54 protein-coding genes and 1 tRNA gene (2 of these 55 only partly in view) are annotated in these 56988 nt (G+C 74.3%); 16 read left to right on the forward strand and 39 right to left on the reverse strand.

Annotated elements, in window-relative coordinates:
• The 10 genes from dnaJ to H6H00_RS09435 form a co-directional block, all read right to left on the reverse strand.
• A protein-coding gene (gene dnaJ, locus H6H00_RS09390) for a molecular chaperone DnaJ (protein ID WP_185720911.1) crosses the window boundary here: on the reverse strand, window positions 1–574 show its 5' end (the start). 617 nt of this gene lie to the left of the window's left edge; only the first 574 of its 1191 coding nucleotides appear in the window; the start codon lies at window positions 572–574; the stop codon falls past the left edge of the window.
• An 18-nt stretch (window positions 575–592) separates the two neighbouring features.
• Window positions 593–1240, reverse strand: a complete 648-nt coding sequence (gene grpE / locus H6H00_RS09395; RefSeq protein ID WP_185720912.1) for a nucleotide exchange factor GrpE — start codon at window positions 1238–1240, stop codon at window positions 593–595.
• A complete protein-coding gene (gene dnaK / locus H6H00_RS09400; RefSeq protein ID WP_185720913.1) occupies window positions 1237–3090 on the reverse strand; it encodes a molecular chaperone DnaK in 1854 nt (617 codons plus the stop codon). The genes grpE and dnaK overlap by 4 nt, the downstream gene beginning before the upstream one ends.
• A gap of 167 nt (window positions 3091–3257) precedes the next feature.
• Entirely contained in the window at window positions 3258–3686 is a 429-nt protein-coding gene (locus H6H00_RS09405; RefSeq protein ID WP_185720914.1) for a hypothetical protein, read from the reverse strand.
• 49 nt (window positions 3687–3735) lie between these two features.
• Window positions 3736–4749, reverse strand: coding sequence for a C40 family peptidase (locus H6H00_RS09410; protein ID WP_255425660.1), 1014 nt, complete (start codon window positions 4747–4749; stop codon window positions 3736–3738).
• 1 nt (window position 4750) lies between these two features.
• Entirely contained in the window at window positions 4751–5362 is a 612-nt protein-coding gene (locus tag H6H00_RS09415; protein WP_185720915.1) for a hypothetical protein, read from the reverse strand.
• Window positions 5352–7259 (reverse strand): hypothetical protein, encoded by a 1908-nt coding sequence (locus H6H00_RS09420; RefSeq protein WP_185720916.1) that lies wholly within the window; start codon window positions 7257–7259, stop codon window positions 5352–5354. Before H6H00_RS09420 ends, H6H00_RS09415 begins: the two co-directional genes overlap by 11 nt.
• Window positions 7259–10240 (reverse strand): ATP-binding protein, encoded by a 2982-nt coding sequence (locus H6H00_RS09425; RefSeq protein ID WP_185720917.1) that lies wholly within the window; start codon window positions 10238–10240, stop codon window positions 7259–7261. Before H6H00_RS09425 ends, H6H00_RS09420 begins: the two co-directional genes overlap by 1 nt.
• Complete coding sequence (locus H6H00_RS09430) at window positions 10227–10628, reverse strand: hypothetical protein (protein ID WP_185720918.1); 402 nt, start codon at window positions 10626–10628, stop codon at window positions 10227–10229. Before H6H00_RS09430 ends, H6H00_RS09425 begins: the two co-directional genes overlap by 14 nt.
• A gap of 5 nt (window positions 10629–10633) precedes the next feature.
• Entirely contained in the window at window positions 10634–10894 is a 261-nt protein-coding gene (locus tag H6H00_RS09435) for a hypothetical protein (RefSeq protein WP_185720919.1), read from the reverse strand.
• A gap of 430 nt (window positions 10895–11324) precedes the next feature.
• Between H6H00_RS09435 and H6H00_RS09440 the strand changes: the two genes are divergently transcribed.
• Window positions 11325–13682: a (Fe-S)-binding protein gene (locus H6H00_RS09440; RefSeq protein ID WP_185720920.1), complete on the forward strand. Its 2358-nt coding sequence runs from the start codon at window positions 11325–11327 to the stop codon at window positions 13680–13682.
• 25 nt (window positions 13683–13707) lie between these two features.
• Here the strand turns inward: H6H00_RS09440 and H6H00_RS09445 are convergent, their stop codons facing one another.
• From H6H00_RS09445 to H6H00_RS09455, 3 genes are read right to left on the reverse strand one after another with little or no spacing between them, the layout of a single operon-like run.
• Window positions 13708–14628 carry a hypothetical protein gene (locus H6H00_RS09445; protein WP_185720921.1) on the reverse strand — a complete coding sequence of 307 codons (921 nt, stop codon included), beginning with the start codon at window positions 14626–14628 and terminating at the stop codon, window positions 13708–13710.
• Between the two features lie 29 nt (window positions 14629–14657).
• The gene (locus H6H00_RS09450) at window positions 14658–15269 is read right to left on the reverse strand and encodes a response regulator transcription factor (protein WP_185720922.1); all 612 of its coding nucleotides are present in this window, start codon (window positions 15267–15269) and stop codon (window positions 14658–14660) included.
• Window positions 15266–16444: a histidine kinase gene (locus H6H00_RS09455; RefSeq protein WP_185720923.1), complete on the reverse strand. Its 1179-nt coding sequence runs from the start codon at window positions 16442–16444 to the stop codon at window positions 15266–15268. Before H6H00_RS09455 ends, H6H00_RS09450 begins: the two co-directional genes overlap by 4 nt.
• A 115-nt stretch (window positions 16445–16559) precedes the next feature.
• On the opposite strand from H6H00_RS09455, the gene H6H00_RS09460 reads away from it, so the two are divergent.
• Window positions 16560–17507 carry an ABC transporter ATP-binding protein gene (locus tag H6H00_RS09460; RefSeq protein WP_185720924.1) on the forward strand — a complete coding sequence of 316 codons (948 nt, stop codon included), beginning with the start codon at window positions 16560–16562 and terminating at the stop codon, window positions 17505–17507.
• Window positions 17504–18292, forward strand: a complete 789-nt coding sequence (locus H6H00_RS09465) for an ABC transporter permease (protein WP_185720925.1) — start codon at window positions 17504–17506, stop codon at window positions 18290–18292. The genes H6H00_RS09460 and H6H00_RS09465 overlap by 4 nt, the downstream gene beginning before the upstream one ends.
• Window positions 18293–18298: 6 nt before the next feature.
• Here the strand turns inward: H6H00_RS09465 and dcd are convergent, their stop codons facing one another.
• Together dcd and H6H00_RS09475 are read right to left on the reverse strand one after the other, a co-directional pair.
• Window positions 18299–18880: a dCTP deaminase gene (gene dcd / locus H6H00_RS09470; RefSeq protein ID WP_185720926.1), complete on the reverse strand. Its 582-nt coding sequence runs from the start codon at window positions 18878–18880 to the stop codon at window positions 18299–18301.
• Window positions 18881–18889: 9 nt separating this feature from the next.
• Window positions 18890–20074: a UDP-N-acetylglucosamine 2-epimerase gene (locus tag H6H00_RS09475; protein WP_185720927.1), complete on the reverse strand. Its 1185-nt coding sequence runs from the start codon at window positions 20072–20074 to the stop codon at window positions 18890–18892.
• Between the two features lie 186 nt (window positions 20075–20260).
• Between H6H00_RS09475 and H6H00_RS09480 the strand changes: the two genes are divergently transcribed.
• Together H6H00_RS09480 and H6H00_RS09485 are read left to right on the forward strand one after the other, a co-directional pair.
• A tRNA-Gly gene (locus H6H00_RS09480) sits at window positions 20261–20331 on the forward strand.
• A gap of 144 nt (window positions 20332–20475) precedes the next feature.
• On the forward strand, window positions 20476–21120 hold the full coding sequence (locus H6H00_RS09485; protein ID WP_185720928.1) for a dihydrofolate reductase family protein: 645 nt from the start codon (window positions 20476–20478) through the stop codon (window positions 21118–21120).
• A 60-nt stretch (window positions 21121–21180) separates the two neighbouring features.
• On the opposite strand, the gene H6H00_RS09490 is transcribed toward H6H00_RS09485, so the two are convergent.
• Window positions 21181–22218: an alpha/beta hydrolase gene (locus H6H00_RS09490; RefSeq protein WP_185720929.1), complete on the reverse strand. Its 1038-nt coding sequence runs from the start codon at window positions 22216–22218 to the stop codon at window positions 21181–21183.
• Window positions 22219–22373: 155 nt separating this feature from the next.
• Here H6H00_RS09490 and H6H00_RS09495 point away from each other — a divergent pair, with 155 nt between their 5' ends.
• Window positions 22374–23339, forward strand: coding sequence for an ABC transporter substrate-binding protein (locus H6H00_RS09495; RefSeq protein ID WP_185720930.1), 966 nt, complete (start codon window positions 22374–22376; stop codon window positions 23337–23339).
• Here H6H00_RS09495 and H6H00_RS09500 read toward each other — a convergent pair.
• The 3 genes from H6H00_RS09500 to H6H00_RS09510 are packed head-to-tail and all read right to left on the reverse strand — an operon-like array spanning window position 23329 to window position 26213.
• Window positions 23329–23913 carry a TetR/AcrR family transcriptional regulator gene (locus H6H00_RS09500; protein WP_185720931.1) on the reverse strand — a complete coding sequence of 195 codons (585 nt, stop codon included), beginning with the start codon at window positions 23911–23913 and terminating at the stop codon, window positions 23329–23331. The two genes, H6H00_RS09495 and H6H00_RS09500, sit on opposite strands and share 11 nt — an antisense overlap.
• Before the next feature lie 52 nt (window positions 23914–23965).
• On the reverse strand, window positions 23966–25201 hold the full coding sequence (locus H6H00_RS09505) for an acyl-CoA dehydrogenase family protein (RefSeq protein WP_185720932.1): 1236 nt from the start codon (window positions 25199–25201) through the stop codon (window positions 23966–23968).
• A 28-nt stretch (window positions 25202–25229) separates the two neighbouring features.
• Entirely contained in the window at window positions 25230–26213 is a 984-nt protein-coding gene (locus H6H00_RS09510) for an AraC-like ligand-binding domain-containing protein (protein ID WP_185720933.1), read from the reverse strand.
• 69 nt (window positions 26214–26282) lie between these two features.
• On the opposite strand from H6H00_RS09510, the gene H6H00_RS09515 reads away from it, so the two are divergent.
• Window positions 26283–26855 carry a GNAT family N-acetyltransferase gene (locus tag H6H00_RS09515; protein ID WP_185720934.1) on the forward strand — a complete coding sequence of 191 codons (573 nt, stop codon included), beginning with the start codon at window positions 26283–26285 and terminating at the stop codon, window positions 26853–26855.
• Here the strand turns inward: H6H00_RS09515 and H6H00_RS09520 are convergent.
• The 6 genes from H6H00_RS09520 to H6H00_RS32670 all read right to left on the reverse strand — a co-directional run bounded on the left by H6H00_RS09520 (window position 26815) and on the right by H6H00_RS32670 (window position 31342).
• Window positions 26815–27153: an MmcQ/YjbR family DNA-binding protein gene (locus H6H00_RS09520; protein ID WP_185720935.1), complete on the reverse strand. Its 339-nt coding sequence runs from the start codon at window positions 27151–27153 to the stop codon at window positions 26815–26817. The genes H6H00_RS09515 and H6H00_RS09520 overlap by 41 nt on opposite strands.
• Window positions 27146–27544, reverse strand: a complete 399-nt coding sequence (locus H6H00_RS09525) for a cupin domain-containing protein (protein ID WP_185720936.1) — start codon at window positions 27542–27544, stop codon at window positions 27146–27148. The genes H6H00_RS09520 and H6H00_RS09525 overlap by 8 nt, the downstream gene beginning before the upstream one ends.
• Before the next feature lie 47 nt (window positions 27545–27591).
• Complete coding sequence (locus H6H00_RS09530) at window positions 27592–28413, reverse strand: DMT family transporter (protein WP_185720937.1); 822 nt, start codon at window positions 28411–28413, stop codon at window positions 27592–27594.
• A gap of 42 nt (window positions 28414–28455) precedes the next feature.
• Window positions 28456–28908, reverse strand: a complete 453-nt coding sequence (locus H6H00_RS09535) for a GNAT family N-acetyltransferase (protein WP_185720938.1) — start codon at window positions 28906–28908, stop codon at window positions 28456–28458.
• Window positions 28908–29156, reverse strand: a complete 249-nt coding sequence (locus H6H00_RS09540; protein WP_185720939.1) for a hypothetical protein — start codon at window positions 29154–29156, stop codon at window positions 28908–28910. The genes H6H00_RS09535 and H6H00_RS09540 overlap by 1 nt, the downstream gene beginning before the upstream one ends.
• A gap of 122 nt (window positions 29157–29278) precedes the next feature.
• Window positions 29279–31342 (reverse strand): Hsp70 family protein, encoded by a 2064-nt coding sequence (locus H6H00_RS32670; protein ID WP_185720940.1) that lies wholly within the window; start codon window positions 31340–31342, stop codon window positions 29279–29281.
• 277 nt (window positions 31343–31619) lie between these two features.
• On the opposite strand from H6H00_RS32670, the gene H6H00_RS09550 reads away from it, so the two are divergent.
• The 3 genes from H6H00_RS09550 (at window position 31620) to H6H00_RS09560 (ending at window position 35809) form a co-directional block, all read left to right on the forward strand.
• Complete coding sequence (locus H6H00_RS09550) at window positions 31620–32426, forward strand: hypothetical protein (protein WP_185720941.1); 807 nt, start codon at window positions 31620–31622, stop codon at window positions 32424–32426.
• Between the two features lie 111 nt (window positions 32427–32537).
• The gene (locus tag H6H00_RS09555) at window positions 32538–34346 is read left to right on the forward strand and encodes a dynamin family protein (protein WP_221775842.1); all 1809 of its coding nucleotides are present in this window, start codon (window positions 32538–32540) and stop codon (window positions 34344–34346) included.
• A complete protein-coding gene (locus H6H00_RS09560; protein ID WP_185720942.1) occupies window positions 34343–35809 on the forward strand; it encodes a dynamin family protein in 1467 nt (488 codons plus the stop codon). Before H6H00_RS09555 ends, H6H00_RS09560 begins: the two co-directional genes overlap by 4 nt.
• On the opposite strand, the gene H6H00_RS09565 is transcribed toward H6H00_RS09560, so the two are convergent.
• Window positions 35806–38283, reverse strand: a complete 2478-nt coding sequence (locus H6H00_RS09565; RefSeq protein ID WP_185720943.1) for a helix-turn-helix transcriptional regulator — start codon at window positions 38281–38283, stop codon at window positions 35806–35808. The genes H6H00_RS09560 and H6H00_RS09565 overlap by 4 nt on opposite strands.
• A 131-nt stretch (window positions 38284–38414) precedes the next feature.
• Here H6H00_RS09565 and H6H00_RS09570 point away from each other — a divergent pair, with 131 nt between their 5' ends.
• A complete protein-coding gene (locus tag H6H00_RS09570; RefSeq protein WP_185720944.1) occupies window positions 38415–39083 on the forward strand; it encodes an IspD/TarI family cytidylyltransferase in 669 nt (222 codons plus the stop codon).
• Complete coding sequence (locus tag H6H00_RS09575; RefSeq protein ID WP_185720945.1) at window positions 39083–39880, forward strand: glucose-1-phosphate cytidylyltransferase; 798 nt, start codon at window positions 39083–39085, stop codon at window positions 39878–39880. The genes H6H00_RS09570 and H6H00_RS09575 overlap by 1 nt, the downstream gene beginning before the upstream one ends.
• Window position 39881: 1 nt before the next feature.
• Here the strand turns inward: H6H00_RS09575 and H6H00_RS09580 are convergent, their stop codons facing one another.
• Window positions 39882–40880 carry a peptidoglycan recognition protein family protein gene (locus H6H00_RS09580; protein ID WP_221775843.1) on the reverse strand — a complete coding sequence of 333 codons (999 nt, stop codon included), beginning with the start codon at window positions 40878–40880 and terminating at the stop codon, window positions 39882–39884.
• Between the two features lie 186 nt (window positions 40881–41066).
• Here H6H00_RS09580 and H6H00_RS09585 point away from each other — a divergent pair, with 186 nt between their 5' ends.
• Window positions 41067–42899, forward strand: a complete 1833-nt coding sequence (locus H6H00_RS09585) for an acyl-CoA dehydrogenase (RefSeq protein WP_185720947.1) — start codon at window positions 41067–41069, stop codon at window positions 42897–42899.
• 7 nt (window positions 42900–42906) lie between these two features.
• Here the strand turns inward: H6H00_RS09585 and H6H00_RS09590 are convergent, their stop codons facing one another.
• The 8 genes from H6H00_RS09590 to H6H00_RS09625 form a co-directional block, all read right to left on the reverse strand.
• Window positions 42907–43527: a response regulator transcription factor gene (locus tag H6H00_RS09590; protein ID WP_255425661.1), complete on the reverse strand. Its 621-nt coding sequence runs from the start codon at window positions 43525–43527 to the stop codon at window positions 42907–42909.
• A complete protein-coding gene (locus H6H00_RS09595) occupies window positions 43524–45272 on the reverse strand; it encodes a sensor histidine kinase (protein ID WP_185720948.1) in 1749 nt (582 codons plus the stop codon). The genes H6H00_RS09590 and H6H00_RS09595 overlap by 4 nt, the downstream gene beginning before the upstream one ends.
• Window positions 45273–45282: 10 nt before the next feature.
• Window positions 45283–45975: a hypothetical protein gene (locus H6H00_RS09600; protein WP_185720949.1), complete on the reverse strand. Its 693-nt coding sequence runs from the start codon at window positions 45973–45975 to the stop codon at window positions 45283–45285.
• A gap of 77 nt (window positions 45976–46052) precedes the next feature.
• A complete protein-coding gene (locus H6H00_RS09605) occupies window positions 46053–46478 on the reverse strand; it encodes a CBS domain-containing protein (protein WP_185720950.1) in 426 nt (141 codons plus the stop codon).
• 99 nt (window positions 46479–46577) lie between these two features.
• On the reverse strand, window positions 46578–49307 hold the full coding sequence (locus tag H6H00_RS09610) for a VanW family protein (protein ID WP_221775844.1): 2730 nt from the start codon (window positions 49305–49307) through the stop codon (window positions 46578–46580).
• Between the two features lie 68 nt (window positions 49308–49375).
• Window positions 49376–49669, reverse strand: a complete 294-nt coding sequence (locus tag H6H00_RS09615) for a GroES family chaperonin (protein WP_185722291.1) — start codon at window positions 49667–49669, stop codon at window positions 49376–49378.
• A gap of 221 nt (window positions 49670–49890) precedes the next feature.
• A complete protein-coding gene (locus H6H00_RS09620) occupies window positions 49891–51081 on the reverse strand; it encodes an ATP-binding protein (RefSeq protein WP_185720951.1) in 1191 nt (396 codons plus the stop codon).
• Between the two features lie 122 nt (window positions 51082–51203).
• On the reverse strand, window positions 51204–52040 hold the full coding sequence (locus H6H00_RS09625) for a DUF1206 domain-containing protein (protein ID WP_185720952.1): 837 nt from the start codon (window positions 52038–52040) through the stop codon (window positions 51204–51206).
• Window positions 52041–52138: 98 nt separating this feature from the next.
• On the opposite strand from H6H00_RS09625, the gene H6H00_RS09630 reads away from it, so the two are divergent.
• From H6H00_RS09630 to H6H00_RS09640, 3 genes are all read left to right on the forward strand, one after another.
• Window positions 52139–52750: an SIMPL domain-containing protein gene (locus H6H00_RS09630; RefSeq protein ID WP_185720953.1), complete on the forward strand. Its 612-nt coding sequence runs from the start codon at window positions 52139–52141 to the stop codon at window positions 52748–52750.
• Window positions 52751–52791: 41 nt separating this feature from the next.
• On the forward strand, window positions 52792–53172 hold the full coding sequence (locus H6H00_RS09635) for a hypothetical protein (protein ID WP_185720954.1): 381 nt from the start codon (window positions 52792–52794) through the stop codon (window positions 53170–53172).
• 131 nt (window positions 53173–53303) lie between these two features.
• Window positions 53304–54293, forward strand: a complete 990-nt coding sequence (locus tag H6H00_RS09640; protein WP_185722293.1) for an IS481 family transposase — start codon at window positions 53304–53306, stop codon at window positions 54291–54293.
• An 11-nt stretch (window positions 54294–54304) separates the two neighbouring features.
• On the opposite strand, the gene H6H00_RS09645 is transcribed toward H6H00_RS09640, so the two are convergent.
• From H6H00_RS09645 to H6H00_RS09660, 4 genes are all read right to left on the reverse strand, one after another.
• Window positions 54305–54784 (reverse strand): FxsA family protein, encoded by a 480-nt coding sequence (locus H6H00_RS09645; protein ID WP_185720955.1) that lies wholly within the window; start codon window positions 54782–54784, stop codon window positions 54305–54307.
• A 57-nt stretch (window positions 54785–54841) separates the two neighbouring features.
• Complete coding sequence (locus tag H6H00_RS09650; protein ID WP_185720956.1) at window positions 54842–56197, reverse strand: FAD-binding oxidoreductase; 1356 nt, start codon at window positions 56195–56197, stop codon at window positions 54842–54844.
• Window positions 56194–56481 carry a DUF4333 domain-containing protein gene (locus H6H00_RS09655; protein WP_185720957.1) on the reverse strand — a complete coding sequence of 96 codons (288 nt, stop codon included), beginning with the start codon at window positions 56479–56481 and terminating at the stop codon, window positions 56194–56196. Before H6H00_RS09655 ends, H6H00_RS09650 begins: the two co-directional genes overlap by 4 nt.
• A 98-nt stretch (window positions 56482–56579) precedes the next feature.
• Window positions 56580–56988: the 3' portion of an ATP-binding protein gene (locus tag H6H00_RS09660; protein ID WP_185720958.1), read on the reverse strand. 2888 nt of this gene lie beyond the right edge of the window; 409 of the gene's 3297 nt are visible here — the last part of the coding sequence; its start codon lies off the right edge, out of view; the stop codon is at window positions 56580–56582.

Genomic DNA, 56988 nt, shown 5'->3' on the forward strand with positions numbered 1-56988 from the left:
GCGGCGTGCTGCCCGGCTTCGCCCCGGTACCGCCGCAGCGGTCGCAGCGGCCCGGTGAGGACAGCCGGATCGGGACGTCGGCGCCGCGGACGGCCTGCACGAAGTCGATGCGCAGCTCCGTCTCGACGTCGGCGCCGCGGCGGGCCCCCGAGGGGGCGCCACCGCGGCGGCCGCCGCCCTGGTTCGCGAAGATGTCGCCGAAGATGTCGCCGAGACCACCGGCCCCGGCGCCGCCGCGCTGCGCCTGCCCGAAGATGTCGCCGAGGTCGAAGCCCTGGGCCCCGCCCCCGCCTCCCGGGAAGCCGCCGCCGCCGAAGCCGCCGGGGATGCGGCCCCCGGCGAACAGCGCGCGCGTCTCGTCGTACTCCTTGCGCTTCTTGTCGTCCGACAGCACCCCGTAGGCCTCGGAGACGGTCTTGAACCGGGCCTCGGCCTTCGGGTCACCGGGGTTGGCGTCCGGGTGCAGCTCGCGGGCGAGCTTGCGGTACGCCTTCTTGATCTCCTCGCCGGTGGCCTCGGAGGAGACGCCCAGCTCACGGTAGAAGTCCTTCTCGATCCAGTCGCGCTGGGTCATGTCGCCTCGCTCCTCTCGCTACTGCTCGGGGCTCTCGACCAGGTCGGGAGCGGACGGGTCGACGGCCTGGTCGACGACCGTGACCATCGCCGGCCGCAGGACGCGGTCGGCGATGCGGTAGCCGCGGCGCAGCACCGACGACACGACCGCGACCGACGGCCCGGCCACGTCGCCGCTCTCGTGCTGGACGGCCTCGTGCAGCGACGGGTCGAACAGGTCGCCGTCGGCCGCGAACGGCTCCAGGCCCTGCTTCTGCGCCACCGCGACGATCTTGTCGGCGACGGACTTGAACGGGCCCGTGAGATCGCCGTGCGCGGCGGCCCGGTCGATGTCGTCGAGGGTCGTGAGCAGCTCGGAGACGAACTGCACCCGCGCCCCCACCAGCACCGACTCCCGGTCGCGGTCGACGCGGCGCCGGTAGTTGGCGTACTCCGCGCTGACCCGCTGCAGGTCGGCGGTGCGCTCGGCCACCTCGGCGGTGAGTTCCTCGACACGGGGGTCGAGGCCGGTCTCGCTCACGGGAACGTCCTCCTCCGCTGGTGCCGGGGCGTCCCCGGCCGAGGGCTCCTCGGCCGGGGTCCGCACCTCACCGGTCACCGGGTCGACCCGGCGCCGGTCCCGGACCACGACCGGCTCACCTTCGGTGTTGCGGTCGTGGTCGGTCACGTCCGGTCCTTCTCCTCGTCGACGATCTCGGCGTCGACGACGTCGTCGTCGGCCTGGGCCTGCGCACCGTCGGCGCCGGGGGCGTCACCGGTGGGGGCGGCCCCCTCCTGCTGGGCGTAGAGCGCCGCACCGAGCTTCTGCGACTCGGTGGCGAGCTTCTCCGACGCGGCCTTGATCGCGGCGGAGTCGGTGCCCTTGAGGGCCTCCTGGGTCTCCGTGATCGCGGCCTGCACGCCGTCCTTGACGTCGGACGGGAGCTTCTCGTCGTTCTCCTTGACGAACTTCTCCGTCTGGTAGACGAGCGACTCCGCCTGGTTGCGGACCTCGGCGTCCTCGCGGCGCTTCTTGTCCTCCTCGGCGTGCTGCTCGGCCTCGCGCATCATCCGGTCGATCTCGTCCTTGCCCAGCGCCGAGCCGCCCGTGATCGTCATGTCCTGGGTCTTGCCCGTGCCCTGGTCCTTCGCCGAGACCTTGACGATGCCGTTGGCGTCGATGTCGAAGGAGACCTCGATCTGCGGCACGCCGCGCGGCGCGGGCGGCAGCCCGGTCAGCTCGAACATGCCGAGCTTCTTGTTGTAGGCCGCGATCTCGCGCTCGCCCTGGAACACCTGGATCTGCACGGACGGCTGGTTGTCGTCGGCCGTCGTGAAGATCTCCGACCGCTTGGTGGGGATCGTGGTGTTGCGCTCGATGAGCTTGGTCATCACGCCGCCCTTGGTCTCGATGCCCAGGGACAGCGGGGTGACGTCGAGCAGCAGGACGTCCTTGACGTCGCCCTTGAGCACGCCGGCCTGCAGCGCCGCGCCGAGCGCGACGACCTCGTCCGGGTTGACGCCCTTGTTGGGCTCCTTGCCGCCGGTGAGCTCCTTGACGAGCGTGGTGACGGCGGGCATGCGGGTGGAGCCGCCGACGAGGACGACGTGGTCGATCTGGCCGACGGAGATGCCGGCGTCCTTCACGACCTGGTTGAACGGGTTGCGGGTGCGGTCGAGCAGGTCGGCGGTGATCTTCTCGAACTCCGAGCGCGACAGCGTCTCGTCGAGGAAGAGCGGGTTCTTGTCCGCGTCGACCGTGATGTAGGGCAGGTTGATCGTGGCCGTGTTCTGGCTCGACAGCTCGATCTTGGCCTTCTCGGCGGCCTCGCGGAGGCGCTGCCCCGCCATCTTGTCCTTGGTCAGGTCGATGCCCTGGCTGCTCTTGAACTTGTCGACGAGCCAGGTGATGATCCGCTCGTCCCAGTCGTCGCCGCCGAGGTGGTTGTCGCCGTTGGTGGCCTTGACCTCCACGACGCCCTCGCCGATCTCCAGCAGGGACACGTCGAACGTGCCGCCACCGAGGTCGAACACCAGGATCGTCTGGTCCTTGTCGCCCTTGTCGAGGCCGTAGGCCAGCGCGGCGGCGGTGGGCTCGTTGACCACGCGCAGCACCTTGAGGCCCGCGATCTCGCCGGCCTCCTTGGTGGCCTGGCGCTGGGCGTCCTCGAAGTACGCGGGGACGGTGATCACCGCTTCGGTGATGTCCTCGCCCAGGTAGGACTCGGCGTCGCGCTTGAGCTTCTGCAGCACGCGCGCGCTGATCTCCTGCGCGGAGTAGGTCTTGCCGTCGATGTCGCCGGTCTTCCAGTCGCTGCCGATGTGGCGCTTGACCGAGCGGATCGTCCGGTCGACGTTCGTCACGGCCTGGTTCTTCGCCGACTGGCCGACGAGCACCTCGCCGTTGCGGGCGAAGGCGACCACGGAGGGCGTGGTGCGCGCACCCTCCGAGTTCGCGATGACCGTCGGCTCGCCGCCTTCCAGGACGGCGACGACGGAGTTGGTGGTCCCGAGGTCGATCCCGACCGCACGAGCCATGGTGTTGCCCCTCTTCCTCTGCCTTGCGTTGGTCCGGCTCAAGTCTGCCACGACCTGTCCACTCGGGTTGAGTGGGTCTGGCTCAACTTGCTCGAACCGTCCAACGGCGGAGCGGGCGCGGTTGTTCCGGCTCCCCGGAGCGCCCCGGGAGGTGTGGCCCAGCTCTCCTACAGCGGAGCGGCGGGGCGGGGCTCGACCCGGCCCTCGGTCGCCCGCGGGAGCGGGTCGTCGACCGGGGCGAGGACGCGGTGGGCGGCCGGGTCCGCGACGGGCTCGTCCCGGGCGTCGCGGTACTCCAGCTCGCCGTCGGGGCCGAGGTCGGCGTGGTAGCCGGCGGCGGCGAGCTGCTCCTCGTCGAGGTCGACGAGCAGCTCCCAGCGGCTGGGGACCACGCGGTAGTCCGGCCAGGGGAGGTCGCCGTAGGCGTCGTGCAGGTCGGCGAGCAGGCCGACGAACACCTGCTGCCAGCGCAGCGGCATCGACTGCGCGAGCGAGCGCGGCACGACGAGGTGGTCCTCGGTGGCGCCGCGGGCGGGTCGGTCGAGGTAGTCGGCCACCGGAGTGGTGGACGCCGGGGTGGACGGTTCGGTGGGCATCACAACTCCTGGTCCGTGCGCGTGCCCCACCACTGTCCCAGAAGCGCCGTCACGCCCGGTTGGGGGCGGTTCCCGGGCGCGTGGCGAGGGGGACGAGCTCCTCGTAGTCCCACGGCACGGGCCGCACGCGGACGAACTCGCCGGTGTACGGGGCCTCGACCATCTGGTCGTCGCCGATGTACATGGCGACGTGGTGGATGGTCCGGGGGTCGTTGCGGTCGGTGGCGTAGAACAGCAGGTCACCGGGCTGCATCTCGCGGACGGGGAGGTGCCCGCCCGCGTTGTACTGGTCGCGCGACACCCGCGGCAGCGTGATCCCGGCCTCGCGGAACGCGGCGACGAGCAGCCCCGAGCAGTCCCAGCGGTCGGGGCCGTTGCCGCCCCAGAGGTACGGCGAGCCGACCTCGCCCAGCGCGAACGCGATCGCGGTGCCGGCCACGCCGTCGGCGAGCACGGCCGTGGGCTGGCAGCCGATCGGGTCGGCGACGTCGGCCAGCCCCTGGACCAGCTCCGCGGCCAGGTTCTCCCACTTGGCGTAGGCGTTGGGGAACGCGGAGCGCTGCACGGTCTGGGCGGCGACGGTGACCGGCATCGTGTCCCAGCCCGGCACCTCCAGCAGCCGCTCGATGAAGATCGTGGTGCTGTAGACGGGGTCGGTGACCTGCGCCGGGCTGCCCCAGCCCTGCGACGGGCGCTGCTGGAACAGCCCGAGGGAGTCGCGGTCGCCGTAGTTGATGTTGCGCAGCGTCGACTCCTGCATCGCCGTGGCCAGGGCCACCAGCCAGGCCCGCGGCGGGGCGCCCATCCCCCGGGCGACCCCGATGATCGTGGCGGCGTTGGTGCGCTGCTCCTCGGACAGGGTGGCCGCGGTGGTGCCGCCCGCACCGCCCGCGAGGTCGATCCCGCCGCGCAGCCCGGCGTCGCAGGAGCCGGAGGAGGTGCTGGACCGGGCCCCGCCCCCGTTGACGGTGAACGCGATCAGGCTGACGACGAGCACCAGCCCGAGTGCGACGAACACCGCGATCGCGGGGACGAGCAGCCGCATCGGCCGCAGCAGGCGCACGTCAGGCCGCCCGGTCGTAGCCGGAGACGCGCCAGTCCCCGTTCTCGGTGCGGACGACGAGCACGAGCAGGGTCAGGGCGTCGGTGGGGACCTCCACGTCGACGGAGCTGGTGGCGACCCGCACCGCCCGCGCCGGCCCGGTGACGACGGTGGCCGGCACCGCGCCCGGGTCGACCGTGGCCAGCACACCGAGGTACTCCTCCGTGGTGAACGGGCGCAGGCCCTCGATCCACCGGTCGGCAGGCGTGCCGTCGGGCGGCCGGATCCAGGCGGCCGACCAGCTGGCGGCGGCCTGCAGCGCCGCCGCGGGCGCGCTGGAGACGGGCAGGGTGGTGGGGGCGAGCTCGGAGACCGGCGGCAGCGCGGTGGGCACGGGCGAGCTCGGAGCCCGCGTGGCCCGCGTGCCGCCCGTCGTCGACGTGGTGCCCGTGGCCGTGACGCCGCCCGGGGCGGCGGGGTCGGGCGGGTTCACCGCGCCCAGCGCGGTGCTGACGCCCAGCACGACGGCCAGCACGGCCACCGCCGTGACGGCGAGCCGAGCCGGGGAGCGCAGCGGCCACTGCCAGACCGCCCGGTAGGCCGCAGCGCGGCCGCGCGGGGACCTAATCGGCACGGCCGCCGCCGGTCCGGTCGTAGACGGGGCCGGTGTAGCCGCGCGTCGGCGGGCGGTAGATGCGGTAGACGGGCACGCCGTCGACGATCTCGGCCTGCACCGGGCGGGCGGCGCCCGGGCGCATCGGGGTGGAGTCGGGCCTGCGGTAGATCGTGCGGTCGTCGACCTCGCCGGGCTCCGACCAGCGCGGGGTCGCCCCCGTGCCGCCGACCCCGCCGCCGCCCGACGGCAGCGCCGGGCGCCGCGCCCCGGGCACGAGCGTGGGCGTCGAGGGGATCTCGATCTCGGTGCGGGGCCGCCCGACGCGCTCCGCGGTGGCGCGCACCCGCATCGGCGCCTCGGCCTCGGGCCGGCTGCCCCCGCCGACGGTGGCCCCGGCCGCTGCGCCGCGGCGCTCGTCCCACCAGCGCGACTGCCGGTCGTCCTCCGGCCCGCCGCGCATCCGCTGCCAGACCCGCGACATCGGCCCGGAGCCGGCGCCGGGCACGATCCCGCCGAACTGCTCCCGGGTGAGCGAGACCATCGACACCAGCCGCCGGAACGGCCGCGCGACGGCCCACAGCACCACCGTGACGACGCCGGTGACGAGCAGCGCCAGCCACAGGTCGATGCCCGCCCCGGGCCGGAACAGCGAGACCACCAGCAGCGCGTGCAGCCCGGCGAGCGCACCCACGACGAGCGTGTTGACGATCGCCGCCCCGCCGACGCGCAGCAGCGCGGGCAGGATGTCGGGCTTGAGCACCGCGACGACCGCGATCGCCGGGGCCGTCATCACCATCAGCCGCAGCAGCAGCATCGCGACGAGCACGAGCACCTTGGACAGCAGCTGGAACAGCGCGATGCAGATCGCCTGCACGACGGCGAGGATCCCGGCGCCGGTGCGGCTGCCCGCCTCCCCGGTGAAGTACGGGTACCGGTCGCCCATCTGCTCGCCGATCGCGGCGAAGTCGGCCTTCTTCTGCTCGGCCAGCTCCAGGGTGTCGCGGCCCTCGGCGATCTCGGCCTTGGTGAACGTCTGCGCGCGCAGCAGGTCGCGGCCGAGCTCCTGGGCCTGCGGCACGTCGGGCGCGCCGAACTCGCCGCGCAACCAGTTCTGGTAGATCACGTTGTCGACCAGCACGGTGGGCAGCGTGTCGCGGTTGCCCAGCCCGACCTGGTCGAGGAACCCCTCCTGCATCGAGGTGACGCCGTCGAGCAGCAGGCCGTCGGCGGCCTTGGCCCAGTCGATCGGGGTGAGGTAGGCCGCCGACCCGATGACGAGCGCGGCCACGGCGAACGCCCCGCGGCGGGCCTGCTGCGCGAGGTCCCCGCGCAGCGCCAGCACCAGCAGGATCACGGCGAGGATCGCGAGCACGGGCCCGATGAACGTGGAGAACACCGCGTCGTACATGGCGGTGGTGCCCGCGGTGATGAGGTCGTCGAGCGGGGAGAGCAGCTCGCCGCCGTCGGCGATCAGGTAGTGCGACCAGTTGACGCCGCCGACGGTGAACTTCGCGACGTTGAACGCCTGGTTGCCCAGCCACGTGTCGGTGGTGCTGGCCGGGTTGAACACCGCGGAGCCCGCGCAGCCGAGGTCGTAGTTGTGCCAGAGCAGCCCGGCGTAGCCGACCTCGTCGTAGACGCTGCCCGGCTCCCCGACGCCGTACACCGGGGGGTCGAGCGAGCCGACGAGCCCGGTGCCGGGGCGGTCGGGCTCCGGGGACTCCTTGCAGTCGAACGGCTGCGCCATCGCCGGGGTGCCGATCAGGACCGAGCCGCCGACGAGCGCGGTGACCACCAGCAGGGCCGCGCGCCGCGAGCGCGGGGCGCCCTCGCGCCTGCGCCGTCGATGGGCCGCGACCAGCAGGGCGGCCAGGATCACCAACCCCACCGGCAGCAGGCCTGCCGGTGCCCCCATCACCTCACGGCCTCCCCGGCCGAGCGCGCCCGGTCGTGGCCGTTGCCGTGGGCGTGCGGCGCCCGGTCGTGCCCGGCGGGGCTGCCGTCGAGGTCGTCGACCAGGTCGAGCTCCTCGTCGTCGAGCAGCTCGGCGCCCGCGGGGAGGACGGGCGGGACGTGCGGGGCGAAGTCGTCGAGGACGTCGTCGTCGGCGAACACGTCGTCGAGCTCGTCGTCGGAGCGGGAGTCGTCGATCTCGGCGGGCAGGCCGTCGTAGCGCATCGTGACCGGTCGCGGCGGGGCGGGCTCGTCGGGCGCGCGCACCGCGGCGGGTGCCGCCGCGGCGGCCACCGGGACCCCGCTCGCGGAGACGCGGCTGGCGTCGGGGTTCGTGTCGAGGGCGGCGCGCACGTGCTCCAGGTGCGGGCCCTCGAGGTCGATCCGGATCTTCTCGACGCCGCCGTGGCCGTCGGCGAAGACGAACTGGCGCGGGGTGTCGTCGGGTCGGTCGTCGTGGCGCGGGCGCGGCGAGAGCGTGCCGAGCATCTGCTCGTAGCCGACGCCGGTGGGCACCTTGAGCAGGCGCAGCGCCTCGTCCTGGGCCTCGCCGTCGTCGGTGCGCCCGACGAACACGGCGTTGACCAGCGACGCGAAGCCCGACACCCGCAGCAGGTCGCCCGCGAGCTGCGAGGCGAACAGCGCGCGGACGTTGAACTTGCGGGAGTCGCGGGCGAGCCGGTCGATGAGCACCTTGCCGGTGGGCACCTGCGACAGGAAGTGCGTCTCGTCGAGCGCGACGCCCTTGCGCAGGTTGCGGTCGGCCTCGTAGATGGTGCGCTGGGTGAGCCAGGACGCGAGGTTGAGCAGCTCGACGGCCAGGGACTCCCCGTCGGTCCACTCCTCGCGCGGGCTGCCCGGCCGCGGCAGCGTCATGCCCTGCATCGTCAGGACCGTGAGCCGGTAGTCGCGCTCGTCCTGCCACGGGTCGTCGCGGCTGGTGTCGGGGAACAGCAGCGCGGCCTGGGGCAGCTCGCGGCGCTCCTCGAGGAAGTCGGCGACGACCCCGGCGTGCTCCTCGCCGTCGCGGGCGTGGCGGCGCAGGGCGTCGATGACGAGCCCGGGGTGGCGGTCGTTGGCCCCGCCGACCTCGCGCACCGCGCGCAGCAGCACGATGCGGGTGTGCGGCATCCGGGAGATGTCGTAGGGCAGCAGGCCGGTGAGGACGTCGAGCACGAGGCGCCTGCGGGTGGCCGCGGCCAGCGACCGCTCGCGGCGCCACGCGCGCTCCGGGTCCTCCTCGTCGGCGAAGTGGTCCTGGCGCGGCTCGGCGACGACGCGGTAGGGGTTGAGGATGCCCGGGTCGGCGCGCAGCAGGTTGATGTGCCGGGAGAAGGGGGCGAGCTCGGGCAGCCGCGTCAGCTCGGCGAGCGGGCCCGACGGGTCGAGCACGGTCCAGCGCGCCCCGGAGCGCAGCGTCTTGTAGACGATCAGACCGGTGAGGAACGACTTGCCCGACCCCAGCCCGCCGACGACGGCGGTGAGGCCGGACGCCCGCCGCACCTCCTGCGCGAGCCACGGGTCCCAGGCCACGGGCCGCCGGGTGGCGGTGCAGGTCTCGCCGATCATGATGCCGCGCCGGTCGCCGACCGAGGCCGTGGCCGCGGGGACGGCGGCGGCCGCCCAGGTGACCGAGCCCCGGCGCCGGTAGGCGGTGGACGCCAGCGGCTCGCCCGGGATGAACTCGCGTGCGTACTTGTACTGCGCCTCCGGGTGCTCCATCTGCACCTTGGGCCGGTAGACGTCGAGCACCTGCTGCGCGCGGCTGACGGCCTCGGCCTCGTCCTTGCCGGACACCGCGACCCGCCACCAGCCGTAGAGGCGGGTGTTGAGCTGGGTCAGCCCGGTGGTCAGCTCGTCCTCGACCTCCAGCACCCGGTCGGCCTGGCGGGCCAGCGACATCGGGGGGTCGAGGTCGTGGTCGTGGGTGTAGTGCCGGATCTGGCTGCGGACCTTGCCCATCTGGCGCTGCAGCTCGCCTGCGACCTCCTCCGGACGCCGGACGTAGATCCGCGCCGACCACTCCACCGGGAACGGGAGGCGGTCGCTGTGCTGCATCCACGGGTCGTCGATCTCGGGGATCCGCAGCCCCTCCATCAGCCCGACGGAGAGCACGGCGACGTTGCGCTGCACCGTCTGCGACCGGATCCGCCCGATCACCTTGACGGTCGGCGCGTACGGCTCCTGGTACATGTCGACGCCGTCGGTGAAGCCCGCGAGGTCCTCGGTCTCCCAGCGCGACACCCCGCCCGGCACGACCGACAGCGTCCGCGGCGCGGGCAGGCCGAGCGCGCAGGAGCGCTGCATGAGCCAGGCGACGTCGTCGGGGCGGGCGGGCACGGCGTCGAGTCCGCTGCCCGCGACCAGCTCGTCGATGTGGGTGACCTCGGAGTCGAGCGCGGCCAGCTCGGCCCGCACCGCGGCCGGCGCGATCCGCTCCAGCACCGGGGCGGCGGCGTCGACCCAGCGGTCGAGCATCCCGCGACCGGAGACCTCGATGCCGAGGAAGACCTCCTTGTCGCTCATGCTCAGGCCCATCAGGTGGCGCTGCTCGCCCTCGAGGAACCCGTCCCAGCCCAGTGCGCCCGCGACGTCGGGCATGCGGCCGAGCGCGTTGTTGTCGAACGACTCCGCCCACATGTGCACCGGGTACGGGCGGGTGGTGACGCGCAGGTGCAGCCACCGGCCCTGCAGCTCGCCGAGCTGCGCGGCGATCTGGCGGATCAGCACCTCGCGCTGGGAGTCGCTGCGGAAGCTCCACGCCTGCGCGGCGAGTCGGTACCAGGCCATCACCTGGGTGCCGGTGCGCGTCAGGTGGCCGTCGATTGAGCGCAGCGCGATCTCGGGGGTGTAGGTCGGCAGCCCGGACTCCCCGGCCAGGGACCGCCCCCGGCGGCGGCGCGGCTTCTCCTCGGCCGCGGCGCCCCGGTCACGCCGTGCCACGCCGACGCCCCTTCCTCCGTCGGGCGGGTGCGGCGGACGGGCCGGTGCGGACGTGCCCGGAGCGCACCGCGCCCCCGGCCGTCGCCGTGCTGGCGCGCGGCCCGCGCACCTCGTGGCCGAAGAGGGCGACGACCTGGCCCAGCGGGCGCTCGTCGTCGATGCGCTGCCCGAGGAACCGGGTGACCACGACGGTGATCACCAGCGCCCAGGCGACGGAGAAGAAGTCGAGCCCGATCCCCAGGCGCCGCTGGACGAACATCACGAGGATCATCGCGAGCAGGCCGACGCCGTAGGAGACGTAGCGGGCGCGCCAGGGGAAGGTGGCGCGCGGCGGCCCGAGCCAGACCGAGTCGACCCGGTACACCTCGTCATCGGTGCGGACGAGCACGCCCGTCACCCGGTGAGGAGGCTGGCCAGGAAGCTGCCGATCTGCGGTCCGTTCCCGGACACGGCGATGCCCAGCGCCACCAGACCGATGATCAGGCCGACGCTCCGGCGGGCGACGCCGGCGTTGTCGCCGCGGCCGCCGATCCACAGCAGGATGACGGCGATCCCCAGGAGGACCAGAGGAACGACGTTCTCCTGGATCCAGGTCTGCAGTCCCCCGGTGCCCACTCCGCCCTGCGCGAGCGCGAACAGTTCTGGATCGATCACGGCGACTCCTCCCGTTCGTGGGGCGTGCACGTCCCAGTGCGGGCAGGCGGCACCGTCCGGCACAGCCCGGCACCGAGTGAAACACGAGTCACCGGACAATCCTAGGGTGCACGCCCGGTTACGGCCCGTCCGGGCGCGGCTGTTCGCAGGCGCACACACGGATCTCACGGCGGGCGACCGGGCCCGCGGTCGTCACCCGCCGTTCGGCGGTACCCCCGGGTGCGCCACGTCCGGTGCGTGTCGGCGCGTCCGATCCGGCCGGCGGGCCGGTCGTGCGAGCCTTCTCACCCGTGCCGCCCCCGCGGTGACTGTTACCGGCGGGTAAGTTCATGCGCGGTCCGGACCCCGTCGGAGCAGGTGACGGCGGGTTAGTCTGCTGCGCAACGGCCCGCGATCCACCACTCGCGGACCAGTTCTGGGAGGAACACCCGTGGTTGTGAGACTGATCATCGGCTTGGCGATGACCGTGATCGCGTTGGCGGTCTCGGGCCGTCGGGCGCTGTGGATCTACAAGCTGATCTCGTCGGGTCAGCCGGCGAACGACCGGACCGACGGGTTGAACCAGCGGATCCGGGCGCAGTTCGTCGAGGTGTTCGGGCAGCGCAAGCTGTTGAAGTGGTCGGTGCCGGGTCTGGCGCACCTGTTCACCTTCTACGCCTTCGTCATCCTGATCACGGTCTACCTCGAGGCCTACGGCGCGCTGTTCGTGCCGGACTTCGCGATCCCGCTGATCGGGACCTGGCCGGTGCTGGGGTTCCTGCAGGACACGATCGCGGTGCTGGCGCTGATCTCGCTGGGCGTGTTCTCGGTGATCCGGGTGCGCAACGCCCCGGAGCGCAAGGCGCGGGAGTCGCGGTTCTACGGCAGCCACACCGGCGGTGCGTGGCTGATCCTGTTCATGATCTTCAACGTGCTGTGGACGCTGTTCCTCTACCGGGCCGCGGCCTCGGCGCTGGGCTACCTGCCCTACGAGAGCGGTGCGTGGGCGTCGATCGGGCTGGGGCAGCTGTTCACGGGCCTGTCCGAGCCGGTGCTGGAGGTCGTCGAGAGCGTCGGTCTGCTGCTGCACATCGGCGTGATGCTGGTCTTCACGGTGATCATCGCCTACAGCAAGCACCTGCACATCTTCACCGCGCCGATCAACGTCTCGGCCAAGCGGTTCCCGAAGGCGCTGGGCCCGCTGCCGGCGATGGAGTCCAACGGCAAGAAGATCGACTTCGAGGACCCGGGCGAGGACGACGTCTTCGGCCGCGGCCGGATCGAGGACTTCACCTGGAAGGGCATGCTGGACTTCGCGACCTGCACCGAGTGCGGTCGCTGCCAGTCCCAGTGCCCGGCGTGGAACACCGGCAAGCCGCTGTCGCCGAAGCTGCTGATCATGGACCTGCGCGACCACATGAACGCGAAGGCGCCGTACATGATCGGTGGCCGGGACATGCCCGAGGAGGGCTCGATCGACTGGGCCGCGGGCCTGGACGCCCACCCCGGGCACGGCGTGCCGGAGTCGGGGTTCGAGCGGGTCCGCGGGTCCGGGCCGGAGCAGGCGCTGCGCCCGCTGGTCGGCACCGCGGAGCAGGGCGGGGTCATCGACCCGGACGTGCTGTGGGCGTGCACGACCTGCGGGGCGTGCGTGGAGCAGTGCCCGGTCGACATCGAGCACGTCGACCACATCGTCGACATGCGCCGCAACCAGGTGCTGATCGAGTCGGAGTTCCCCTCCGAGCTGGGCACGCTGTTCAAGAACCTGGAGAACAAGGGCAACCCCTGGGGGCAGAACGCCAAGGAGCGCCTGGACTGGACGAAGAAGCTCGGGTTCACCGTCAACGTGTTCGACGGGGAGCTGGCCCCGGAGACGGAGTACCTGTTCTGGATCGGGTGTGCCGGGGCGTTCGACGACGGCGCGAAGAAGACCGTGCAGGCCACCGCGGAGCTGCTGCACCGGGCCGGGGTGACCTACACCGTGCTGGGGCCGGAGGAGACCTGCACCGGTGACCCGGCGCGGCGCTCGGGCAACGAGTTCCTGTTCCAGATGCTGGCCCAGCAGAACGTCGAGGTCCTCAACGCGGTGTTCGAGGGCCGTGAGGCGGGCACCCGCAAGATCGTCACCACGTGTCCGCACTGCCTCAACACCCTGGGCCGGGAGTACCCGCAGCTCGACGGGCACTACGAGGTCATCCACCACACCCAGCTGCTCAACAAGCTCGTCCGCGAGGGCAAGCTCGTGCCGGTCGCCGCCCCGGCCGAGGACGCGCTCGCGCCGGTGACCTACCACGACCCGTGCTACCTGGGCCGGCACAACGAGGTCTACGAGGAGCCGCGCGAGCTCGTCGGCGCGGTCGCCACGCTGACCGAGATGCCGCGTCACGCCGACCGCTCCATGTGCTGCGGCGCCGGTGGTGCGCAGATGTGGATGGAGGAGCGGATCGGGCAGCGGGTCAACGTCAACCGCACCGAGGAGGCCATCGCCACCCTGTCCGGCGCGGCGACGCCGAGCGAGGCGACGCTGAACGCGGCGGGCGCGAACGGGACGGGCCCGGTCGCCGGGTCCGACGGCGCGGCCGCGGGCGGCACCATCGCGGTGGGCTGCCCGTTCTGCAAGACGATGCTGTCCGACGGCCTCACCCAGAAGCAGGGCGAGGGCTCCGGCGAGGGCATGCAGGTCCAGGACGTCTCGCAGATGCTGCTCACCGCGGTCAAGCGAGGCGACGCCTCGTCCAACGGCCACTCCACCGACGGCTCCACGCCGGCGGAGGAGAAGGAGCCCGCGGCGGGCGACTCGCAGAGCTGACGATCCCCGCGGACGCCGCCGGCCGTCACCCGGCCGGCGGCGCTCCGCAGGGGGCGAAGCCGGTGACGACGTAGCTCTGGCCGGTCGGCTCGCGGCCCACCGTGAGCACCCCGAGCTGCGGGCCGGCGACGCCGTCGTCCCAGGTCAGCTCGCAGGCGTCGACGACGAGGCCGTCACCCTGCTCCTGGGTCGGGGCCTCGGCGTCGGCGTAGGAGTTCCGGTCGGTGATCCCGGCGGTCACGGTCTGCACCGCCGCGACGCAGTCGGGGGCCCGCACGGACGCGGTGAACGCGGTGCGGGCGGCCTCGGCGAGCAGGTTGTCGCACACCGCGCCGGGGGCCTCGGGGCGGTCGCCGTAGGCCAGCCGGTTGAGCAGCACCGGGAGCAGCCGCGCCGGGGCCGGGACGCCCTGCAGGCCCTTGCTCTCCTGCTGCGTCCGGGCCTGCGCCTCCGCGGCCTCCTGGGCGTCCTGCGCGCTGACGAACGCGTACGCCCCTCCGCTGACGACGCACAGCACCGCCCCCACCGCGGCGAGCCGCCACCGCGGCAGCCGCAGCACCCCCGCGACGAGCACGCCGATGCTCGCGGCCAGCACCCAGGCCCACGGCGTGGTCGACAGCATCAGCCCGGCGACGACGACGAGCCCGCCGAGCGGCCACACCCAGCGCCCGAGCAGCCGGTCGACCCGCAGCAGGGCCAGCAGCACCAGCACCGCGACCCCGGCCAGCCACGGCCACGGCGACCACCCGGAGAACGGCGTCAGCAGGACCGCCGTGGCCCCGACGCCCAGCGCCGCCGTGCCGTGGGGGGTGCGGGTGAGCCGCTTCCACAGGAGCTCGCCGCGCGACGGCGGGGGCGGCGGCGGGACGTCGCCGGTCCACGGGGCGGGCGGAGGGGAGGGGTTCCACGGGACGGGTGGTCCCCCGGGTGCGCGCGGCTCGTCCATCGCCCACCGACCCTACGGACGCGCGGCGTCTACAACCAGCCGTGGTCGCGGGCGCGTTCGACCGCCTCCGAGCGGTTGCCCGCCCCGAGCTTGTGCATCGCCGACGACAGGTAGTTGCGCACCGTCCCCGGCGAGAGGTGCACGCGCTCGGCGATGTCGGCGGCGGTGCCGGAGGGGTCGACGTGCCGCAGGACGTCGAGCTCGCGGTCGGTGAGCGGACAGTCCTCCGTCATCAGCGCGGTCATCGCGAGGTCCGGGTCGACGTAGCGGCCGCCGCGGTGCACGCGGCGGATGACGTCGGCGAGGACCGTGGCCGGGGCGCTCTTGGTGACGAACCCCGCCGCGCCCGCGGCGAGCGCCCGGCGCAGCACCCCGGGCCGGGCGTGCCGGGTGAGGATGATGCAGCGGGTGCCGGGCTCGTTCGCCGCGACCCACTGCGCCACCTCGGCCCCGTCGCGGCCGGGCATCTCGACGTCGAGCACGGCGACGTCGGGGCGGTGGTCCCGGATCGCGACGACGGCCTCGTCACCGGTGCCCGCCTCCCCGACGATCTCCAGGTCGGACTCCAGCCCGAGCAGCGCCCCGACCGCGCCGCGCGTCAGCGACTCGTCGTCGGCCAGCACGACGCGGATCGCGCTCATCGGGCCCCCACGGGGACCGAGGCGTCGAGCCGGAACGTGCCCTCGGGGGTGAGCCCGGCGTCGAGGCGGCCCGCGTGCTCGGTGAGGTGGCGCTCCAGGGCGGCGAGCCCCGTGCCGGGGTCGGTCTCGGCGGCCGGCAGCGCCCCGTCGTTGACGACGACGAGCCGCGCGTCGCCGTCGACCACGTCGATCTCGATCGTGCACCGGCTGGGCTCCGCGTGGCGCAGCACGTTGGTCATCGCCTCTCTCAGCACCCGGCCCAGCACGGTGCGGGCGGTCGGTCCGACGGTCTCGGGGTCGCCGCGGACGACGAGCGCGATGCCGGAGGAGTCGAGCACGGCGCGGGCGCCGACGAGCTCGGTGACCAGGTCGATCGAGCGGGTGTCGCGGACCAGGGCCCGCACCTCCGTCAGCGACTCCCTGGCCACCCGCTGCACCTCCACCATCTCCGCGCGGGCCCGCTCGTGGTCGGGGTGGCGTGCGGCCAGCTCGCTCTTGAACGCGACGACCTCGAGCGCGTGCCCGAGGATGTCGTGCAGGTCGTCGGCCAGGCGCAGCCGCTCGCGGGCCGTCGCGAGCTCGGCGGCGGTGCGCCGTGCCCCGTCGATGTCGATGACCGCCTTGAGCCACCACAGCCGCTCGACGTCGAGGATCCACATGCCGCCGACGTAGGTGACCGCGACGGCCACCGTGATGCCGCGGAAGGCCTGCGAGGCGGGATCCGTCGGGTAGATCAGGCCGGTCACGTACCAGCCGAGGACGCCGGTGAGGGCGGTGGCCGCCACCACCCAGACGACGGTGGCCCGGGCCCGGAGGCCGCCGACGACGTCGCCGAGCAGCACGCCGCCCAGCAGCGCCCACGTGAAGCCGAGCGCGCCGCTGCCCATCCCGACGACGGTGACGGCGAGCCCGACCACCGACGCGGAGATCGTGAACCACGGTGCGGCCGGCCGGCCGAGCGACCGCATGAGCTCGCGGATGCGCCACAGGTGCAGCCCGAACCCGACGACGTAGAGCACGACCATGATCGCGGCGAACCCGGGCCGCAGGCCGCCGAGGAACAGCGGGATCGGCACCAGCAGCAGGTAGAGCAGGGTGCTGACCAGGCCGATGCGCCCGAACCGGCGGGCCGTGCGCACACGGCGCTCCTCGAACCCGGGCGGCGAGCTGTCCACGCGGCCACCGTAGCCGAGCGGCCGCCGGCACCGGCGAGGTCGATGACAGCTGTCATGCCCGGTGGTGACCGTCGGGACTACTGCGGTCCCACCCGCGCCCGGCACCCTCGTCGCCATGACACAGACGACCACCGGACCCGCCGCCGTCCCGCGGCCGACGGAGCGGGACACCGCGATCTCGGTGCGCGGGCTGCGCGTCAGCTACGGCGACTTCGACGCGGTGCGCGGCATCGACCTCGACGTCCGCCGCGGCGAGGTCTTCGCCCTCCTCGGCACGAACGGCGCGGGCAAGACCACCACGCTGGAGGTGCTGGAGGGGTTCGGCCGGCGCAGCGGCGGCACGGTGTCGGTGCTCGGCGTCGACCCGGCCGTCGACCGCGCCGCGCTCCAGCCGCGGATGGGGATCCAGCTGCAGGAGGGCGGCTTCGTCGACGAGCTGACGGTGCTGGAGACGCTGCAGCTGTGGCAGCGGCTCGTCGAGCGCCCGGACCGGCCCGAGCGGCTGCTGGAGCGCTTCGAGCTCACGGGGCGCAGCGACGTCGCCGTCTCCAGGCTCTCCGGCGGGGAGAAGCGCCGGCTGGACCTGGCGATGGCGGTGTGGGGCTCACCGGAGCTGGTGATCCTCGACGAGCCGACGACCGGGCTCGATCCGGAGTCGCGCCGCCGGACCTGGGACGCGATCCAGGAGCTGCAGGACGCCGGGCGGACCGTCGTGCTCACCACGCACTACCTGGAGGAGGCCGAGGCGCTGGCCGACCGGGTGGCGATCATGCACGAGGGGCGCGTCGCGGTGTCGGGCTCGCTCGCCGACATCGTCGCGGCGCAGCCGTCGGGGTTCTCGGCGACGCTGCCGGCGGGCGCGGACGAGCTGCCCGTCGTCGGCGGGGAGGTGGAGCGCGACGGCGACCGCGTCCGCGTGCGCACCGAGGACCTGCAGGGCGACCTCACCGCGTTCCTGACCTGGGCGGCCGAACGCGGGGTGCGGCTGTCCGACCTGCGGGCGGCCCCGGCGTCGCTCGCCGACATCTACCACGCCGTGCGCACCGGATCGGAGCACTCATGACCACCGCCGCCCCCGCCTCCACGAGCAGCGCCTCGCGGGTCCTCGCGCTGGGCGCCGCGGAGGTGCGGCTGCTGCTGCGCAACCGCACCGCCGCGATCTCGTCGCTGTTCCTGCCGATCGCGTTCGGGGTGTTCTTCGCCTTCAGCTTCGACTCCGGCGCCGAGACCGGGCCCGGGATCTGGGGGATGATCACGGCCCTGCAGCTGGTGCTGACGTTCACGATGGGCGTCTACATCACGATCACTCAGACGATGGTGGCGCGGCGCCAGACGCGCGTGCTGAAGCGGATGCGCACCAGCAGCCTGTCCGACACGGGGGTGCTGCTCGCCACGACCGGGCCGGCCGTCGCGATCGCGCTGGTGCACCTCGCGCTCTACGCGGTCATCAACACGCTGCTCGGGGCCCCGTTCCCGGCCGACGTGGTGCCGCTGGTGCTGGCCGTCGCCGGGGGGCTCGCGGTGTGCGTCACCGCCGGGTTCGTCACCTCGATCGTCACCCCGACCCCGGAGCGCGCGCAGATCACCACGCTGCCGCTGTTCTTCCTGATGTTCGGCGCGGCGTTCGTGGTGCCGATGCTGGCGGTCGACTCGTGGTGGCAGGCGCTCGTGCTGGTGCCCGGCGCCCCGATCGGGCTGCTGACCCAGCTCGCGTTCTCCGGCGGCACCTGGGCCCCCGGCCTGCTGGGGCTGCCCGCGGCGCTGCCCGGGATCGTCAGCCTGATCGCGTGGACCGCGGCGTTCTCCGTGCTCGCGCAGCGGCGGTTCCGCTGGGACCCGCGCGTCTGAGCGGGGTCAGCGCCGGGTGTCGATCCGGTGGAAGTTGAGGTGCGCCCGCGACGGCGTCGGACCGCGCTGCCCCTGGTAGCGGGACCCGACGCCGTCGCTGCCGTAGGGCCGCTGCGCCGGGCTGGACAGCCGGAACAGGCACAGCTGCCCGATCTTCATGCCCGGCCACAGCGTGATCGGCAGGTTGGCGACGTTCGAGAGCTCCAGCGTGATGTGGCCGGAGAAGCCGGGGTCGATGAACCCGGCCGTGGAGTGCGTGAGCAGCCCCAGCCGGCCGAGGCTCGACTTGCCCTCCAGCCGCCCCGCCAGGTCGTCGGGCAGGGTCACCGCCTCGAACGTCGAGCCCAGCACGAACTCGCCGGGGTGCAGCACGAACGGCTCGTCGCCCTCCGGCTCGACGGCGGAGGTGAGCTCGTCCTGCTGCTCGGCCGGGTCGATGTGGGTGTAGCGCGAGTTCTGGAACACGCGGAAGAACCGGTCGAGGCGCACGTCGATGCTCGAGGGCTGCAGCATCGACGGGTCCCAGGGATCGAGGACCAGCCGGCCGCCGTCGAGTTCCTTCAGCAGGTCACCGTCGGACAGGAGCACGAGGTCAGACTAGGCCTCGGTGTTCGACGGCTCGTCGGCGTCCTCGGTGCGGACGACCGGCTCCGCGGTGGCCTGCTCGGGCACCACCGGCTCGGCGAGCACCGGCGACGGCGTGAGCCCGAACATCCAGGCGACGGCCTGCTCGACGCGCTGCGCCTCCTTGCCGTCCGACGGCTCCGTCTCGTGCTTCGGCGACACGGCCAGCACCTGCCGCACCGTGGTCATCACGCGCGGGCTGAGGATGCTCCGTATCGAGTCGCCCGGCTGCGCGACGTGCGGGCCGTCGACCAGCACCGCGGGCGTGCCGAGCCCCGGGGCGTCGGTGACCAGCTCGGGATCGTCGGAGACGAGCACCGTGGCCGCGGCGATGAGGCCGACCAGCTCGGCGAGCGGGAGCGCACGGACCGCGATGGCCCGGTCGTGCTGGGCGATCGGTGCCGCCGCACCGTGGGCCGCGAGCTCGCCGTAGACGACGATCTCGACGTCGGACTCGCGGTCCAGCAGGTCGGGCAGCCCGGCGAGAACGCCGAGGGAGTCGGGCCGGTCGAGACCGACCAGCACCAGCTTCGAGTCGCCCGCGCGGACGCGGCGGACCAGGCGGGCGAACCGCAGGTCGGCCGGCTGGGGGTTGGCGGCCATCGTGTCGCCGACGGGGATCGCGTTCGGCCCGATCGGGCTCCCCAGCGCCGCGCCGCCGGTGGTGAGGAACAGCGAGGCGAGCTGGCCGATGATGCGCCGGTTGGCCTCCTGCGGGAACGGGCAGAGCAGGTCGTCGCTGGCCACCCCCGCCTGCAGGTGCACGACCGGGATCTGGCGCCAGAACGCCACCTGGGCGGCCATCGCCGCCGTCATCCCGCCGCCGTAGACCATCACCGCGGAGGGGTCGAGGTCGACGAGCAGCTCGTCGATCCGGGTCATCAGCATCGCGCCGACCGCGGCCGGGTGCTCCCCGGGCGGCTCCCGCAGCAGCAGCGTGACGTCGGCGGGCACGCCGAGGGCCTCGAACGCCTCGTGCACGCCCATCGGGTCGACGCCCGTGGCGATCGTGAGCGCACGGATGCGGTCGGCGTCGTTGAACGCCGTGGCCACGGGGGCGAGGCGGGCGACCTCGGGGCGGCTGCCGGCGATCAACAGGACGTCGTGGTCGTGGTCCTGATCCGGGAGCGGGCCCAGGGGTGGTTCGATCCGGGTCATGCTCGGGTCCTTCTCGGCCGGGGGAGCTGGCCTTACGGGGCCCCGACAGTGTGAACCGGCGGGGCACGACCCGTCGAGCCCGGATCCCACCTGGCGAGGCATCCGGAGCAGGTACCACCCGGATGGTGGTACTCGATGCGTAACTGTCCTCACTCACAGTGAGCTGCTAGAGTCGGGACACGCAGTGCGGATGTAGTTCAATGGTAGAACATCAGCTTCCCAAGCTGAATACGCGGGTTCGATTCCCGTCATCCGCTCAGACACGAAGGCCCAGGTCAGAGGATCACTCCTCCGGCACTGGGCCTTCGTCGTCGGTGCCCCATCGGATCCCGCCGATGAGTCCTGCGGTCCTCGGCGGTCCACCCACGGGACAGCGGTCCACGCGATCTCGAGGAGTCACCATGTCCCGGACCCGGGTGCACAACCTGAACATCTCGCTCGACGGCTACGCCGCGGGCGAGCACGTGACCCTCGACCACCCGATCGGCGGGGCCGAGCGGCTCTTCGGGGGGTTCGACGGCCGGTTCATCCACGGGATCGGCGAGGTCGATGCGCCCGTCACCCTCGACCGCGCGCTGACCACGCTGTGGGGGCAGGGCATCGGCGCCGAGATCATGGGGCGCCGCAAGTTCGGGCCGCAGGTCGGCGAGTGGCCCGACGACGGATGGCAGGGCTGGTGGGGCGAGGAGACGCCCTTCCGCACGCCGGTGTTCGTCCTGACCCACCACCCGCGTCCGCCGATCGACCTCGCCGACGGCACGAGCTTCCGCTTCGTCGACGGGTCGCCGCACGACGTGCTCGCCCTGGCCCGGGAGGCCGCCGGCGGCGGTGACGTCCGCATCGGCGGCGGACCGTCGACGGTCCGCCAGTTCCTGGAGGCCGACCTGGTCGACTTCATGCACCTGGTGGTCGTGCCCATCACCCTCGGCCGGGGGGTGTCCCTGTGGGACGGGGTGAGCGGCGTCGAGGACCGCTTCACCGTCGAGTCGATCGCCTCGCCGAGCGGTCTGACCCACCAGCTCTGGAACCGGAAGGCGCAGGTCTGAGACGCCGCACCCCCGCGCACTCGGTGTGCGCGGGGGTGCGGTCGTCGTGGCGTGGCGGGATCAGCCGGCGCGGGCGTCCAGCCAGGCGTCGACGTCGTCGACGACCTGGTCGTGGTTCGCCTCCAGCACCGGGTAGTGCGACGCGTCCGCGATGATCGACTTCGTGACCTCGGGGCTGCCCAGGTAGCGGGCGGCCTGCAGGTCGGCGGCCGGGGGCGGGAAGATCGCGTCGGCGTCGCCGAACTGGACGAGGACCGGCACGTCGATGCGGGCGAGCATCACGGTGTCGACCGCCAGTGCCGGGCCGAGCGAGAGGATCTGGCCGCACGGGTCGGCGTTCGGCGCCGGGACGGCGTCGCGGACGGCCTGCTCGGCGCTGTTGAAGTAGAAGGTGTCGATCGAGTCCTTCGCGAAGACCGCGTAGTCCGGCTCCGCGTCCGGGTCGCCGCCGAGCAGGCAGCGCTGCGAGGCGTCGGCGACCTCGGCCACGCCGTACGGGGAGGCGGCGAAGTCGCCCCAGGCGAAGTTCAGCACGCCGTCGACGTTGCCGTAGTGCGCGGCCGCCAGGTTCGAGATCAGCCCGCCCACGGACGACCCGCCGAGGTAGACGCGGTCGAACGCCGGGGCCTTCGCCTCGTCCAGCTCGTAGTCCCCCGCCCGCAGCGCGTCCACCATCTGGTGCGCGACGTCGGCCTCGGAGCCGAAGCAGGTGGCGAGGCCGGCCGGGCGGTCGCTCGAGCCGTAGCCGAGGCGGTCGACCGCGACGATGGCGTGGCCCTGCTCCGCCAGCCGGCGCGCGACGTTGTAGCCCTCCACGCCGTCGAACTGCCAGTAGTCCTGGTCGAACGTGACCGCGTGCAGGAGCAGCGACACCGACCCGCCGGACTCGACGGCCTCCTGCGGGGCGACGAGCGTGCCCCGCACGGTGTACTCCGCGCCGTCCGAGGCGCACGGCACCGACGTCGTGTTCGTGTTCTGGACGGTGAACGAGATCGGGACCTCGACGACCTCCTGGTCGGCCAGGGCGACGGGGGCGGTGACGATGGTGGCGGCTGCCGCCGCACCGAGTGCGGCGATCACGGCGATACGACGGCGCATGGACATCCTCGACTATTCGATGGGGAGCTCTCGGTCGATCAACGCGACCCCACCTGCGGCGGTGCGCGAACGGACCGCTTTCACCTGTTCGGGGACGGGGGGAGCCGGCGGGCGACGTCTTGTTTGGAAGTCACACTATTGGTTAGGCTCACCTCATGAAGCGAATCGTCGTGGGTGCGGCGGCCCTCCTGGTGGCCCTGGCCGGATGTGCGACGCCGGGCGGGGAACGCGCGGCCGTCGCGGACTCCTCCCCGCAGGGCACGTTCCCCGTCACCGTCGAGCACGCGCTCGGTAGCACCACGATCGAGCGGGAGCCCACCCGCGTCGTCACCCTCGGTCCCTCCGACGCGGACGCGGTGCTCGCGCTCGGCGTCGTGCCGGTCGGGATCAACAGCCGGTACGGCTTCGAGCGCGGTGTCGGCCCATGGGCGGAGGCGGCACTGGGCGACGCCGATCCGGTCGTCACGGCGGGCAACGAGCTGCAGTTCGAGGCCATCGCCGCGCTGCGGCCGGACGTGATCGTCAACGTCGGGTCGGGCGGCGACCCGGCCGAGCACGACACCCTCTCCCGGATCGCACCGACGATCGCGCTGCCGGCGGGCGCCGCGCCGTACGCCCCGCGCTGGCAGGACGCGACCCGGCTGATCGCGCAGGCGCTCGGGCGTGCGGCCGAGGGCGAACGACTGGTCGCCGCGACCGAGGACCACCTGCGCGAGGTCGCGGCCGAGAACCCCTCCTTCGCCGGGCGGACGCTGACCTACCTCGACGTCCTCGCCGGCGAGGCCTACGTCGGTGGCCGGGAGGCGACGGTCGTCACGACGATGCGCGAGCTCGGGTTCGTCGACACCCCCTACGTCGCGGGCCTGCCCGCGGAGGAGACGCAGTCGGCGCTGTCCGCCGAGTTGCTCCCGCAGGTCGATGCGGACGTCGTGCTGATCTACGCGATCGACGGGAGCCCGGAGCAGGCGCTGGCGGCCAACGCCGGGCTGGCGAACCTCGGGGCCGTCCGCGCGGGTCGCGCGCAGTTCCTGCCGGACCTGTCCCTGTCGGCGCCGTCGGTGCTGTCGATCCCGTACGGCGTCGACCGGCTGGTGCCGTTCCTGCAGGCCGCTACGGGCTGACGGCGCTCTCCGGGCCCAGGGTCAGCGCCGCCCGGTTCGTCGGCAGGTCACCGCGCTCGAGCAGGCCGGCCATGCCGTCGACGAGCGCGCGCACGGTCCAGCCGAACAGCTCGCCGGGCCGGTCCGGGTCCTCCTGGTAGCGCCGGCTCAGCGCGTTGTCGGCGGCGGCCAGCGCCACCGAGGTGACGCGGCTGAGCAGCACGTACGCCTCCTCCGGGCCGAAGTCGGGGTGCAGGGCGCGCAACCGGGCGATGCCCGCGTCGAACACGGCGAGGGTCTCGGGGTGGTAGGGCCCATCGAGCAGGTAACGCTCGACGCCCGGGTGCCGGTGGGCGAGCAGCCAGGCGTTCTCCGCCACCTCGAGCAGGTGCGCCCGCCACTGCGGGTGCGACCGGGGGAGCGGGAACGAGGCGTGGGCCCGGGCCGCGGCCCGGGTGTAGAGGTCGTCGCGGCCGCGGACGTAGCGGTAGATCGCCATGTCCGTGACGCCGAGGTCGCGCGCGACCCCGGCCACGCTGAACCGGTCGAGGCCGAGCGCGATCGCCGTCTCCAGGATGCGGTCCAGGCTCAGCACCCGGCCGACGGTACCGACGCAGCGCGTCCCGCGTCGCGGGACGGCGGTGCCGTCAGCTCATCCCGGAGGCGGCCAGGGCGTCGTAGCCTTCGCCCGTCAGCAGCGCCTGCATCTGGCGGCGGCGGACGCCGATGTTGGAGCCCTCGATGACGGGGTAGGCCAGCGCGTCGTTGAGGTACCGGACGAGCGGGAAGTCGTGGTCGTACGCCGACACCCCGACCAGCTTGATCAGGTCGTTGATGACGTCGACACCGGTCTCGGAGCCGAACACCTTCGCGTGCAGCGCCCACTCCAGGCCGGACGGGTGGCCGGACAGCGCGGCGTCGAGCGCGCGCCAGGACAGCAGGCGGACGGCCTCGATCCGGGCCTTCGCGTCGGCCAGGACGTCGGCGACGGACTGGTGCTCGATGATCGGCACGGCCCCGCCGCGGCGCTCGGTGGTGGCGAAGCGGTGGGCCACGTCGAACGCCCGGCGCATCGCGGCCACGGCGAAGGTCCCGATCGACGCCCCGCTCCCGACGAACGCGTTGCGGGTGAGCTCGACGCCCTGCCCCTCCGCCCCCAGCAGGTTGGCCTTGGGGACGCGCACGTCGACCAGCCGGATCCGGGCGGTGAGGCAGCCGCGCAGGCCGGGGAGGTCGTAGTACTGCTCCACCTCGATGTGCCCGGCGAGGTGCTCGCGCTCCGCCACGACCAGCGAGACGCCGCCGGGGGTGCGGCAGACGATCGTCATGACGTCGGGGCCGTCGCCGTCCCAGCCGGGCAGGTGCGACGCCCAGGCCTTCCGCCCGTTGACGACCCAGTGGTCGCCGTCGTCGACCGCGGTCGTGCGGGTGCCCTCGGCGGGCGCGGGGAGGTCGAAGTTGGCGCTGCCGCCGGGCTCGGAGTACGCCATCGCGGCGACGGGCGCCCCGGCGTCGGCCAGGAACGGCGCGACGAACCGCTCGATCTGCTCCGGCGTGCCGACCTGGTAGACCGGCGCCAGCGCGATCAGCGGCCCGGCCATGGAGATGACGAAGTCGGGGCTGTGCGCGGCCCACTCCTCGATGAGGATGGCCGCGTCGACCCCGCCGCCCGCGGCCCCGCCGAACGGCACCGGGACGAACCCCTTGAGGAACCCGGCCTCCACGGCCTTCTCGAACGCGGGCCGGGCGAGCAGGGCGCGGCGCAGCGGGTCGGGCTCGGCGCGCACGGCGTCGGCGAGGTCGCGCAGGTGGGCCTCGGCGAACTGCCGCGCACCGTGCTTGAGCTGCTCCTGCTCGGGGGAGAGGGAGAACGAGACGGGCACGGGATCCTCCGGCGGTCGGGGGTGGCGGTCAGCCGCCAGGCTCCTGCGCCGGGCCGTCGCCGTCTTGTCCCCGCGTGCGCCGCGGGTGTGCATCCCGTGCACCGCGGCGCACGTCGCTGGGTGTGCACCCGAACTCGCGGCGGAACGCCCGGCTGAACGACGCGGCGTCGTCGAAGCCGGCCGACGCGGCGATGTCGGTGATCGTGGGGCCCGGCCCGGGCGCGGCAAGCAGCGCGGCGCACCGGTCCAGGCGCAGCCGCCGCACCGTGGCGGCGAACGACTCCCCGTCGGCGAACGCCGCGTGCAGCGTGCGCGGGGAGACCGCGAACCGGCGCGCCACCGTGCGCACCGACAGCGACCGGTCGCCGAGCCGTCCCCGCACGTACCGCTCGATCTCCGCCCGCAGCACCGCGCGCGGCGGCCCGTCGCCCGCCCGCCCGGACGTCGTGGCGGACAGGGTGCCGGCGAGGGCCTGCTCCAGCTCCGCGGCCGCGACCGGCCCGGCGTCGACGTCCCACAGCGACGCCACCATCGCCCGCACCACCGCGCCCGGCCCGTCGCCGCCGAACCGCCCGCCGACGTGCTTGTGCACCGCGGCGGCCCGGCCGTCGAGCAGCGCGTGCGGCACCCGGTAGGACAGCATCTGCCACGGGTCGTCGAAGTCGAAGCGGTAGGGCCGGGTCGTGTCGACGATCGTGAACTCACCCGGCCCGACGACGGACTCCGCCCCGCCCTGCCGCACCCGGCACCGGCCCGCGACCTGCAGGTTCACGAAGAAGTAGGCGTCGTCGGTGCGTGCGACCTCGCGCGGACCGTGCACGGTCTCCTGCGGCTGCGACGCGATGTGGGCCCGCACGACGCGCTGCAGCGGGCGCGTCTCGACGCGGGCGGCGAAGCCGGTGCCGGGCCCGGCGCGGCGGGGCACCAGCGGGACGAACGCCTGGCAGATGACCTCGTGCCAGTAGTCGAACTGCTCCCGGTCGGGCCGGGCCGCGACGTCCCACACCGCCACCGGGGCCTCCTCCCACGCCGTCCGGATCGTCGTACACGCACTCGCCGGCGGTCAATCGTCGGCGGCAGGATGGGTGCCGTGGACATCGAGACCGAGCGGATGGTCCTGCGCCGATTCACCCCCGACGACGTCGACGACCTCGTCGCCCTGCACAACGACCCGGCCGTGATGCGCTACCTGGGCCCGTGCGACGAGACCGCGGAGCACGTGCGCGACGTGCTGCTGCCCTACTACCGCTCCTTCGATCGTCCCGGCGGCGGCTACGGCTACCGCGCGGCGATCGAGCGCGACGGCGGCGCGTTCCTCGGCTGGTTCCTGTTCCGTCCGGCCCGCGAGGACCCGCAGCCGGGGGTGATCGAGGTGGGCTACCGGCTGCACCGGGCCGCGTGGGGCCGCGGGTTCGCGACGGAGGGCGCGTCGGCGCTCGTCGACCGGGGGTTCACCGAACTGCCGATCCACACGGTCGTCGCCGACACGATGACGGTCAACACCGGCTCGCGGCGGGTGCTGGAGAAGCTGGGGATGCGGCACGTGGCCACCGTCCACCCGCACTACGACGATCCGGTCCCGGGCACCGAGCACGGCGACGTGCTCTACGCGCTCACCCGCGCGGAGTGGACCGCAGCGCGGCGGGCGCCCTGAGCCGCCACGCCTCCTCGACGAGCTCGGCGAGCTGGGTCCCGTCGACCGCGCCGAGGTCGACGAGGATCGCGCCGTGGCCGTCGTAGTGCGGGGTCGTGGAGAACGCCGGGTCGCCGGACGCGAGCAGCGCCGCCTTCTCGTCCAGCCCGCACATCACGACGAGCAGCCCCTCGGCCTCGGTGCGCAGCCGCACGAACCCCTTGCCCCGCACCTTCAGCGCCGGGGTGCGGTACCAGGTCGACTCCTCGACCCCCGGCAGCGCGCCCCCGATCCGCACGACGTCGGCCCAGTCAGGCATCGCGACCCCGGAACCATGCCGCGATGCCCGGCATGTGCGGCTCGAAGGCGCCGGGGGCCGAGAAGTTGAGCGCCCCGGCCCGTTCGTCGGTGCGGTTCTCGAAGTCGTGCGGGAAGCCGCCCGGTGCCAGCACGAACGAGCCCTTCGGGGCGTCGACCCACCGGTCGCCGAGCAGGAACGACACCGTGCCGTCGAGGACGTAGAACACGTCGTCCTCCGGGTGGGTGTGCGCGCCGGGGCCCGCGGTGTGCGGCTCGAGCCACCACTCCGAGATCGAGTAGCGGTCGGCCGTCTCCGGCCCGTCCGCCTTGAACACCGCGTCGATGCGCCCCATCGCGTAGCGGCGCCCGGCTCCGGGCGCGAGGTGGACGGGCTGCCGCTCTGGGTCCATCGCGCCACGGTAGCCACCGGGGTCCGCGGGATTGGACGAAACGGAGCTCACCGCCGCGCCGGCCGCTCGTGGGGCGAGCGGGCCAGCACCACCACGCCCGCGACCGCGATCGTCAGGCCCGCCGCGAGGACGGGTTCCCAGCCGGGGCGGACCGGGTCGCCGAGCAGCCAGATGCCGACGAGGCCGGGGACGACGACCTCGGTGACGGTCAGCAGCGCCGTCATCGACGACACCTCCCCGCGCGAGAGCGCCGCGGAGTACCCGAGCAGGCCGACGAGGAAGAACCCGAGCACCAGGTAGCTGGCCGGCTGCACCAGCAGCATCGACGGGTCGAGCCCGCCCTGCACGTGCGCGGCGCGGACCGCGAGCGTCGACCCGCCGAACCCGAGCCCGGCCACGACCGCGAGCGGCCACGCCCGGCGCCCCCGGCGCTGCACGAGCACCACCACCGACAGGAGCAGGACCGACACCAGCAGCACGACGTCGACGACCGGCGAGCGCATCGGCGGCCGCGTCTCCCCCGCCGACGCCGCCACGAGCACCAGGCCGATCAGGCACGCGAGCACCGCGTACCGGTCCACGCGCCGCAGCACCGTGCCGAACAGCCGCTCCCCGGCCAGCGCCGTCAGGGCGATGGTGCCGCCCAGCACGGCCTGCACCGCGAAGACCGGCAGGAAGCGCAGCGCGACGACGCTGAACAGCCAGGCCACGGCGTCGGCGCCGAGCCCGAGGAGGTACCGCGGCTGCACCGCGATCGGCCGGGCCCGGCTGGCGCGCAGCGCGCCGTCGGCCTGCAGGAGCGCGCCCAGGCTGTTCAGGACCATCGCGACGAGCGCCGCTCCCACCCCGATCAGCACGGGAGCCAGCATGCCCCGACCGGTGGCCACCGGCATCCGCGCACCGCCGGGAGGTCACCCGTCCAGCGTCAGGCGCATCAGCGGGAGGGGGCGGCCGAGCGGGGAGTCCGACCAGCCGACCGTGCCCGCGCCCATCCGCTCGTAGAAGCCGACGGCGTGCGGGTCGGCGTCCCACTCCAGCACCCGCGCCCCGGCCGCGACCGCCCGCGCGACGGCGTGCTCGAACAGCAGCCGCCCGCTGCCCCGGCCGATCTCGGCGGGATCGAGCCACAGGTCGTCGAGGATCGCGCGGTCGGCGCGGTGCAGCAGCGTGCAGAAGCCGCGCACCCGGCCGGCGCGCTCGCCGACCCACACCTCGTTGGCGGCCACGACCTCCTCGGTCAGGCCCTGGACCCGGGCGAACCGGGCCAGGAACTCCGGCGGGTAGGGCCAGTGCCCCTTCGAGCGGACGGCGAGCGCCGCCAGCTCGGCGGCCTCGCCCGGCCGCGCCCGCCGGAGCTCCAGCATCAGGCCGCGGGGGCCTCGAAGAAGCCGCTCATCAGGCCGCCGCGCTCGGGGCCGTCCGGCTCGAATTGCGCGGTGCGTCGTTCCTGGAGCCGGCGCAGCGGCCGGCGCGACACCCACAGCCCGACCAGCACCAGCACCGTCGCCAGCAGCACCGGCGCCCCGACGACCAGTGCCACCAGGCCGAACCACAGCGTCGCCAACGCCAGCGCCGCCACCTCCATCGCGACGACCGCCGCACCCACCCTCACCACAGGACCCACTCCGCCTTCTCGTCGTGTCGTACGTGCTCGAGTCCGGGATCGGCGCGGGGCTCCCCTCCGCGCCGATCCCAGCCCCACCTCCGCCCGGAAGGGCGGAGGAGTTCGTGGCCTCAGACGGCCTGGCCGGTGGTGGCAGCAGGCGCGGCCGAGGAGGGCGGCGACGGGCTGGCGACGGGATCGACGACCGGGTCGGTTCCACCCGTGGGAGGCGTCGGCCCCTGTCCCTCGGGGATGGTCGTGGTGCCGCCGCCCGGAGCGGGTGCGGTCCCCGTGTCCGGAACGGTCGGCGGCGGCTCGACGGCCGGCGGGTCGACGACCACCGGAGGCGCGGACGTGCTGCCGCCGCCCGTGCCACCGCCGGTGTTCCCACCGGACCCGCCGCCCGACCCGGAGCCGCCGCCCGATCCGGTCGACCCGCCCGAGCCGGACCCGCCGCCCGAGCCGCTCCCGCCCGACGACCCGGAGTCGCCACCGGCCCCGGGGGCGGCGGGCGCCTCGGTGGGGGCCGGGGCCTCGCTGGTGGGCACGGAGGTGTCGCCGGCGTTGCCGATCGACGGGGTCCCGGTGACCCCGCCCTCGGCGCGCGGCCACAGCACCACCGCGATGATCAGCACGGCCACGGCGACCAGCCCGCCGATGCCGATGAGCAGCCCGATCGGGCGGCTCCGCGGCTCGTCGTCGGACCAGTCGTCGTAGCGGTCGTAGTCGTCGTGGTCGGTGGGGGGCAGCGCGCGGGGCCGCGGCGGTGCGGGCGGCCCGCCCTGGCCGGACAGCAGGGCGGTGGCGGGCTCGTGCGTCGGCCCGCCGCGGGACGGGGTGGCGGGCTGCTGCGGGTACGACTGCTGGGGCGGGTAGGACTGCTGCGCGTACGCCGGGGAGCGCGGCGGCGCCGGCGGCGCCATCCCGGACTGGGCCATCCCCTGCGGCGGGGTGCCCGTGCCGCGGGCCGGGCGCGGCGGCGGCCCGGTGGGGGTGGCGACGCGGGAGGTGACCATCTCGGCCCCGCCGACGCCGGCCACGGCAGCGGCCCCCGCACCCGCGACGACGGGGATCGACACCCCGGGCCACGACGCGGTGGGCTTCGGGGAGACCGCGAGCGCGGCGCCCTTGGCGATGGCGTTCTTGGGGTCGGTGTCGACGGCGACGGGGCGCCCGAGCTGCTCGGACACCAGCTGCGCGACCAGCGGGATCCGGGAGGACCCTCCGACGAGCAGGACCGCGGTGAGCTGGTCGGGCGTCAGCCCCGCGGAACGGACGGCGCCGCGCAGCGCGGCCACGGTCTCCTCCACCTGCGGGCGGATCATCGACTCGAACTCGCTGCGGTGCAGGCGGACCGAGCCGCGCGACCCCGGCAGCAGCACCGGGATGGAGACCTCGGTGTCGCTGCTCAGCGCCTCCTTGGCCTCGGTGCAGTCGCGGCGCACGCGGGCGACGGCCGACAGCGTGGCGGGGTCGGTGGCGTCGAGGCCGGCGAACACCTCGGGCAGGCCGTCGCGGACGTGGTCGAAGACGGCCTCGTCGAAGTCGATGCCGCCCAGGCGCTCCAGGCCCTCGGGCCGCCCGAGCAGGCCGAACCCGGCGGTCCCGGAACCGGCCCGCGACGGGTCGGCCTTGCGGACGACGGCCGCGTCGAACGTGCCGCCGCCGAGGTCGTAGACGGCGATCGTGGAGCCCGGCTCGACGCGCTCGGCCGAGGAGTAGTGCAGGGCGGCGGCCTGGGGCTCGGCGAGGTAGGTGACCGAGACGCCCTGTGCGGCGAGGGCCCCGGCGAGCAGGTCGCGCTTGTGCGGGCCCCACGACGCGGGGTGGGTGACGGCGATCCGGGTGGCGGGCCCGCCCTCGCGCTCGGCGACGCGGTCGACGACCCAGCGGACCAGCCGGGCGGAGAGCTCCTCGGGCGCCCAGGCGCGCCCGGCGACGACGATCGGGGTGGGGTCGCCGATGCGGCGCTTGAACTCGCGGACGACGCGGTCGGGGTCGGTGAGCGCCCTGCGCTCGGCGGCGTCCCCGACGACCACGGAGCCGTCGGGGGCCAGGAACAGCACGGAGGGGACGGTCGCGCCGCGGGTCCCGAGCGTGACGACCTCGGGCTCCACCCAGCGACGGTCGTCGGACCGGCACACCGCCGCGGAGGTGTACGTCGTCCCCAGATCGATCCCGAGCTGGTATCCCATGGCCGTCCCCTCGTGCCCCCGATGGCGCGCCCTACTCCACGCCATCGGAGCGGCACACCCAGTTGTTAGCCGCCATCCTCGTGCACGACCCGATCGGGGCCTGCATCCCCCAACCCCTAACGCCCCCTAACGCGATTCCCCCGCCCCCCGCCGCGGGCGAACTGTGGGCGATCCCCGATGGCCCGGGGCCCCGGGGTGCCTAACGTTTGCCCCAACGCCGGATCAGCCGGTGACGCGATACCCACACCGAGCTCTCCCCACACACCTTGGAGTCATCATGAGTGCCAGCCTCAGCGCCACCATCATGGAGTTCCTGAACAACATCTTCGGCGACCCGGCCGAGCGCGCCGCCTTCCTCGCCGACCCCGAGGGCTTCCTGGCCGACAACGGCCTCGACGACCTGTCCTGCGCCGACTTCGACGACGCGATCGTCGCCTTCGTCGAGAACAACGGCCGCGACGACGTCAACCTGGGCGGCACCTTCACCAACACGGTCCCCCGCGACGGCGAGAGCGACCACGAGGCCATCGCCCGGCACCTCACCGAGATCGTGCACAACTACGGCGACACCTACATCACCAACGAGGACAACGACGTCTACAACGACCAGTCCTTCAACGGCACGGTCATCGCCGACGGCGACGTCACCTTCGACAACGACATCGTCTCCGCCTCGGGCGACGGCGCGGTGGCGGCCGGCGACGACATCGAGGACAGCAACATCGTGACCGGTGACGACAACATCATCGGCAACGGCAACCAGGTCGGCGACGGCGCGTTCGGTGCCGGCTCGGTGGCCGGCGACGTGTCGGTCGACGACGGTGGCGCCTACGCCACCAACGGCAGCAGCGCGTCGGGCTCGCAGGACGACAACTCGCAGGACAACGACATCACCAACACCGACAACTCGGACAACTCGGTCAACGACTCGGGCAACACCACCGTCGATGTCGATGTCGACGACGCGTTCAACACCGACGCCTCGGTGAACGACTCCCTCAACACCGACGCCTCGGTCAACGACTCCTTCGATGTCGAGGACTCGGGCAACACCACGATCTCCGACAACGAGCTCAACCTCTGACCTGATCGGGTCGATCGCACGACACGACGCCGTCGCCACCCCCGGGGATACCCGGGAGTGGCGGCGGCGTCGCCGTATGGTGACCCCCGTTGTCCGGGGAGGGATGCGTCGGTGGCGGTACCTGCTGCGATGGAGCTGGTCGATCTCGCACTGCGGGCGACCACCGCCTACGAGCGTCCGGACCTGACGGCCCGGCTGGAGCACACCCGCCGCCGCCTCGAGGACCCCGACGTCCGGGTCCTGATCGTCGGGGAGTTCAAGCAGGGCAAGAGCCAGCTGGTGAACGCGCTGATCAACGCACCCGTCTGTCCCGTCGACGACGACCTCGCCACCGCCGTGCCCACCGCCGTCCTCTACGCGGAGAAGCCGGCCGTCACCCTGGTCTGGGACGGCGAGCAGCGCCGGCGCACCGACGTTCCGGTGGCCAAGCTCGCCGACTACGTCTCCGAGGCCGGCAACCCCGGCAACCGGCAGGGCCTCTCGCGCGCCGAGGTCGGGCTGCCGCGCAACCTGCTCAAGGACGGGCTGGTCCTCGTCGACACCCCCGGCGTCGGCGGGCTCGGCTCGGCCCACGGCGCGGCCACGATGGCGACCCTGCCCACCGCCGACGCCGTGCTGCTCGTCTCCGACGCCTCGCAGGAGTACACCGCGCCGGAGCTGGAGTTCCTCTCCACGGCGATGCGGCTGTGCCCCAACGTCGCGGGCGTGATCACCAAGACCGACCTCTACCCGCAGTGGCGCCGCATCACCGACCTCGACCGCGGGCACCTCGCGACGGCCGGGATCACCGCGGAGCTGTTCCCCGTGTCGTCGGTGCTGCGGCTGGAGGCGGTGCGCAGCGAGGACGCGGAGCTGAACAAGGAGTCCGGGTTCGCCGAGCTCGTCACGTTCCTGCGCACCGAGGTGCTGGCCCGCGCCGACGAGCTGGACCGCCGCTCCACCAGCCAGGACGTGCTCGCCGTCGCCGACCAGCTGGGCGCGAGCATGCGCGCCGAGCTCTCCGCGCAGCGCGACCCGCAGCTGGCGGGGGCGCTGGTGTCGGAGCTGGAGATCGCGCGCGGCCGCGCCGCCGCGCTCAAGGACCGCTCCGCGCGCTGGCAGCACACCCTCAACGACGGCGTGCAGGACCTCACCGCCGACATCGAGTACGACATGCGCGACCGGCTGCGCGCGATCGGCCGCGAGGGCGAGCAGCTCCTCGACGCCGCCGACCCCGCCGACATCTGGGACCAGTTCGCCGAGTGGCTCGAGGGCCAGGTGGCCGGGGCGATGTCGGCGAACTTCGTGTGGGCCGGGCAGCGCGCGGAGTGGCTGGCCGCGCAGGTCGCCGAGCACTTCGCCGCCGAGGGCGACGCCGTGCTGCCCGCGCTGCGCACCGGCCGCTCCTCCGACGCGCACGGGCAGGTCAGCCGCGTCGAGCGGCCGGACCAGGAGCGGATCGGCTTCGGGCAGAAGCTCTACATCGGCGCCCGCGGCGGGTACGGCGGCATGCTGATGATCGGGCTCGCGACGACGCTCGCGGGGTTCGCGATGCTCAACCCCCTCTCGATCGGCGCGGGCCTGCTGTTCGGCGCGAAGACGGTGCGCGAGGAGCAGGCGCGCCAGCTCGCCCGCCGCAAGGCCGAGTCGAAGGCGGCGATGCGCAAGCACCTCGACGAGGTGACGTTCCAGGTCGGCAAGGACTCCCGCGACATGCTCCGCCAGGTGCAGCGCCAGCTGCGCGACCACTTCACCTCCCTCGCCGAGGAGCTGCAGACCTCCGTCGACACGTCGGTGAAGGCGGCGCAGAAGGCCGTCAGCGGAGACGAGAACGTGCGCAGGGCCCGGATCCGCGACCTGGAGGCCGAGCTCGACCGCATCGGCAAGCTGGAGGACAAGGCGCGCGCGCTCGTCCCTGGGGCGCGGAAGGTGCTCGCGTGACGGCGCTGGGCGTCGCGGTGCGGGGGGTGCTGCGCGACGGCGTCGAGGCCTACCGCGACAGCCCGCAGGCCACCGCCTGGCTGCGCCAGCACCTCGCGCGGTTCGAGGAGCCGCTGCGGGTGGCGATCGCCGGGAAGGTGAAGGCGGGCAAGTCCACCCTGCTCAACGCGCTGGTCGGCGAGGAGATCGCGCCCACCGACGCGGGCGAGTGCACGCGGGTCGTCACCTGGTACCAGGACGGGCCCAGCCCCCGGGTGATCATGGTCCCGCGCGAGGGCCCCTCCCGGCCGCTGACGGTGGTCCGTCGCGACGGCGCGCTGACGATCGACCTCGGCGGCACACCCGCGGAGCGCGTCGACCGGCTCGTCGTCGACTGGCCCTCGCAGAGCCTGCGCACCACGTCGCTGATCGACACCCCGGGCATCGCGTCGATGTCGGCCGACACCTCCGCGCGCGCGGGCGCGTTCCTCGTCCCCGAGGACGCCCCCGCCCCCGCCGACGCGGTGCTCTACCTCATGCGCCACCTGCACCAGTCCGACGTGCGGTTCCTCGAGTCCTTCCACGACCAGGGCGTCGCGAAGGCCGCGCCCGTCAACACCGTCGCGATCCTCTCGCGCGCCGACGAGATCGGCGTCGGACGGCTCGACGCGATGGCCTCGGCCCGCCAGATCGCCGGCCGCTACCGCCGCGACGACAAGCTCCGCTCGCTGTGCCAGACCGTCGTCGCCGTCGCCGGGCTGCTCGCGCAGAGCGGGCGCACGATGCGCCAGGCCGAGTTCACCGCGCTCGCGACCCTGGCCAGGGCCGAGGCGTCCGACACCGAGCCGCTGCTGCTCTCGGCCGACCGGTTCGTCCGCGCGTCGGAGACGGCCCCGCTCGACCCGGAGACCCGCGCCGCGCTGCTCGACCGCTTCGGCCTGTTCGGCGTCCGCCTGGGGATCACGCTGATCCGCCGCGGCACCGACGACCCGAGCCGGCTGTCGGCCGAGCTGGTCAAGCGCAGCGGGCTCGACGAGCTGCGCACCGTCCTGACGACCCAGTTCACCGAGCGCCGCGACCTGCTGAAGTCCCGCTCCGCGCTGCTCGCGCTCGAGCTGGTGCTGGCGCGCGAGCCGATCCCGGCGTCCCTGCCGCTGGCGCGCGAGGTCGAGCGGATCACCGCGGGCGCGCACGAGTTCACCGAGCTGCGCCTGCTCACCGCGCTGCGGACGCGGGTCGTGACGCTGCCGAAGGACGTCCGGGTCGAGGCGGAGCGCCTGCTCGGCGGCGACGGCGGCACCCCGGCGGCCCGACTGGGGCTCGACCCGTCCGCCGATCCCGCGCAGCTGCGCGAGGCCGTCCTCGACGCCCTCGGCGGGTGGCAGCGGCGGGCGGAGAGCCCGCTGTCGGACCGGTCGCAGGTCAGCACGGCCCGCACCCTGGTCCGCACCTGCGAGGGACTGCTCGCGAGCCTGCCCCGCTAGGTCCGGACGATCGAGCGCAGGTGGGCGAACAGCTCGCCGCGGCTGCCGGAGCCCAGGCGCTGGCGCATCCGGGCGACGTGGTGCTCCACCGTCTTCGCCGAGATGAACAGCTGCTCGCCGATCTGCTTGTAGGTCAGGCCCTCCAGGACGAGCGCGGCCACCTCGCGCTCGCGGTCGCTGAGCACGTCCTCGGGGGTGGAGCCGGGTGCGGGGGCCGGGGCCGTCGGGGTGAGCTCGACGGCCGTCACCTGCTCCACGACGTGCAGCGCGCGGGCGGTGCCCAGCAGCGAGGCCATGCCCTTCTTGTCGCGCGTCCGGATCGCGGCCTGGCCGGCCAGGCGTCCGCCGTCCCAGGTCAACCCGACGGCGTGCAGCCCGCGGGCGGCCGCCTCGACCGCGGCCGGGTCGACCTCCCCGCGCAGCACGAGCAGCCACTGCCGCGCCCCGACGGCCATCGCGGCGGCGTAGCGGCTGGTGGAGGACCCGGCCTCCAGCGCGGCGACGTCGGGCGCTGCGGCGTCGGGGTTCTGGGCGAACATCGCCGCGTGCACCCCGGCCCAGTGCAGCGGGGCGGCCCACAGCAGCGGGTTGCCCAGCCGCGCCAGCAGGGCGGCGGCCTCGTCGAGGTGCGGGGCGACCCAGCTCTGCTCGCGCAGCCGGGCCGCCGCGACCCGCAGCTCGGACAGCGGCTGCAGCACGAACAGGTCGACGGGGTGCTGCACGATCGCCTCGCGCGCCCGGGCCCACCCGACCATCAGCGCGGCCGGGTCGCTCGCCCGCCGGGCCAGCGCCACCTCCAGGGCCGCGGCGAGCAGCTCGTCGCGGGGTTCGAGGGGGCGGCCCACGTCGAGGGCGGCCCGGGCGGTCGCGTGCGCGCCGCGGTACATCGCGATCCAGCCCAGCAGCAGCCGGTGGCGGACGGCCGCGCCGCAGCCGCCGAGCCCGGCGCGTTCCGCGCGTTCGAGCACCGACTGCGCGACGGCCAGCTCCCCGCACTGCACGGCGACGAGCGCGGCCAGCGCGGCCGGGGTGTCGGTGAGCAGGGCGGCCCGGTTGGGCGGCTCCAGCAGCCCCGCCGCGCGCACCAGCTTCGACATCGCGCCGGTCGGGGCGCCCACCACCGACTCCAGCACCCCCTGGGCGGTCAGCTCCTCTGCGCCCGAGCGCAGCGTCGGCGGTCTGCGGTCGGTCGGGGCGGGCCCGGTCAACGCGGCGCGGGCCTCGTCGAGCGCCCCGGTGCCGACGAGCGCGGGCACCGCGAGCGCCGCGGAGCCGCCGAGGGAGGACATCCAGCGGTAGAGGTCGGCGGAGCGGGCGAGGTTGCCGCGCCGGGCGAGCACCGCGGCGGCCACCGCCCCGGCCCGCCGGGCCCCGGAGTCCTCGACGCCGTCGACGTTGTCCAGGACGAGATCGGCGTGGTCCAGCGCCACGTCGAGGTCCCCGGCGATCACGGCGGCCTCGGCCCGGCGCGGGGCGAGCAGCAGCGGGGCGGCCCCGGCCCGGATCGCGGCCTCGTAGAACTCGTCGGCCTCGGCCGCCGCGGTCCGGACGGCCTGGTCGCCCGCCGCGGCGAACACCGCGGCCACCCGCTTGCCCGTCGCCCCCGCGCGCAGCAGCCCGCGGGCCGCGCCGAGGACGTCGCCGCCGCGGTCGAGCTCGATCTCGGCCAGGGCCCGGCGCATCTCGACGGCGGCCGCGGGGGGCGTGCGGGCCAGCACGGCCGACGAGACGAGCGGGACGGCCCCGCCCCCGGCGAGCAGCCGCCCCTCCGCCCACGCCGCGACCACCAGCCCGTCGACGGCGTCGGCGCCGGGCAGCCCGAGCAGCGGGACCAGCAACTCGGCGTCGACGGGCGCGCCGACGGCCCGGGCCAGCAGCAGGTCGCGGACCCCGGGCGGCAGCTCCTCCAGCGCGTAGCCGAGCTGCGCGAGGACGCTGGCCTCGGCGGCGGAGTGCGCGCCGAGCAGGGTGTCGACCAGCGCCGGGATCCCCGCGGTGCGGCGTAGCACGGAGTCGACGACGTCGGGGTCCGGCCGCCCGCCGAGCAGGAGCTCCGCGCGGGCCGCGACCCCGGGGCGGTCGAGCACGCCCAGCACCACGGGCCGTCCGCGGTGCGCGAGCTCGGCGCCGAGCGCGGCCATCGCCCGCGACTCCGGGTACGGCCGGTGCGCGACCACGATCCGGCCCGCGTCGCCGGCGGCCAGTGCCGTGAGGTGCCGCAGCCGGTCGTCGGGGAGCAGGTGGGCGTCGTCGACGACGAGCGCGACGTCGGGCGCGAGGGTCTCGCCGGGGGCGGGGGCGTCACGGCGCACCGGGACGCCCGCGTCGGCCCAGGCGGCGGCGAGTGCCGCGAGCAGGGTGGTCTTGCCGTACCCGCCGGGGCCGACGACGTCGATCCGGCGCGCGGTGACCGGGTCCGCCGCGATGTCGCGCAGGACGGACCGGGCTCCGTCGGCGAGTGTCGACGCGTTCACCGTTCGGCTCCCCCTCCGTCGGTCCGGCCGGGCGGAGGCGAGCGTAGCGCCGGTCACCCTCCGCCCCTGCGCACCGTCCGATCCCCGCCCGATCCCCGCCCGATCGGGTGGCACTGGAAGGATGCGCAGACGTGACGGACGTCTGGGCGCTCGTGCTCGCCGGCGGCAGCGGGCAGCGCTTCGGTGGGCGCCCGAAGCAGTTCGAGCCGGTCGGGGGCGTCCGGATGATCGACCGCACGGTCGCGGCCGCCCGCCGCACCTGCTCCGGCGTCACCGTCGTCCTGCCGCCCGGGACGGCCTGGGACGGCGACCCGGTCGACGCGCTCGCGGTCGGCGGCGACCACCAGTCGGAGTCGCTGCGCGCCGGGCTCGCCACCGTGCCCGACGCCACCGCGATCGTCGTCGTCTGCGACCCGGCCCACCCTCTGGCCCCGGACCGGCTGTTCCTCGACGTCGTCGACGCCGTCCGCCGCGGCGCCGACGGCGCGGTGCCGGTGGTGCCGATCCTCGAGGTGGTGCAGCGCGTCGAGGCCGGGCGCGTCGTCGCCACGCTCCCCAAGCACGACCTCGTGCTGACCCAGTCCCCGCAGGCGTTCGACGCCGCGGTGCTGCGCGAGGCGCACGCCGACCGGCCCCGGCCGGTCGAGAACTCGGGGTTGCTGGTCGAACGCGGGCACCGCGTCGACACGGTGCCCGGCGACCCCGCCAACCTGCACGTCACCACGCCGGACGAGCTGGCGGTCCTGGACCGGATCGCCTCGGCCGCGGCGCCGCCCCTGATGGAAGGACAGCACTGCTGATGGACCCCAACACCCCCGTCGTCATCCTCTGCGGAGGTCAGGGGACCCGCATCCGCGAGGTCAGCGAACGCCTCCCCAAGGGCATGGTCGACATCGGCGGCCGCCCGATCCTGTGGCACATCATGAAGCTCTACAGCCACTACGGGTACCGGCGCTTCATCCTGTGCCTGGGCTACAAGGGCTGGGAGATCAAGCAGTTCTTCCTCGACTACCGGGCGCACCTCGCCGACTTCACGCTGTCCCTGTCCGACGGCGAGCACGAGCCGCGCTTCGTCGACGGCCGCGGCGACGAGGACTGGGAGATCACGTTCGCGGAGACCGGTCTCGACGCCGGCACGGGCGCCCGCCTGCGCCGCATCCGCGACTACATCGACACCCCGCACTTCATGATGACCTACGGCGACGGCGTCAGCGCCGTCGACATCGAGCAGCTCGCCACGCTGCACGAGAAGGCCGGGCGGCTCGGCACCGTCACCGGCGTGCACCCGACGTCCAAGTTCGGGGAGATGAACGTCGACGGCGACGTCGTCGCGGAGTTCAACGAGAAGCCGACGCAGGTCACCGGCTGGGTCAGCGGCGGGTACTTCGTGTTCGACCGCAGCTTCCTCGACGACTACCTCGACGACTCGGAGGGCCTGTTCCTGGAGGCCGAGCCGCTGCAGCGCCTGGCCCGCGACCAGCAGCTCACCGTGAACAAGCACGAGGGCTTCTGGGCCGCGATGGACACCTACAAGGACTACCAGGCGCTCAACGAGCTGTGGGCGGCCGGCGACGCCCCCTGGAAGCTCTGGGACTGACTCACCGGGCCGCGGTCAGCAGCTGCTGCCACTGCACCGGGCCGACCTGCGACGGCGGGCGGGTGGAGCTGGTGGCGACGAGCGTCTCCACCGCCTCCGCCGCCTCCCCGCCGTCCCCGGCCCGCACGGGCGCGGCCAGCAGCGGCCAGGTCTCGCCGCCGATGATCCCGTTGACCTCCTCGGTGGCGTGCTCGGCCTGGAACACGCGCACCGACTCGGCCATCGCGGCGCTGAAGTCGCCGTCGACGGCGACCTCGGTGCGCCCGGCCCCGCGCAGCAGGTGCTGCGCGGCGCGGACCACCGGGCCGCGGTCGGCCTCCCGCAGCACCGGCCACGACGCCGCGCGCACCGAGGACCCCTCCAGCCGCCGCCCGAGCATCCCGCCGACCTCGCCGCGCAGCCGCGGCAGCATCCCGTAGAGGACGTCGCCGGGGCACAGCGTGTCCTTGAAGTCGCGGTGGCCGTAGATCTCGGTCGGGGCGATCCCGTACTGGGCGCAGATGTAGGCGCACATCTCGCGGAGCCGGTCCCACAGGACGCCGGTGGGCTCGGTGTCGGTGTAGGTGCCCTCGTTCTCGATGCCGACCGACACCAGGTTCTGCCCGGTGCAGTGCGCGCCCTCCACCTGCTTGTGCCCGCTGCGCAGCGCCTCGAGGCTGCGGTGGCGGCCCTCCAGCACGAACCCGCCGCGGCTGATCGTGAAGTGCTGCCCGGAGTCGAGCCATCCCCGACGGTCCATGTGGAAGTTCTGGATGCCGCGGGCGAGTGCGTCGGCGGCACCGCGCGACAGGTCGGTGACGTTGGGGGTGGCGGTGTGGTGCACCAGGATCTTCACCGGCCGCTGCGTCACGACGTTGACGACCCGGCTGTTGGGTCGCGCCCCCCAGGCGGCGCAGTCGGCGATCTCCGGGGCGGTCGAGGCGAGCGCCGTCCCGGGAAGGGCCAGCAGGGCGGCTCCGCCGAGAAGGAAACCACGCCGCGTGACACGTGCTGCACCCACTGTTACTCCCCCTGCGCACCATCCGACCCAGGAGAACCCTGCTTCGCTCACGCACCGTGCACAACAGCACGACACCAAGGTGTGATCGCCCGGGAGGGGTGCGTCGCCGGGCGGTACCCCCTCTTGTCGTGGTTACCGATGAGTAATACGCTGTTGTTACCGACGGGTAGAAGGAGTGACGGGGCCATGGGCCACTTCAGGAGCAACCTGCGAGACCTCGAGTTCAACCTCTTCGAGGTCTTCGCGGTCCAGGACCGACTCGGCAGCGGGCCGTTCGAGGGCGTCGACCTCCAGACGGCGCGCGACACGCTCAAGGAGCTCAACACCGTGGCCACCGGGCCGCTGGCCGAGCCCTTCGCCGACGCCGACCGCAACCCGCCCGTCTTCGACCCGGCGACGCACACGGTCACGCTGCCCCAGTCGTTCAAGGACTCCTACAAGGTCCTCTGGGACGGCGAGTGGTGGCGCCTGGGCCTGCCCGTCGAGCTGGGTGGCTACGGCATCCCGCCGACGGTGCAGTGGGCCGCCGCCGAGCTGATCCTCGGCTCCAACCCGGCCGCGTTCATGTACATGGCCGGCCCCAACTTCGCCTCCGTGGTGCACCGCAACGGCACCGAGGAGCAGCAGCACTGGGCCGAGCTGATGATCTCCCGGGCCTGGGGCGCGACGATGGTGCTCACCGAGCCGGACGCGGGCTCCGACGTCGGCGCGGGCCGCACCAAGGCGGTGCAGCAGGCCGACGGCACCTGGCACATCGACGGCGTCAAGCGCTTCATCACCTCGGCCGAGCACGACATGGCCGAGAACATCATGCACCTGGTACTGGCCCGCCCCGAGGGTGCGAAGGCGGGCACCAAGGGCCTGTCGCTGTTCCTGGTCCCGAAGTTCCACTTCGACCCGGAGACCGGCGAGCCCGGTGAGCGCAACGGCGCCTTCGTCACCGGCGTCGAGCACAAGATGGGGCTCAAGGCCTCCACCACCTGCGAGCTCACGTTCGGCCAGCACGGCACCCCCGCCGTCGGCTGGCTGCTCGGCGAGGTGCACGACGGCATCGCGCAGATGTTCGAGGTCATCGAGCACGCGCGGATGATGGTCGGCACCAAGGCGATCGGCACGCTGTCGGCCGGCTACCTCGCCGCGCTGGAGTACGCGAAGGACCGCGTCCAGGGCGCCGACCTGCCGCAGATGCTCGACAAGACCGCTCCGCGCGTCACGATCACCCACCACCCCGACGTCCGCCGCCTGCTCATGACGAACAAGGCCTACGCCGAGGGTCTGCGCGCGGTGTACCTCTACACCGCCACGTTCCAGGACCGGATCCGCGTCGGGAAGGCCGCGGGCGAGGACGTCTCCCTGGAGGAGCGCGTCAACGACCTGCTGCTGCCCATCGTCAAGGGCGTCGGCTCCGAGCGGGCCACCGAGCAGCTCCCGCAGGCGCTGCAGGTGCTGGGCGGCTCCGGCTACCTGCAGGACTACCCGATCGAGCAGTACATCCGCGACGCCAAGATCGACTCCCTGTACGAGGGCACCACGGCGATCCAGTCGCTCGACCTCCTGTTCCGCAAGATCGTCCGCGACAACGGGCAGGCGCTCGGGCACGTCGCCGGGGAGATCCAGGCGTTCCTCGACGCCGAGTCGGGCAACGGCCGGCTCAAGGAGGAGCGCGCGCTGCTCGCCACCGCGCTGGCCGACGTCCAGGGGATGCTCGGCTCGCTCACCGGCTACCTCATGGCCTCGGCGGAGGACCCGTCGAGCATCTACAAGGTCGGCCAGCACAGCGTGCGGCTGCTGATGGCGCTCGGCGACCTGCTCGTCGGCTGGCTGCTGCTGCGCCAGGCCGAGGTCGCCCTGACCGCGCTGGGCGGCTCGGTCTCCGCCAAGGACCAGGCCTTCTACGAGGGCAAGCTCGGCGTCGCCCGGTTCTTCGCCAAGACCCAGCTCCCGCTGCTCACCAGCCAGCGGGTGATCCTGGAGCAGGCCGACAACAGCCTGATGGACCTGGCCGAGGCCGCGTTCTAGGGTCCCGTCAGCCGCTGCGGCGGTCGCGGATCAGGCGGATCGCCTCCGCCCGGTCCGCGGCCCCCAGCCGCAGCAGGACCGTCGAGACGTAGTTCGCCACCGTCTTCGGCGACAGGCCCAGGCGCGTCGCGATCACCGGGTTGGACAGCCCCTTGCCGACCAGCTCGGCCACCGCCGCCTCCCGCGGGCTCAGACCGGGCAGGGCCGGGGCGGGGGCCGGGGCCGTCGCCCCCGGGCGCGGCACCCCGCTGCCCAGCCACAGCGCGCCCATCCTCGCCGCCTCGACGGCCGCCACGATCTGGTCGGGAGAGGCGTCCTTCGTGACGTAGCCGTCGGCCCCCGCGTCCAGCGCGGCCCGCACCGACGCCTCGTCGTCGTAGGAGGTGACCACGACGACCCGTACGTCCGGGTGGGCCGCGGTGATCCGCTCGGTGGCCGCCGCCCCGCCGAGGTCGGGGAGCCCGAGATCCATCAGCACCACGTCCGGCAGCTCCCGCGCGGCGGCCGCCACCGCCTCCGTGCCGCTGGCCGCCTCGGCCACGACGTCGAAACCGCTGGCCCGCAGCAGTGCCGTCATCCCCCGGCGGAAGACCGGGTGGTCGTCGACGACGAGCACCCGGGCCCTCACCCCGCGCCCCCGGCCGGCAGCCGGACGTCCACGCGGGCGCCCCCGTCCTCGGCCGCGCCGAACTCGACCGTGCCGCCCAGCTCGGTGGCCCGCTCGCGGATCGAGGTGAGCCCGATGCCGGGTCGCAGCCGGGCGGGCAGCCCCACCCCGTCGTCGGTGACGCGCACGGTCAGGGTGTCGTCGTCCAGGGCCAGCGCCACGGTGCACCGCGTGGCCCCGGCGTGACGGCGGACGTTCGACACGGCCTCCTGCACGATCCGCAGCGCGGCCAGGTCGACGGCGGCCGGGAGCTCCAGCGGCCCGCCGGGGGCGTCGATGCGGACGCACAGCTCGTCGGGGCCGTGGACGCGCCCGGCGATCGCGGCGACCAGCCCGAGGTCGTCGAGGACCGGTGGGCGCAGGCCGTAGGCGATCTCGCGGGTCTGGGCCACCGCACCGGCGATGTCGTCCTGCAGGTCGGCGGCGAGCCGGGCCAGCTCCGGGTCGGACCCGGCGGCCCGCCGGGCCACGGCCGCGGCCCCGAGCCGGAGCCCGGCGAGGGTGGGCGAGAGGTCGTCGTGCAGGTCGCGGCGCAGCCTGCGGCGCTCCTCCTCGCGGGCCAGCAGCATCCGGGAGTGGGTGGCGGTCAGCTCGTCCAGCGCCCGCGCGCCGTGCAGGGCGGGGGCGGCGTGGACGGCGAGCAGGCGCAGCACGCGGCGGTCGTGGCCGGTCAGCCCGGTCTCCCCGCGCCGCGGCGCGACGGCCAGTACCGCGAGCTGCTCGCCCTGGTAGACGACCGGGAACTCCTCCGCGGTCCCGGGGGTCTCGCCGACGGCGGCGTCGAGGGCCCCGGCTCCGCGCAGCGCGGCCCCGTCGAGGTGCAGGCTGTCGACCACGGTGCGCAGCACGGTCTCGGGCACCAGTCGGGCCTGCGGCTGGGCGTCGAGGCGCCGTCCGAGGTCGGTGACGGCCGCGCCCCCGTCGCGCCGTCCGCGGTACACCACCCACGCCGACGCCCGGCCGGCGCACCGGATCACCGGGACGGCCGCGGCGGCCACCGCGGCCGCACCCCACCAGCCACCGGCGACGGCGAGCGTCCCGCCGTACACCAGCGCCAGCACCGGGGCGGCGACCGCGACGGCGAGCACGATCCGCAGCGCGGCGTCGGCGTCGACGACCCGCGGCCGGAGCAGGCCGATCGCCGCCCCGACCGGGGCGGGCAGCACGGCGAGATCGGCCAGGGCCACCGCGGTCGCGCTGCCCTCCCCGATCGGGCCCCCGACCGCCGCCAGCAGGGCGAAGCACAGCACGCACACCAGCAGCCCGAGGATCGCCCACCGCACGCTCTCGCGCTCCGCGGTGGAGGCCCGCCGCCGGTAGCGGTGCACCTGCCCGCCGATCAGCAGGCCCTGGGCGATCCCCACCCACGGGGCGAACCCCGGCGCGTCGGTGACGGCTCCGCCGGTGGCGAGGACGGCCACCCCGATCCCCAGCGAGACGACGACCGGCACGACGAACCAGCGCGGGACGAACCGGCCGTCCGGGTACACCGCCAGCAGCAGCGGGAGTGCGGCGAACCAGACCGCGCCGCCGGAGTCGAGCCCGACGCGGTGCAGCGCCAGCTCCACCAGCAGGGCGGCCACGGCGAGCGCGGGCAACGCGGGGCACCGGCGTCGGGCGACCGCCACCGCGAGCAGCGCCACGAGCGGCCAGGCCGTCAGCTGGCCCGTGACGTCGCTCGCGAGCAGGAGGAGATCGCCGTCCATGATGGTCGGATCATCCGGTCCGGACGTGGTCCGCGGTAGTGCGCCGTCCGCGGAGCAGGAAGGCGACGCCCAGCGCGAGCAGCACCGGGATGAGCACGAGCACCCCGAAGGGCACGGCGAGGACGAGCATCGGCACCAGGATCACCGCGGCCCCGCCGACGCACACGACGGCGAGGCCCGTGCCGACCACCCCGGCCCGGCGGCCCGCGGTGGCCAGGGCGACCAGCCAGCCCACGGCGCCGAGACCGGCCGTGGCGACCAGACCGATGATGACGGTGTCGAACGCGGTGATCACGGCGAGCTGGTCCTGCGCGCCGGGAAGGCCCTCCGCCATGCCCGCGGTGACCGAGCTGTACTTCGCCAGCGACATCCCGCCGATCAGGATCCACGCCGTGGCCGAGACCAGGCCCAGGACGTCCCCGACCCGACCGGCGACCGACGCGCCGCCCCGCAGCCGGCCCACGGCCAGCACGAGGAACAGCATGCCCAGCCCCAGCCCGCCGAAGATCGCGCCCTCGATCGCCCCGTTCCACGGGGTGGCCGCGATCTGGTCGGCGATCGGCGCGTCGGGGTCCTCGGTGAACAGCAGGGCCACCGACAGGGGCTGCCCCAGGTAGGCGACGGCCGCGAGCACCGCCCCCCACCCGGCGGTCCGGTGGAGCGCACCGTCGGTGCGGGGCGGCTGGACGGGGGCGGTGGTCATGGCGGTCTCCGATCGTCGGTGGAGCACCGACGATCGGGCGGACCGTTCCCGGGAGACCAGTGATCCCCGTTCCCGGGTCAGCTCGCGATGTAGCTCTGCAGCTGCTCGCGCTCGGCCTCGAGCATGTCGATCCGGGTCTTCACCAGGTCGCCGATGCTGACGATCCCGGCGAGCGCCCCGTCGACGACGACCGGCAGGTGCCGGAAGCGCCCGGTGGTCATGACCCCGGCGAGGGCCGCGGCGTCGTCGTCGGGGGAGCAGGTGGTGACGGTGGTGGTCATGATCTCGGCGACCCGCGACTCCAGGACGGCCGCGCCGCCCGCGTGCAGGCGGCGCACCACGTCGCGCTCGGACACGATCCCGACCAGCCGGTCGTCCTCGACGACCGGCAGCGCGCCCACGTTGCGCTCGGCGAGCAGGCCCAGCAGCTCGGCCACCGACGCGGCGGGGGCGACGGTCACCACCTCGGTGCCCTTGTTCCGTAGTACGTCCGCTATGCGCATGCCGTCCCCGATCCGTCGTTGGATGCACCGAGGGTACGAACGTGGCCGGGGTCACGGAAGACCCCGGCCACGGACGGGCTACTGCGCGATCGGGACGAACTACTCGCAGACGACCCGTGGCGAGGGGTTGTAGCGGGTGGTGGTGGTCGGTTCGGTGCGGACCTCACCGGTGCGGACGTCGGTCAGGCGCCGCGTGTCGGTGATCGTGAACCCGGGCGCGCCCTGGCTCGGGTTGCAGTCCTCGCCCGCCGGGACGTTGACGGTGTTCGGGCTCGTCGGGTTGGTGCGCGGCCCGGTCAGCGACTCGACCTCGTAGTACTTGGTGCCCAGCAGCCGCACCGTGATCGACGACGGCGTCCACACGGTCTGGATGAGCACCGCGGTCGGGGTGTCGTTGCGGAAGCGCATGTCGATCGTGCCGTCGGAGATGGTCGCCTCGCGGCCCGGGGGGTAGCGGCTGATGTAGAAGCTGTGCGCGCGGTGCTCGATGTCGGTCATGCCGGCGAAGTAGGCCGCGTTGAACAGCGTCGTGGAGACCTGCGACGCCCCGCCGGCGATGCCGCGGGCGGGCTGGCCGTTGTCGATGACACCGGCCTCGACGTACCCGTTGGCCGCGGTCCGCGGACCGCTGGCGGCGTCCAGGCTGAACGTCTCGCCGGGGGCCACGACCATGCCGTTGATCAGCTCGGCCGCGCGACGGATGTTGATGCCGGAGTCGGCGGCGAACCCGCCGGTCTGGAACTCGCTGATCACGCCCGCGGAGCCGAGCGACTGCAGCTCCTCGGTGGTGACCTCGGCGGGCTGGTCGGCGTACACCGCGGTGATCTGCCGGGGGCCGGTGCCGGTCAGCACCGTGAGCAGGTCGGCGAGCGTCGCGTCGTAGTCGACGCCCCGCCCGTCCTGCGACGGGACGACGGTGGCCGGGGTGGTGGAGAAGTCCAGGCTCGCGTCGACGGGCTCGCGCTCGGAACCGGCCAGCTGGTCGTCGAGGGCATCGGTGACGACGGTCGGGTTGAGGACCGGCTCCAGCCCGCCCGCCTCGCCGGGCTCGAACGTCAGGGACTCGGCGATGACGGCCGGCTCGAGCACGCCCTCGGAGTCGTTCTCGCCGATGACGGTGACGGGCCCGGACACGGCCGGGCCGGCCACCTCCTCGATCGCGTTCGCGACGTCCTCGGGGGTGGTCTTCGCGGGCAGCGGGATCAGCGGCAGCGCCACCGGTCGGCCCGACGCCCAGTCGCGCGACAGCACGTCGACGGCGGCGGGCTGGTCGAGGTGCTGGCCGGGGACCGGGTCGACGGCGACGGGCGTGACGCCCTCGAACCGCACGGTGCCCTCGACGGGGACCTTGTCGACGATCGGCAGGAGCTCGCCGAGCGCCCCGTCGACGGCCGCGCGGTCGACGGTGGTGGCGACGCCGATCTCGCGCTGGGTGAAGAACGAGGTGATCCGGGTGATCGGGTTGAGCGGCTGCTCGCCCGCGCGGGCCAGTGTGCCGGCCCAGTCGACGGCCAGTCCGGCCGTGACGGGGTCGATCTGGGTGGTGACCTCGCCCGCGGTGACCTCGACCGGCACCGTGGTGCGGGGCTCGATCTCCGTGCGGAGCTCCTGCTCGGCGTCGGCCAGGCTCATCCCGCCCACCGCGACGCCCGCGACGGTGACCCCGCGGGGCACCGATCCGGAGCTGAGCAGCAGGTCGGCGACGTAGACGAGCGCCAGCACGGCCACGACCGCGGCCACGATCAGCAGCGGCAGGCGGCGCCGCGAGCGCCCGCCCGACGGCGGCCCGCCGTCGGAGGGACGGCTCGGCGGCGCGGCCGCCGCGGCGGCGACGGGGATCCGCTCGGTGGGCGGGTCGGTCGGTCCGCTCGCGGAGGGCTCCGCGGCCGCGGCTCCCGTGCTGATCGGAATCACCTGCGTCGCCTCGGAATCCCAGTTCGGTGTGCGCTCGGTGTGCGCGGGGTCGGTCTCGGCGGGCGGTGCGTCCGGGGTGGCCGCCGGGGTGGCCGCGGCGGCGGCCACGGCGACGGTCGGCCCGTCGGTGTCCGGCCGGGGCGTCGGGCGGGTCGGGCCCTCCTCCGCGTCCGGCGCCTCGGGGCGGGCCGGGTCGGCGACCGGGGCCGGGGTGGGGCGCGGCCGCGGGCGGGGCGTGGCCGCCGGGACGGCGGTGGTGGTCGCCTCGACACCGGAGCGGTCGGGCTCGTCCACCCGGCCGCCGGCCTCCGGGGCTGGGTCCGCCGCGCCGGGTGCGGCCGCCGGTGCGACGGGCTCCCTCGACGGGGTCTGGGCCGACGGGGACTGGGCCGATGGGGGCTGGGCCGACGGGGTCTGGGCCGACGGGGACTGGGCAGGCGGGGCCTGCGTCGACGGGGACTGCGCAGACGGCGCCTGCACCGACGGAGCCGCGCCGGGCGCGGCCGGGTGCATCGACGGGCCGTCACCGGGCGGGGTGATCGGGTCGAACAGCGACTGCGGGGCCGGACGTGCGGCAGCGGCCGGGGCGTCCCCGGCGCGGGTGTCCTCGGCGATGTCGACCGCACGGTCCCCGGTCATCACCGGTTCGCCACCGTCGGGCACCTCGTCACCCGGGCCGGCGGGGGCCGGATCGACCGCCTCGGGCTCCGCCGCGACCTGCTCGGCCACCTGGTCGGCGACGGGCGCGCCGTCCCCCGGCCGCCCGGCGTCCGGGATGCCCGCGGGCCGGGCGTCCCCGTTGACCGGGACCCCGTTCCCGGGTGAGCCGTTCTCGTGGGTGGAGCTGCCGTTGGTCGACCCGTCCGTCTCGGGACGCGTCGTCGCCTCGCCGGGCGAGGACTGCCGCTCGGGCATGTGGTCCGTCTTCCCCTCAAACACGCGACCGGGCCGCCTGGCTCCGATCGTCACCGCCGTCGCACGGCCTACAGGTACAGGCCGGTGCCGTGCTCCGTCCGCTCGGTGGCGACGGCGTGGAGCTCACGTTCCCGCATGACGAGGTACGTGATCCCCTGCACCTCCACCTCGTACTGGTCGTCCCGCGCGAACAGCACGCGGTCCCCCACCTTGACGGTGCGGACGTGGTGCCCGATGCCGGACACCTCTCCCCAGACCAGACGCTTGGCGACCGCTGCGGTTGCCGGGATGACGATCCCCGCACTGCTGCGGCGCTCCCCGGTGCCCTCGGTGTCGCGCACCATCACCCGGTCGTGCAGCATCTGGATCTCGAGCTTGTCCTGCACCGCGCAGATGCTACGGGCCCCCGCCGACGCCCCGACGGGCGCCTGCGACGGCCCCCGGGAAGTGGAAAGCCCCGCGGTGCTGTCAGGTCGGGGGTCCGACAGCACCGCGAGGCTGTACTGGGAATCGGGCCGCGGGCCCGAACCGTTAACGCCCGGCCGCTCCGATCCGGCTTTTCACCCGTTCGGTGCAGCGACGATCAGGTCTGGGCCAGCAGGTACCGGCCGAAGTGGGGCACGGTGAACGCGATCTGCCCGCGCTGCGCGGAGAACACCAGGCCCTTCTTGAGCAGGCTGTCGCGGGCGGGCGACAGCGAGGACGCCCGCCGTTCCAGGTGCTCGGCGATCCCCGAGGTGCCGACGGGCTCGTCGCGGCCGTCGGCCAGCTCGGCCATCGCGCGCAGGTACTCGCGCTCGGCCGGGGTGGCGCGCTCGAAGCGCGACCCGAAGAAGCCGACGGCCAGCTCCGCCTCCGCCTCCGGTGCGGCCATCTTCACGTCGGCGGCGCAGATCGGGGTCCGGGGCGCGGCGTCCCACGCGGCCTTGCCGTAGGCCTGGACGAAGTAGGGGTAGCCGCCGGAGCGCTCGTAGAGGGCGTCGAGGGCGTCGACGTCGAAGGTGGCGTCCTCGCGCTCGGCGGGGGCGAGGAGGGCGAAATCGGCGTCGGCGCGGTCGAGCTGGCCGATCCGGGCGTAGCGGAACAGCCGCTCCGAGTACGACTTCGACGCCGAGAGCACGGCGGGCAGGTGCGGCAGCCCCGCGCCCACGACGACGAGCGGCGAGCGCGACTGCGAGAGCTCGTGGCACGCCGCGCACAGGGCGGAGACGTCGTCGGCGCGGAGGTCCTGCATCTCGTCGATGAGGATGGCCACCCCGGTCTCCAGGTCGGCGGCGAGCGTGGCGACCTCGGTGAACAGCTCGACGAGGTCGATCTCGATGTCGCCGGAGTCGGCCTTGCCGGTGCGGACGGGCACGTCGATGCCGGGCTGCCAGCGGTCGCGCAGCTTCGCGTCGGCGGGGGCCGAGCGCAGCGCGAACGCCTTGAGCACGCCCAGCACCTCGTCGACGCGCTCGCCGTCGGGGTGGCGCACGGCGAGGTCGCGGATCGCGCGGTGCAGGGCCGCGGACAGCGGACGGCGCAGGTCGGCGTCCGGCCGGGCCTCGATCTTCCCGGCGCCCCAGCCCGCCCGGACGGCCATCGAGCGCAGCTCCCCCAGCAGCACCGTCTTCCCGACGCCGCGCAGCCCGGTGAGCACGAGGCTGCGCTCCGGGCGCCCGCGGGCGACGCGCTCCAGCACGATCTCGAACGCGTCGAGCTCGCGGTCGCGGCCGGCGAGCTCGGGCGGCCGCTGGCCGGCGCCGGGGGCGAAGGGATTGCGCACGGGGTCCACGCATCGGACGGTATCCGCGGTTCTCGGTGAAACCGTAGACATCGCTATCGAGGGCGATGGCGTGTCGTCGATCGCTCCGTATCCGGCTCTCTCGCTCCCTCGCTAGAGAACCGGATACTCCGCTACGCCCGGCGGGTGGCCGCGTCGGCCAGGCAGAAGAGCCCGAACGCCGCGATCCCCGCGGCAACGACGATCAGCAGCCCCGCCCCCGCGACCGACGACCCGAGCGCGCGCAGCGCCGCGTCCAGCCCGCCGGCGCGGCCGGGGTCCGACGAGATCGCCGCACCCCCGGCCAGCACCCCGATCACCGCGAGCGCGAGCGCGCGGCACAGGTGCCCGGCCACGCCGAGCCAGGTGATGACGGCGCGCGCGACCGGCCCGACCCGGCGCAGGTCGAGATCGCCGAGGAAGGTGCGGCGCACGCCGGTGTAGGTCATCGCGACCGCGAGCCCGAGCACCCCCACGGCGGCGGCGCCCAGCAGGAGCCGGCCGAACGGCAGGCCGAGCGCGGTGGCGGCGAGCGCACGGACCGCGGAGTCGCCGCCGCGGCGGCGGACCCCGAGCAGGTAGTCCAGGACGACGAGCGCGAGCCCGCCCGTCGCGATCGCCTTGGCCACGGCGCCGACCCGCTTGCGGACCCGCTCGCCGCCGTGCACCCAGCGGAACCCGAGCGCGGCGGCGCTGAGCTGCCAGACCGCGAAGGCCACCAGTCCGACGGCGCCGAGCGCGAGGGTGGCGAACCCGCCCGGCGTGCGGGTGACGGTGCCGATCGCGCCGTCCGGGTCGGCGGGGGCGTCGGGCACGCCGAAGGCGACCTGCAGGGCCAGCCACGCGACGAGCACGTGCACCAGCCCGTAGCCGACGAGCCCGACCCGACCCAGCGCGTCGACGACGGGCCCGGGCGCGTCGGACGGGCCGCCCCGGACGAGGCGGCGCAGGCGCACGAGCGGGCCGGTCACCCGACCATCCTCCCGTCCCGCCGTTCCTCGCGGATTCTCCGGTCTTCTCGCGGATTCCGAAGATTTCCGTAGAGAGCGCGATCTGGTTGGCTGGGCCGATGACCGAGATCGTCACCGAGGGCAGCGGCTGGTTCGAGGAACCGGGCGACCGGGCCGAGCTCGACGTCGGGTTCACCGCCACCGCGACGACCCGCTCTGCGGCGGTCTCGGCGCTCGCCGATCGGCTCGCCGCCGCGGCGCCCGTGCTGGAGACCGCCGGGCTCACGGTGGAGCACCGCAGGCTGTGGGTGCACAACGAGTGGCGCCGCGACCGCGTCGTCGGCTGCCGGGCCGGCGAGGACGTCCGGCTGGTCGTCACCGACGTCGGGGTGCTCGAGCAGGTGCTCTCCGCGCTGATCGGCGCCGAGCCCACCGGCCTCGACGGCCCGCGCTGGGTGCTCGCCGACCCCGCGGCCGCCCGCCGGGAGGCCCAGCGGCGCGCCGTCGCCGACGCCCGCGACCGGGCGGAGGGCTACGCGGCCGCGCTGGGCGTCACGCTGGGCGGTCTCCTGCGGCTGTCGGAGTCGCCGGGGCATCACCCGATCGGGGCATCCATGCGGATGGCGATGGCCGCGGACTCCGCGGGCCCGGACGTCCGTGACCTGGGGCTGGAGCCCGAACCCGTCCGGGTCTCGGTGCAGTGCACGACGACGTGGGCCACCTCTGCGTAGTCGACGGCGTAACACCGCCGTGTCCGGTGCGACAGAGAGTCGTGGAGCAGCCACTTCGACGACCGACCGCACCGCTGCGGCGCACCCTCGTGTGGGCGCAGCTGATCCTCGCCGTCGGGGTGGTCCTCGCGGCCGTGGGCGTGGGACACCTCGTGCAGTCCCGGGTCGACGCGCGGGCCGCCGCGACGACCGAGTGGCAGGAGGTCGTCACCCCGTCCGCCGGGCCGTCGGTCACCGGAGGGGGCGCCGCCGGTGACGGGTCGCTCGCCGCGCTCGGCACCCTGCTCGTCGGATGGACGCTGGTGGCGTGCGTCGGCACCGTCGGCCGCCGTCGCCTCGACGAGAGCGAGAGCGACCGCTGGGCGGCGGACTGGGCGCGTGTCGAACCGGTGTGGAGCGGACGCGTCACCGAAGGGTTCTAGGTGTACTGATCGGAGACGTTGGTCGAGGTCGTGTGACGACACGGTCTGACTGATCTTGATAGGTGAGGACCCCCTGGGGTGGTGTGGAGCTGTCTGACGGCACCCACACCACGACCCAGGAGGTCCTCACCGTGCACGCTAACGCCGCGCTGACCCCGACCGCACGACTACGGCTGGGGAAGCTGGTCGTCGAGCAGGACTGGCCCGTCGCCCGGGCTGCGGAACGGTTCCAGGTGTCCTGGCCGACGGCGAAACGCTGGGCCGACCGGTACGCCTGCGAGGGCGAGGCCGGCATGCAAGACCGGTCCTCCCGCCCGCACCACTCACCCTGCGCGACGCCGGCCCCGGCGGTGCGCAAGGTCGTGCACCTGCGCTGGAAGCAACGCCTGGGGCCGGTCGGAATCGCCGCGATCCTGGGGCTGTCGACCTCCACGGTGCACCGCATCCTGACCTCGTGCCGGATCAACCGGCTCTCCCACCTGGACCGGGCCACCGGGGAACCTGTGCGCCGCTACGAACATCCCCACCCCGGCGACCTGGCCCACGTGGATGTGAAGAAGCTGGGCAACATCCCCGACGGCGGCGGATGGCGCTTCGTCGGACGCGCCCAAGGCAAGCGTCATCGGGCCGCGACCCCGGGCAAGCCGCGCAACCGTCACCACCATCCCAAGATGGGCACCGGCTACCTGCACACCGTCCTGGACGACCACTCCCGCGTCGCTTACACCGAGATGTGCGACGACGAAACCGCCGCCACCGCGGTCGCCGTGCTGCACCGGGCAGTGGCCTGGTTCGCCGCCCGCCACGTCACCGTCCGGGCGGTCCTGACCGACAACGGCGCCTGCTACCGCTCACACCTGTGGCGCGAGGCCTGCGCCGAGCTTGAGATCCGCCACCGCCGCACCCGCCCCTACCGCCCGCAGACCAACGGCAAGGTCGAACGGTTCCATCGGACCCTGGTCGAGGGATGGGCGTTCCGCCGGCTCTACGCCAGCGAAACCCACCGCCGCAAAGCCCTACCGGGCTGGATTCACGAGTACAACCATCACCGACCCCACACCGCCTGCGGCGGACACCCACCGATCACCAGATTGACTAACCTGTCCGATCAGTACATCTAGGGCCGGGGGTTCTAGCTCGCCTTCCGGTCCTGCGGGTCGACGATCTCGCCCTCGATGACCGGCGTGCCGGGCGGGGCGGGCTCGTCCACGACCGTCCCGTCGACGACAGTGCCCTCGGAGCGGATCCGGGCCGTCCGGAGCCCCGGGGACCGCTGCTCCGCCGCCTTCACCAGCCGCCTGCGCACGAGCGCGCGCGTGGGCGGCAGCACCAGCAGCAGCCCGGCCAGGTCGGTGACCAGGCCCGGGACGAACAGCAGCACCCCGCCCGCGGCCACCAGCAGGCCGTCGGTGACCTCCGCGTGCGCCACCCGGCGGTTGTTCACGGCCTCGGCGAGCGCCTGCGCGGCCCGCACCCCCTCCCGGCGGGCGAGCCAGAGCCCGAGCAGGGAACCGGCCAGCAGGACCACGATCGTCCAGCCGAGACCGATCACCGAGCCGAGCGCGACGAGCGCGACGATCTCGACGACGAGGTACAGGAGCACGAACGGCATACCCCCACAACGCACGAGGGGCCGTTCGTGCTCCCGTCGATCTGTCACGACTTGGTGTCACCTCACCAGCGCGTGCCCCGGGGCGAGGCGCCGGTCCGGGTCGAGCCGGTCGCGGACGGCGAGCAGCCGCGCGCGGTCGGCGTCGTCCCACAGCCGGCCGACCCGCTCCGGGCCCGCCGAGCCGAGGAAGTTGAGCAGGGCCCCCCGGGCGGCCCACGGGGCCATCCGGTCGACGACGGACTGCGTGATCGCGGGCATCGTCTCGGCCAGCGGGCCGGCCGTCGGGCCGAGCGCGAGCAGCGAGAACGCGGCGTCGCGACCCGCGACGGCGTTGGGCACCGCGGCCGGCCGCCCGACCGCCCCGCCGAGATGGCGCAGCTCCACCATGATCAGCGGCACCGCCACGTCCGGTCCGGCGACGGCGAGCAGCTCGTCGACGGCCGCGGCGGGCAGCTCGCGCAGCGTCGTACCGCGCTCCCAGGTCGGCATCGGGTCGGTCGGGTCCATGTGGATGGAGTCGACGGCCGCGTAGGGCATGTCGGCGACCAGGTCCAGCACCGCGGGGGCCGCCGCGCGCATCGGGGCGAGCAGCGCCGCGCCCTCGTCGGCCGGTCCGAGGTGGGCGAACCGCAGGTGCACCACGAACCGGCCGCGCAGCGGTTCGGGCAGCTCGGGCAGCGGGGGCAGCCGCAGCAGCGCGACCGACGTCGTCGTCTCCTCGGGCAGCGTGCCGACCCAGGTGCGGTAGGCGTGCAGCACGTCGGCCGCGGCCTCACCGGGGAAGAAGATCCCGCCGCCGTACAGGGTCGTGACGGGGACCAGGTCGAACTCCAGCTCCGTGACGATCCCGAAGTTGCCGGAGCCGCCGCGCAGCGCCCAGAACAGGTCAGGGTCGCCGTCCGCGTCGACGCGGCGGATCGCGCCGTCCGCGGTCACGAGCTGCACGGACCGGACGTGGTCGGCCGCGAAGCCGTGGCGCCGCGCCAGCGGGCCGAGCCCGCCGCCGAGGGTGTAGCCGACGACCCCCACCCCGCTCGACGAGCCGCTCAGCGAGGCCAGCCCGAACGGCGCCGCCGCGTCGATCACCTCGCGCCAGCGCACCCCGGCCCCGACGCGCGCGGTGCGGGCCGCCGGGTCGACCGCCACCGCGGACATCCGCCGCGTGCTGACGAGGACGGTCCCGGCCAGGTCGGAGGACAGGCCGTGCCCGGTGGACTGCACCGCGACCCGGAACCCGTGCTCCGCCGCCCAGCGCACCGCGGCGGCGACGTCCTCGGCGCTCGTGGCGCCGACGACCAGCGCGGGCCGCGGGGTGTGGGTGGTGTTGAACGCGGCGACCTCGTCGGTTACCCGGGGGTCGGCGCCGTCGAGCACCGGTCCGACCACCCGCAGGGTGTGCAGGGAGGCGGTCACGACACCCGCTCCATGTCGAAGGCGATGTCGCTGCCGGTCAGCGACGTGACGGTGACGGTCACGTCGAAGGAGCCGGTGGCGTCGGTGGCGCTGCAGGTGAGGACCGCGCCGACGGTGCCGTCGAGGTCGTCGGGGCAGTCGGCGGTGGCGGCGCCGAGCTGCGACACGATCTGCTGCTCGACGGCGTCGGCGGGGGCGGACGTGCCGCACGCGGTGAGGAGGGTGAGCCCGGCGGCTCCGGCGAGCAGCAGTGCGGCGCGGAGGCGGGGGTGGGACGTGGTCATCGGGGTCTCCGGTTCGGTCCGGCGGCCGGGTCGGCTGCCGTGGTGGGACCACCGTGGATCGCCGCCCTTGCGGGGGGCGGGGGACGACTTGCGAGCGGCTAGGGAGCGCCCAGTCCGGCGAGGTCCGCGCGGGCCCGCTCGGCCCACGGGTCGCCCCCCAGCGCGGTGTCGACGCGGACGGCCTCAATGAGGTGCGCGCGGGCCGCCGCCACGTCACCCGCGCGGGCGGCGAGGCGCCCGAGCACCCCGTGCACCGAGCCCCATGCGGCGTTGGCGGTGCCGGCGACGACCAGCTCGGCGGCCTGCGGGAGCAGCTCGCGGTAGAGCCGGCCGGGATCGGGGGCCCCGAGCGCGGCCGCCACCTCGCCCCACGCGCAGAGCAGGAAGTCGGTGCTCCAGTCGACCGGGATCTGCACGTCGGTGCGCGCCAGCAGCCGCCGAGCCTCCTCCGGCTCGCCGACCTCGACGAGCGCGAGCAGCGCCACCGGTCGCAGCGCGGCGAACTCG

It is taken from the genome of Pseudonocardia petroleophila (genome assembly GCF_014235185.1).
In the GTDB taxonomy this organism is placed as follows: domain Bacteria; phylum Actinomycetota; class Actinomycetes; order Mycobacteriales; family Pseudonocardiaceae; genus Pseudonocardia; species Pseudonocardia petroleophila.

Coding starts and splice junctions, on each gene's coding strand:
- H6H00_RS09605 (WP_185720950.1), bottom strand. CDS start 46,478: ATGCGCATAGCGGACGTACTACGGAACAAGGGCACCGAGGTGGTGACC.
- H6H00_RS09585 (WP_185720947.1), top strand. CDS start 41,067: ATGGGCCACTTCAGGAGCAACCTGCGAGACCTCGAGTTCAACCTCTTC.
- H6H00_RS09445 (WP_185720921.1), bottom strand. CDS start 14,628: ATGGACGAGCCGCGCGCACCCGGGGGACCACCCGTCCCGTGGAACCCC.
- H6H00_RS09535 (WP_185720938.1), bottom strand. CDS start 28,908: ATGCTGGAGCTCCGGCGGGCGCGGCCGGGCGAGGCCGCCGAGCTGGCG.
- H6H00_RS09610 (WP_221775844.1), bottom strand. CDS start 49,307: ATGCCCGAGCGGCAGTCCTCGCCCGGCGAGGCGACGACGCGTCCCGAG.
- H6H00_RS09600 (WP_185720949.1), bottom strand. CDS start 45,975: ATGACCACCGCCCCCGTCCAGCCGCCCCGCACCGACGGTGCGCTCCAC.
- H6H00_RS09450 (WP_185720922.1), bottom strand. CDS start 15,269: ATGAGCGCGATCCGCGTCGTGCTGGCCGACGACGAGTCGCTGACGCGC.
- H6H00_RS09520 (WP_185720935.1), bottom strand. CDS start 27,153: ATGCCTGACTGGGCCGACGTCGTGCGGATCGGGGGCGCGCTGCCGGGG.
- H6H00_RS32670 (WP_185720940.1), bottom strand. CDS start 31,342: ATGGGATACCAGCTCGGGATCGATCTGGGGACGACGTACACCTCCGCG.
- H6H00_RS09460 (WP_185720924.1), top strand. CDS start 16,560: ATGACACAGACGACCACCGGACCCGCCGCCGTCCCGCGGCCGACGGAG.
- H6H00_RS09525 (WP_185720936.1), bottom strand. CDS start 27,544: ATGGACCCAGAGCGGCAGCCCGTCCACCTCGCGCCCGGAGCCGGGCGC.
- H6H00_RS09575 (WP_185720945.1), top strand. CDS start 39,083: ATGGACCCCAACACCCCCGTCGTCATCCTCTGCGGAGGTCAGGGGACC.
- H6H00_RS09615 (WP_185722291.1), bottom strand. CDS start 49,669: ATGCTGCACGACCGGGTGATGGTGCGCGACACCGAGGGCACCGGGGAG.
- H6H00_RS09475 (WP_185720927.1), bottom strand. CDS start 20,074: ATGACCCGGATCGAACCACCCCTGGGCCCGCTCCCGGATCAGGACCAC.
- H6H00_RS09515 (WP_185720934.1), top strand. CDS start 26,283: ATGGGTGCCGTGGACATCGAGACCGAGCGGATGGTCCTGCGCCGATTC.
- H6H00_RS09420 (WP_185720916.1), bottom strand. CDS start 7,259: ATGGGGGCACCGGCAGGCCTGCTGCCGGTGGGGTTGGTGATCCTGGCC.
- H6H00_RS09655 (WP_185720957.1), bottom strand. CDS start 56,481: ATGACCACGTCCCACCCCCGCCTCCGCGCCGCACTGCTGCTCGCCGGA.
- H6H00_RS09550 (WP_185720941.1), top strand. CDS start 31,620: ATGAGTGCCAGCCTCAGCGCCACCATCATGGAGTTCCTGAACAACATC.
- H6H00_RS09645 (WP_185720955.1), bottom strand. CDS start 54,784: ATGCCGTTCGTGCTCCTGTACCTCGTCGTCGAGATCGTCGCGCTCGTC.
- H6H00_RS09595 (WP_185720948.1), bottom strand. CDS start 45,272: ATGGACGGCGATCTCCTCCTGCTCGCGAGCGACGTCACGGGCCAGCTG.
- dnaK (WP_185720913.1), bottom strand. CDS start 3,090: ATGGCTCGTGCGGTCGGGATCGACCTCGGGACCACCAACTCCGTCGTC.
- H6H00_RS09490 (WP_185720929.1), bottom strand. CDS start 22,218: ATGCGCCGTCGTATCGCCGTGATCGCCGCACTCGGTGCGGCGGCAGCC.
- H6H00_RS09485 (WP_185720928.1), top strand. CDS start 20,476: ATGTCCCGGACCCGGGTGCACAACCTGAACATCTCGCTCGACGGCTAC.
- H6H00_RS09530 (WP_185720937.1), bottom strand. CDS start 28,413: ATGCTGGCTCCCGTGCTGATCGGGGTGGGAGCGGCGCTCGTCGCGATG.
- H6H00_RS09405 (WP_185720914.1), bottom strand. CDS start 3,686: ATGCCCACCGAACCGTCCACCCCGGCGTCCACCACTCCGGTGGCCGAC.
- H6H00_RS09630 (WP_185720953.1), top strand. CDS start 52,139: ATGACCGAGATCGTCACCGAGGGCAGCGGCTGGTTCGAGGAACCGGGC.
- H6H00_RS09465 (WP_185720925.1), top strand. CDS start 17,504: ATGACCACCGCCGCCCCCGCCTCCACGAGCAGCGCCTCGCGGGTCCTC.
- H6H00_RS09495 (WP_185720930.1), top strand. CDS start 22,374: ATGAAGCGAATCGTCGTGGGTGCGGCGGCCCTCCTGGTGGCCCTGGCC.